Origin of the sequence: Clostridium cuniculi (assembly GCF_004353185.1) — a bacterium.
Classification (GTDB): domain Bacteria; phylum Bacillota; class Clostridia; order Clostridiales; family Clostridiaceae; genus Clostridium; species Clostridium cuniculi.
This window is the reverse complement of sequence record NZ_SMUS01000035.1, coordinates 1-45148: the sequence shown is the minus strand read 5'-3', so window position 1 is coordinate 45148 and position 45148 is coordinate 1. Positions and strand designations below refer to the sequence as shown.

Genomic DNA, 45148 nt, shown 5'->3' with positions numbered 1-45148 from the left:
ACGCCTTAGAAGGGCGTTGCTCTATCCAGCTGAGCTAAACACGCTTATGGAGCGGGTAGTGGGAATCGAACCCACCTTTCCAGCTTGGAAGGCTGGAGTATTACCGATATACGATACCCGCATATTTCTTATTTAGTTAACCACATTTACTTTTTTAAGCAAATTGGTCGGGGTGACAGGGATCGAACCTGCGACCTCATGGTCCCAAACCACGCGCGCTCCCATCTGCGCCACACCCCGGTATAAAAGTGGTGCGTGTTAAGAGATTCGAACTCCTGGCCCACGCCTTAGAAGGGCGTTGCTCTATCCAGCTGAGCTAAACACGCTTATACCAAAGAACGTTTATTATTTTAAAACATTTCTTTATTTATGTCAAGTCTTTTTTTAAAACTTGATTGGAGCGGGTAGTGGGAATCGAACCCACCTTTCCAGCTTGGAAGGCTGGAGTATTACCGATATACGATACCCGCACATTTCTTATTCAGTTAATCAGATTTACTTAAAAAAGTCAAGTCTAATTTAACTAAACTGGTCGGGGTGACAGGGATCGAACCTGCGACCTCATGGTCCCAAACCACGCGCGCTCCCATCTGCGCCACACCCCGGTAATCACATTGCTACATCTCGCAGCGACAATGATTATTCTACATTATGATTTTTAATTCGTCAATACCTTTTTTAATTTTTTTTATAATTTTATTTTATACCTCTTTTATATATATTATTGGTTCCTTATCATCAACTAAATCAATATATCCTAAAGTCTTATTAATTCTACCCATTCCATGTGAAATACTTCCTGGGTTCATTAATGTTACTCCATCATACTCCTCAATAATAGGTAAATGAGAATGTCCAAATAAAACTATATCTGCTCCAACCTCTTTTCCTCTATAATAAATAGAGTTATATCCATATTTAACACCGTACTTATGTCCATGACACATAAATATTTTCTTGCCTTGAATTTCTATTATCATTTCTTCTGGATATTTGCCATTAAAGTCGCAATTTCCTCTAACAGCGTATACTTCTCCATTGAATTCTTCTGTAATCTCATTTAGGTCATTTTCTCCATCACCTAAAAATATAAGCACTTGTGCATTACTTATCTTCTTCTTTATCTTACTTATACTATTTCTATTACCATGAGAATCACTTATTACTGCAATAAGCACTATAATCATCCCTTCACTATAAATTAAATAAATTGCTAAGCACTTTAGTTAGTTAAGAGGTAAGAGTGAAGAGTGAAAAGTTAAGGTTGAAACTGCTATAGCAGTTTCTTAAAATATATATTTTTTAAACTCCCTAAGGAGTTTTTTCCTTCACTATTCACTCTTCACTATTCTCTCTTAACTAAAAATATTGCTACGCAATATTTTTAAATTGTGCTCTATTATTAAATTAATATCTCTTTAAGTTTTTTAAGAGCATTTCCTCTATGAGATATCGCATTCTTTTCTTCTGGTGTTGCTTCTCCAAATGTTTTATTGAATCCTTTATAGAAGAATAATGGATCATATCCAAATCCACCTTCTGTTTTTAGCTCCTCTATAATAGTACCTTCAACTTCTCCTCTTACAATCTTAACACTACCATCTTCAAATACTACTGCTATTTCACAAACGAATCTAGCACTTCTCTCATCACCCTTAAATGCTTTCATTTCTTCTAATAGTTTAAGATTATTTTTATAATCATTACCATGTTCACCAGCATACCTAGCAGAATAAACTCCAGGTTCCCCATTTAAACAATCTACTTCTAACCCAGAATCATCTGATAAAACTATAAAGTTACTTTCACCTTTATTTAATAAATATTGATGTATTTCCATTGCCTTCTTTTTAGCATTATCTTCGAAAGTTAATCCATCTTCTTCAACATCTATATCAATAGACATATCCTTTAATGAATAAATTTCATATGGATATCCTTTAAGTATTTCTTTTATTTCCTTTATTTTCTTTAGATTATTACTAGCTAAAATTATTTTTTTCATACTATTCTCCTGTTCCAATCCATAAAGAATCCATTTTTAAAGATTCCTTTTGTAATTGTATCATTTGTTTTATACCCTTTTCAGCCAAATCCAATAACTCATTTAATTCTTTTCTATTAAATGGTGCTTCTTCTCCTGTACCTTGAATTTCTACAAATTCACCTTCATCTGTTCCAATAACATTCATATCAACTCTTGCAGTTGAATCTTCTTCGTAACATAAATCAAGTAATTTTTCATCTCCAACAATACCTACACTTGTTGCACATAAAAATTTCCTAATAGGATATACTTTAAATGGCTTTTGCTTATGAAGCTTATTCATTGCATCAACTAAAGCAACGAAGGCACCACAAATAGAAGTAGTTCTTGTTCCCCCATCAGCTTGAATTACATCACAATCTATCCAAATAGTCTTTTCTCCTAATGCTTTTAAATCCACAACAGATCTTAATGCTCTACCTATCAATCTTTGTATCTCCATAGTTCTACCATCAACTTTTAATCTTGCTATATCTCTAGGCTTTCTTGTTGCAGTAGAACGCGGAAGCATATTATATTCTGCTGTTATCCATCCCTCTCCTGTACCTTTTAAAAAGGGAGGAACTTTCTCTTCTATTGATGCAGTACAAATTACCTTAGTATCCCCAACTTCAATTAAAACTGATCCCTCTGCATGTTTTATATAATTTCTAGTTATTTTTGCATGTCTAACTTGATCATTCTTTCTTCCGTCACTTCTCATTTATAATTCCTCCATTTTAATAATTGCTTATATATATAAATTTCTCCTTTTTTTAAAAATAATGCAACAAATTCTCACTCTACTCATAATATTAATATAAGGATTAATTAAGAGGTGAAAAATTTGAGATATATTGGGCCATTTTTTAGAATGAATAGCCTTTCTGAAAAGGAAATTAACGGACAACTTTTTTATTTATCTAAAGAAGCAGTAAAAACTATTGTACTAAACTCAAGATGCGGTTTAGTCTCTCAAATAAAAAAGTATAATAAATTGTCTTCCTCAATTGATATTACCACAAATAGTAATTTTTCTCCACTATTATGTGTGTATAGAAAGGCTTCTCCAACATTTATTCATAGTAAAAATTCAAACGGATTTGATGAAGAAACTTTTAAAAAAGAAATTAACCCAAGTACTAATGCATTAATGTCATTGTGCTTATTAGAATTATTGGATTACTATAGAAGTTTTGAAAATATAGACAAAAATATTTATTCAATCAATGAAATATATAAAAATCTAGCAAAAGATCAGCTTGATTTTTACTCAACACATTTAAGAAACAGAGAAGGTGTGTTTGTAGATAAGAAGAACATATTAGAAAATAACGCTAAAAATTTTAATCTAGTTGACAAAGATAAGAAATTTAAATTCTCTGATCAGGCATTTATGATGATTGCATATTACTTATATTCTATAAAAAATCCTAATGATGAATCTTCTGATTTATATAAGGAATTTTCAGAACAAATTTTAAGGATGTTCTGTGATTTTAAAGATCAAATTTATGATTGTTCATTAGATGAAATTTGTAAGGTTTTATTATCACTAAATATTCTGTATAGCTACAATGATAATAATGCTGAATTGAAAGATTTAATTATAGATCTTGCTGATTATGCTATGTGTAAATTTGATGAGAAAGATTATTATATTAATTCATTAGATACAGCTTCTTTATGTTCCATAGTTTTAACTTTATCTTATAAACATACAAAGATACTAACATTTTCAGAAAAGATAACAGAAATTATAAATAGACTATATACTTTATATGATGAAGATAAGGGTGCTTTTTATAAGCTTTCTTCAAAGAAAGAAATTAAATATTCATGCTTTGATATTACATTCTATATTCTTGCTTTTATTATTTACCAAAATATAATTAGCAGTTCTAATGAATATCGAATGATGATATCTACTATATATAAGAAATTTATTATTAACTCCGGCCTAATAACAAGTTGGCCAGAAGCTCCAACTTTAGATGATTATGAAAGATATCGTGGTTTTAGTTTAAATTCTAAAGATATGGTTGATGAAAGTTATTTTAGAATGCCTAATATCCCAACCCCTGATAGTACTGGAGTTGCTCCAATATTCAATAAATATATAACTTACAATAAGCGTAAAGATTCATTTTCTATTAGTAAAAATACATTCGATAGCTATAGAAACTTCTTAAACTTCTTTTTGCTTATTCATCTTTTCAAAGATGAATATATGGATGAATTAGGACTGCTAGAAGATAGTATGCTTTCAACATCTGAAGTAAGATCATCACAAGAAGAGTCCATTAATACTGTTACAGAATCTTCTGATTCAATTACTACAACTGAAAAAATTATAGAAACTCAAGATAATACTTCAACAGAAGTAGTTGATATTGTTCCGGAGGATATAATAGTTAATGAAAATTCTGTGGAAATACAATCAACACCATTAAGTAAACCTGATGAAAATAATCCAGAAACAAATAAAAATTAATTATTATTATTTAGTTAAAGGAAAAGAATGATTAAGAAATAAAAATAGTATTCCTTAATCATTCTTTTTATTTTTTTATACTTTTAAAATCTATATTTCCATTTCCATCTAATATACTACTATCAACATTACCATCAACAGCTATTGTATTATTATAAAATAATAACGGTAATATTCTATAATTATTAAACAAATCTTCTTCTATTTGCGCAAATAACTCTTCTTTCTCAGCTTTTGAGCTTGAATTGTTTATCATTTCTCTTTGTTCTTTTGGAACGAAGCTAGAAATAGTATTTAAAAGTTGTTCATCGTCATCTAATTTTGCATAAACATTAACTAATGCAATATCATAATAATTTTTCTCACTAATTAGATTCATATCTTCCTCTGATAATAAATTAACTACAATTGCAATATCAGTATTATTTTTAAACCAATTAGTTATATAACTAGTTATATCCTTATTTTCAAGACTTTCTTGAGCTACTAACACAATCTTAGATGGCATGGTTATTTCTTTTTCAGTATTAACCATAACATTTCTACTTTGAAGTTTAGTTAAATCCTCTTTATCCTCCCTAAAATAACTACATTCCGCCAATTCAACTAATATATTGTTTTGATTTTGATATTCTTCTATAGCTTCATTTACTAACCTATAAATTTCATTTTTTACTTCATTAGAAAAATTAGAATTATTTGCATTAAAGGCTAAATATAATGCTTCATTTGATGGAGATTCTATTAGCTTTCCTTCTGTTTTCAATCTTTCTAACTGACTTTTAGGTGGATTAATTACAATATCTCTATTTCCTATTTCAAAAGCTGCTAATGCTAAATCTTCACTCTCATCCTTAACTAAATGTATTGTTTGCGCTAACTCTACACTAGCCTTACTACTTCTTTTAAGTACAACCTCTGTCTCACTTATACTATCGATATAATAATCTCCAGAATATGGGATGTTTTTATAATTCAAAGCTATATCCTCCCAAAATAAAACATCCTTTCTTAATCTATACTGGGGCTTTGTTAATTCTTCTATAAATCCATCATCTTTTGAATTTAATCTTATTTTTATACTGTCTTCATCAGAAGTAATTGCAACAGTTTCAGCAAAAGTTTTATCACTTTCTAAATAATCTTTTACTCCAAAAACATTTAATAATGCTGATATTTCATTATCCTCTGTAATTACTTCTCTAAAAAATGAAACTATGTCTTCTGGTGTTATTTTATCACCATTGCTCCAATATGCATCATTCCTTATTTTAAAAACATATTCTAATCCATCATCATTTATTTCATAACTTTCTGCTAATGCAGGTTGTATATTTCCATCTGAATCACTCTCTACTAATCCTTTGCTAGTAGCACAAACTATATCTTGTTGTCTTTTATCTAAATCACCTATAGATTTTAAATTTGTTGGTATACTACTTATTGAATAAACAATATCAGCTGTATTATTAGAAACTTGCTGTGGTGTTCTATCTATAAAGCTTAATAAAATAATTATAGTTACAATTGAAATAGAAATAGTTAATATTATTTTTTTCAAATTTATTTCCCCTTTCTGCATACTTTTTTATAATTATAGACATAATTATTAAGAATTAATCTTTTAAAGTATAAGTTAATATTTTTTATAGCATTATTTCCAATTTATGATATAATCATTTTATAAACTTATGGAGGTACTAAGATATGACAACTGCACTGCAAGTAGTTCAAATAATTTTCCAATCAGTAGCTATTATTTTTATGATTTGCTTTATGTTTATTGGAATATGGTCTTTCATAGCTTTTCTTAAAGTGGCTAAGAACCAACGAATTCAAACTTATTTACTTGAAAAAATAAATAAAAGTATTTCATCACTTGAAAAAGCAACAACTCGTGATGAAACTTCTTTAGATACAGATTTTTTAATGGAAAATTTAACACCTAATGATGATAATAATATTATAAAGTTTGATGATAATATAAATTAAAAAAGCAGTTACAAATAATAAGTATTTGTAACTGCTTTTTAATTTATATCTTAGAATAATAAGTATTATTCTAAGATATTAATCTATTAAACCATATTTTCAAATTCCTCTTCTGATAACACAGTAACTCCTAAATCTTGAGCTTTTGTTAATTTAGAACCCGCTTCTTCCCCAGCTATAACGTAATCTGTTTTCTTACTTACACTTCCTGAAACCTTTGCACCTAAAGATTCCAATTTAGCTTTTATCTCACCTCTAGAGTAATTTTGTAAAGTTCCTGTAACAACTACAGTTTTACCATTAAACGAACTTTCTAATATAACCTTCTCTTCAAATGAAGGGTTTACTCCAAGCTTTAATAACTCATCTATAGTAGCTAATACTTTTTCCTCTTGGAAGAACTCTAAAACACATTTAGCTACTATATCACCAACATCTTGAACAGATACTAGTTCATCAAATGTAGCACTCTTTAATCCTTCTATTGATTTAAATTTATTAACTAAATCCTTAGCAGTTTTAACACCAACATTAGGAATACCTAATGCATATATAAATCTGTATAATTCAGGTGTTTTACTTCTTTCTACTGCATCTAATAGATTTTGAGCCTTCTTTGGTCCAAATTTATCTAAAGTTAATAATTTTTCATAATCTAACTTATATAAATCTGCAATTGATCTTATATCAAGCTTTTCAAATAACTGTTCTGCAGTTTTTTCTGAGAATCCTTCAATATTCATAGCATCTCTACAAGCAAAATGAACTATACTTTTTACCATTTGAGGTTTGCATGATAATGTATTTTCACAGAAATAATGAGCTCCATCTAAAACTAAATGACTTCCGCAAGCTGGACAAGTTTCTGGAACTTTAATTTCAGTAGCATTTTCTAAACTTGATTCAACAACTCCCATAATTTCTGGAATAACATCATTAGATCTTCTAATAAATACATCTGCACCTATCATTACACCTTTTCTTTTAATATCATCCATATTATTAAGAGTTGCTCTCTTAACTGTAACTCCAGCAAGTTCAACAGGCTCAAGGATTGCTGTAGGACCAACTCTACCACTTCTACCAACATTCCATTCAACATCTAAAAGTTTAGTTGTAGCCTCTTGAGCTTCAAACTTAAATGCAATTGCCCATTTAGGGAACTTAACTGTATACCCTAAAAGTTCTCTAGTTCTTATATCATCTATGGCAATAACAACTCCATCGATGTCATAATTTAAATCGAATCTCATATCTTTGATTTCAGTTATATATTTTTCTACATCTTCTAAAGTAGTTGCATACCTTATATAATCATCCATTGGAAGACCTTTTTCTTTTATGAAGTTAAGCATTTCTTCATAAGTTTTAAAGTTTTGTCCTTCTTTATATCCTACATCATAGAAAAATGCAGAAAGTCCTCTTCTAGCTGTTTCTTTAACATTTAGGTTTCTTAAAGCCCCAGCAGCACCATTTCTTAAGTTTTTAAGTGGTGTTTCTGATGTAGCATTATATTTATCAAAGGCTTCGACAGTCATTATTGCCTCACCATGAACTTCAAATAAATCACCACTTGAAGTCTTTAAAGGAATTTCCTTTATTGTCTTAACTTGAGCTGTCACTTCTTCTCCAGTTTCACCATTTCCTCTTGTTGCAGCAGTTTGAAGAATTCCATTTTCATCATATGTTAAATTAATAGTTAATCCATCAAACTTTTTTGTTATAACATATCTAAGATTAGGTAAATTTTCACCTCTAGAATTCATCTCATTTACAAACTTAACATTTCTATTATGCCAATCTTTTATTTCATCAAAACTTTGAGCCTTGTCTAAACTCCAAAGTCTTGCTTTATGAGTATATTTATTAAATCCTTGAAGAACTACATCCCCAACTCTTTGCGTTGGTGAATAAGGCAATACATATCCTGTCTCTTCTTCTAAAGCTCTTAATTCATCATACTTGATATCATACTCTTTATCAGATACCGATGGATTATCTAAAGAATAGTATTCATAGGCATATTTATTTAAAAGTTCAACTAATTCCTCTACACGAATCTTCTTATCCATTCAAATCTCCCTTTCTTAATCGACAAATTAAAAGTGATAAGCTAAGAGTTTAATCTTAAGCCTACCACTTATCACTTATAACTTATAACTCTTATAAAAGCTCTAGTTTTGCCATTGATAACATTAGCATTTTTACTCCTTGTTGATTAAATGCTATTGTTAATTTTTTATCTCCATTTACATCTGATACTGCAACTATTGTTCCCTCACCAAATTTATCATGTTTAACTTTTCTTCCAATAGTAGCTTCTGCAGCAGTCATTGTAGATGTTGCTGCTAATTCATTTGATACTGAACTTGCTCTATTTCCTCCACCGAAATTCCTATTCTCAAAGGTTCCATAATTGCTTCTTAAACTATGCGGGTTACTATATGATGGTTTAAATCTACCATTTACTGTTCCAGCACCTGAAGCTGACGTTACATCTTTACTATCACCAGTCATTGTAACGTATTCTCTAAGTTCCGGTTTAATTTCAGAAATAAAGTCTGATTGAGGGTACGCAACTGTTCTACCAAATACTCTTCTAACTTCAGCAGAAGTCATAAATAATGTTTCCTTTGCTCTAGTTATACCAACATAACAAAGCCTTCTAGACTCCTCCATCTCAGCATCACTATTAAAGGATGCTTGGCCTGGGAATATTCCATTTTCCATACCAACCATAAATACTACTGGGAACTCTAACCCCTTAGCACTATGAATAGTCATTAGAACAACAGTCCCATTTTCATCCTCTTCATCTTCAAGCTTATCTGTATCTTGAACAAGAGAAACTTTTTCTAAGTAAGCTTCTAATTGTGTTTTATTTATATCAAATTCACTTGATCCTGCTGCCTTTTCTTTTTCATAATTTTTCTCAAAATCAACGGCGTCAGATACAAGTTCCTTTAAGTTTTCTATTCTACTCTTATCTTCAATTTGCTTTGAAGCTTCAAGTTCTTTAATATATCCAGTATCCTCTAAAATTGTCTCAATTAAATGTGATACTGGTACAGTTTCAGAAATCACCATTAGATTTTCCATAAGTTCCATAAACTTTTCAATTCCAGCACAATTTCTAGCTGTTAATGTTGGAATAGTTCTAACTTCTGATAATGCATCCCACAAAGGTAACTCATAACTTTCAGCAAAATCTAAAACCTTTTGTATAGTTGCATCTCCAATTCCTCTCTTAGGAACATTTATTATTCTTCTTAAAGCTATACTATCAGAAGGATTAACTAGAACTTTTAAATAACTTAACATATCTTTAATTTCTTTTCTGTCATAGAACTTAGTTCCACCAACAATTTTATAAGCTATTGCTGCTCTTCTTAAACTTTCTTCAAATATACGTGACTGAGCATTAGTTCTGTAAAGTATAGCAAAATCTTTATATTGCTTATTTTGCTCTTTCTTTATTTTTTCTATTTGATTAGCTACAAATGTACCTTCATCACCATCTGAATATGCTCTATATACTTTAATTTTACTTCCAGACTCTTGCTCTGTTCTAAGAACTTTACTTTTTCTATTTGCATTATTTACTATAACAACATTAGCTGCATTTAATATATTAGCTTTTGAACGGTAATTTTGCTCAAGCTTTATTACCTTTGCATCTGGATAATCTTTCTCAAAACCAAGGATGTTCTTAATATCAGCTCCACGCCATTGGTATATACATTGATCATCATCCCCTACTACGCAAATATTTCTATGTTTTGCTGCAAGTAATGTTACAAGTTCATATTGAGCCCCATTTGTATCTTGATACTCATCTACCATAATATATTGGAATTTTCTTTGATAAAACTCTAATGTTTCTGGATTTTTCTTAAATAATTCTACCGTCTTACAAATTAAATCATCAAAGTCTAAAGCATTATTTTCCTTTAACCTTTTTTGATACATTCTGTAAACTTCAGCAATCTTCTTTTCTCTGAAATTAGATTCATGTTCTCTATAGTAAGAATCTGCACTTTGCATATTATCTTTTGCTTTGCTTATCTTACCCATTATTTCTTGTTCAGTTATTTCCTTGTCATTTATATTAAGAATTTTTATACACTCTTTTATAAGAGTCTTTTGATCAGTTCCATCATATATAGTAAAGTTCTTCTTATATCCAAGCTTTTCAATTTCTCTTCTTAGTATTCTTACACAAGTTGAGTGAAATGTAGATATCCACATATCATTAGCCTTATCCCCTATAAGTGCCTGCACTCTTTCTTGCATTTCTTTAGCTGCTTTATTAGTAAATGTTATTGCTAATATTTTATAAGGAAAAATATTTAAATCTTCTATCATATGAGCCATTCTATGTGTTAAAACTCTAGTTTTACCTGACCCTGCTCCTGCTAAAATAAGTACAGGTCCCTCTACAGTTACCGCGCCTTCATATTGTTCTTTATTAAGTAAAGATTTTAAATCCAAAAGAACATCCTCCCTTCATTTTTCCGACTAAACTATCTGCTTTAATCGAACATACAATCTATATAAAAATTATTATAACATAGTTAGTATATATTATTGCCATAATTAATTAAATTTAAAAAATCTATTATTATAAAGAATAGTATAATAAACTTTATCTAATTAATACTTTGGGATAAGATAAATAAAATCTTATTGTGAAATCATTTACTTTTTTTATTTTTAAACGCAAAAAAACGCAACCCTTGGGGCCAGGTTGCGCTTCAGCAATAAGCAATAAATAAAAAGGGGGCTATTTAATTCCTTTTATTTATCCTTGCATTAATATTATAGTAAAGAAAATTTTATATTGCAAGGGATTTTTGAAAAATATCTTGCTAAATTTTATACATATGAATGTTTTACTATCATTTTTTTGTTTTCTTTCGTTAAAAGCTCTTTAATATAGCTAATTCTTCATTTGTAAGTTCTCTATATTCGCCTTCTTCTAAATCTTCATCTAAAGGCAATGTACCAAATTCAGTTCTCTTTAAATATGTAACCTTTTTACCTACTGCCTCAAACATCCTCTTAACTTGATGGAATTTACCTTCTTGAATTGTAACCATAACTTCTGATCCATCATCAGTAGCACTTAATATTTCTAATTTTGCTTCTTTACAAAGATATCCATCATCTAATGTTATTCCAGTTTTAAATTTACTTATATCTTCATCAGTAACTTTTTTATCTATCTTAGCATAATAAACTTTATCAACTTTCCATTTTGGAGATATTAATCTATGATTTAACTCTCCATCATTTGTTAATAATAACAATCCAACTGTATCCTTATCTAATCTTCCTACTGGAAATGGTTCAAATACTTGATGTTCAACCTCTAATAAATCAATTACTGTTTCATCTCTATTATCATAAGTAGCAGATACTACTCCATCAGGTTTATTCATCATTAAATAAATAAACTTTCTATAGAAAATTTCTTCTCCATTAATCACAATTTTATCATTCTCAGGATCTACTTGCATTCCACTATCCTTAGCTATTTCCCCATTAACCTCAACTAATCCACTTCTGCAAATTTTCTTAAGTTCCTTTCTTGTACCATAACCTAAATTAGATAGTACCTTATCTAGTCTTTCCATAAAACACCTCGTAAAACTTTTATATAGCTTATTCTATTATTAATATCTCCCAATTGCAAGAATTTAAAAATACAACCTCCGTAGAATCCATATATTGGGTCTTCCCCGGAGGTCGATACATTTTATGGAAATTATTTAACTTCAAACTCAATGGTATCATAATCTTCATATGGAACATCTTTGTGAAAACTTTTATCTAGAACTAATACTCTATAATTTCCCTTCTTAAATGGTACAAATGTATAATAATTTTTCCTACTATATCCTTGTGCTAAAACCCATTCACCATTTATCATAATATAAAATTCGTAACATACTTCTTTTCCACCTTCTGATATTGCTTCAAAAGTCACTTCTTTTCCTACTTCTAAATCATTGGATGAAAGCTGTAATTTTGTTGAATTTACAGGAATAACTTCATGAACATAAATAGAAACCTCTCTTTTACTATCATATTCTTCAGTAGATTTCACATTCTTTGCGTATATTACAAAAGTATATTTTCCAGGACATTTCGGCTTAATTTTTATTGATTTTTCATCTATAAATTCAGTATTTTCTACTTCGTATCCGTTTATTTTCGTTACAAATTTAGTTAAAATATCTTTTGTATTTTTAACAATTGCCTCAATATTAATTATGTCTCCTACTAAATATGTTTCTTTGCTATTCAATAAGATATAATCAATATCTGCTGCTATATAATCTTTTGCTTCAATAAATAAAGATGTTGATGCATCATAATCTTTTGAAGAAAATTCATCTTTTAACTTGATATCAACTTCATACTCTCCAGGTTCTTCTGGTATAAAGTTAATCCAATTATTTATTCCATAGTCTATGCTCTCTTTTTCAACGCCATTTTTATATATGGTAAACTTATATATAGGCTTAATTCCACCATCAGTTTTAACTTTAATATTTACAGCTTCACCTATTATACATCTTTTTCCTTTATCACATTTAACATCTACTATTCTAACTGGCTTTTCTCCTTTGTTATAAACCTCGTATTGAATAGATGTTATATCTTCATGATCTCCTTCAAATGAAATATCTTTAACTTTAAGAGTTATTTTATATTTCCCATCATCTCTAGGCTCCCATATAAACTCATTTCCTCTTATATAGCCACTATCTTCTGAAATAGGGCCTTCTATAATATATCTATATAATAATTCTTTTCCTCCATCTACTAAAGCTAATAAGTTTATTTCAGTTCCAACTGCTTGTGGTGACTTAATATCACTTTTAAATGTTCTAATTTTAACCTCATTATATGGATTTACGTTATAAACAATAACAGCTCTATCATCAAAAGAATTTGTTGAGAACATATCTCTTACATAACACAATAACTTATATTCACCTGGTAATTTTTCTTTAAAAGTAACCATGCTTTTAGAAGAAAAATCTTGAATACAAGTAACTCGTCCTTCTTTATTTATTTTTAAAAATTTATATAATAAAGGTCTATTTTTTTCATAATTAGCTTCAACCTTAAAAATCAATTCTTCATTAACCAACATATTTTGAGTCAAACATAAAAAGTTTGTTATTTCGATTTTTTCTAAATCTTTAACTTCAAACTTTACAGTTGTAAAATCATCAACATTTCTTTCAGATTGTACATTTTTACATTCTATTAATACTTCCATCTTACCTGGCTTTGTAGCTGTAAAAATAAATTCATTTTCTGTAGTATAATCCCTTAAAATTTCCCAATCTTTTTTTCCCTTTATCCAAAATCTATATAATACTAATTCTTCATTAGTACTAACATTAATGTGTAACTTTTCTCCTACATTTATTTTATTTTTATCTATTTCAACTTTATTAATTAATTTTGAATTTTCTACTATCTCATATTCTGATCTACCAAGATAGTCATATGCATTTTTACAATTAGTTGATTTTCCTTGAACCATTATCATATATTTTCCTGGTTTAGTAGGCTTCCACGTACAAATATTGCTTTTTGAAAAGTCTTGTATAGGCTTCCATATACCCTCAATCCCCTCCATAAACTTATATTCAACATCATCATTTTCAGTTAAAAATGCTGCAATATTTATATTTTTATTTAAGTCAGCAGGGCTTTTATTGTCAAAATCAATTAAAACCTCTTTCATCTCTCTCCACCTCACCATTTCACATATACTTTAACCACCATAGTTTGCATAATTTTCTATTTCAATTATACTATTTCCTCTTTGAAATAAAAGCTGAAATTTGTCTAATATATATAAAAAAAAAGAACAAACTATAGATATATTTCTACAGCTTATTCTATATTTTTATCTTTTATTAAATATAACAAATTATTTTGTAATCTATTATCATCTTCTATAGTTCTTTTTTTAGCATTTGGAGTTTTTCCTCCACCTCGTCTTATCTTTTGAGATAAATGTCTTTGCTCTAACATAGCTCCAATATTTTCATTTGTGTAAATATATCCCTTAGGACTAATTACATTAGCCTTCTTACCTAAACAAATAGCAGCAACACCATAATCTTGTGAAATTATAATATCCCCATTACTACATTCATTTACTACCTTCATATCAACACTTTGAAATCCAGTATCAACAACTCTAACTTCTCCATAATTTACTGTTATGTAATGATTAATATCACAATAAATTATAACTTCTAGCTCATACTTTTTTGCTATATTTGTAATAATGGAGATACCTGGGCAGGCATCTCCATCAACTATAATCTTCATATTATAAAATAATTATTTTAATCTAGATTCTAATTCAGCTTTTAACTCTTCATAACCTGGCTTACCAAGTAAAGCAAACATATTTTTCTTGTATGCTTCAACTCCTGGTTGGTCAAATGGATTTACTCCTAATAAGTATCCACTTATTCCACAAGCTTTTTCGAAGAAATAAACTAATTGTCCAAAGTAGTATGGGCTTAATTCTGGAATATTTAATACCATATTTGGTACTCCACCATCATTATGAGCTAATAAAGTTCCTTGGAACGCTTTCTTATTAACGAAATCAACAGTTTTTCCTGCTAAGAAGTTTAATCCATCTGCATCATTTTCAGAAGCTTCTATAACTATTTCTTTAGTAGCTTTTTCTACATTAAGAACTGTTTCAAACATTATTCTATTACCATCTTGAATGAATTGTCCCATAGAATGTAAGTCAGTTGAGAAATCAACTGCTGCTGGGAATATACCCTTTTGATCCTTACCTTCTGATTCTCCATATAATTGTTTCCACCATTCATTGAAATAGTGTAATGATGGTTCATAGTTAACTAATACTTCTACTGCTTTACCTTTGTTATATAAAGCATTTCTCATAGCAGCATATTGATAACAAGCATTTTCCTTTAATGAAGGATTAGAGTAAATTTCTCTTGCATCAGCAGCTCCTTGCATCATTTCTTCAATATTTATTCCAGCTGCTGCGATTGGTAATAAACCAACTGCAGTTAAAACAGAAAATCTTCCACCAACATTATCTGGAACAACAAAAGTTTCATAACCCATTTGATCTGCTAAACCTTTTAATGCTCCTCTTTCTTTATCAGTAGTAGCAAATATTCTTTCTTTTGCTCCTTCAACCCCATATTTCTTTTCCATGAAGTCTTTGAATAATCTAAATGCTATGGCAGGTTCAGTTGTAGTACCTGATTTAGATATAACATTAACAGATACATCTAATCCTTCTATAGCTTCAAATAACTCTGATATATATGTTGAACTTATATTGTTTCCAACAAAGAATATCTTTGGAGTCTTTCTCTTGTTATTTGGTAATACATTATAGAAATTGTTTGTTAACATTTCTATAGCAGCTCTTGCTCCAAGGTATGAACCACCTATTCCTATAACAACTAAAACATCTGAATTTGATTGAATTTTTTTAGCTGCAGCTTGTATTCTTGCAAATTCTTCTTTGTCATAATTAACTGGTAGATCAACCCATCCTAAAAAGTCATTACCAGCTCCTGTACCTTCATGAATTGTATCATGAGCCCACTTAACCATACCTTCCATCTTATCTAATTCACATAAAGATGCATATGGTTGAACTTTTGATAAATCTAAACTTAAACCATTTTTCATTTTCATACCTCCAAATAATGTGGGATTTTTAACAATATTTATTATATCATAATTTTTCTTATACTAACAATTTTAACAATAATTAAATGACTTATTTTTCCCTATTATACTCTAATTATTTAATCATTTTCAATAATAATATAATAATTTGTAAATACCATGTTCCTTTTTGTAATTTTATATAACAATTTTGATATAAAATAATTTACATAAGTATTTTTTATACTTTACACTTTTATTATGTTCATTTATTTTTATAATTTATTCCGTCATAGACTTAATTACTTGTTGAATTTTTTCTTGATTTAAATCTTTAGCTTTTCCTATATCCCCATCAAGTTTATCCCATACATAATTATGAACTTAAACTCCATTTGAAAAATCTAATTCTAACCATTTCTTTAATTCATCTGAAAGATAGTCATCTCTACCGTTTAGTTCGTTAACCATTTGAGTGACAGCTTCTCTAGTAATCTCATTTTGACCCCATATTTGCCCATCATCTGCTATTATTATAGTATTAGCCATGTAATGAACAATCTGATAACATTGATTTAAATCCATAGTTGCTACTGTAGTAATTTCATTTTCTACAACTTCATTTTTCTTTTCTGCATTTTTGCCTTCATTAATTTCACTTACTTTATTAAATGCAAAGTTAACAATTTCATAACCATTGCTCCATAATACTAATATTGTTGAAAGTGATATTATTAGTACTAAAAGAATTACAATTATTTTTTTTCCATTAGATGATTTTTCTTCGAAATCCTCTTCAAAATCATCATTTTCATTCTCTTCTCCTACCTTTTGTTCTTCATCATTTATCATTTCTTTAATTTTTTTATTCATAAAATCTTCTACATTTGTTTCTTTATTACCTTTTGGTTCCATATTATTATCTTCTTCATTGATTTCTTGTTTATCACGTCTAATAGTTTCATCTAGTCTTTCTTTAACACTTTTCCCCATAAATGTACCCCTCCTAATTTACACTTAGTTATATAATGATTATACCATATTATTACATTTATAGTTATAAAAAACATATTTTTAGTCTTTTTTCACTTTATCACTATTTTTTTAATTCATTAATTTTATTTTTTACTTCATTTATATATTCCTCAAAAACTAATCCTCTATTCATTATCTCTTTAGCTACTTCTTCATTTCCAATATATCTAAAATGCCAAGGTTCATAATTATATCCTGTAATGTCCTCTTTACCTTTTAAATATCTTAATATGAATCCATACTTATAACAATTCTCAGTAAGCCATCTAAATGCATCTGTATCTTCAAAACCTTCATCTAAAGTTTGATACTCATCACATAAAATATCTATAGCTAGTCCACTTTGATGTTCTGAAGCACCTGGCTCTGCAGTATAAGCACGGGTTTTTTCTTCTCCGTTTTTCTCCATTCTAGTTTCATATAATCCCTTTTGAACGCTATAACTTCTATACCCCGATACCCCAATCAAAGAAATACCCTCTTCCGCTGCTGCATCAAACATTTTTTTTGCTGCATCTGCTGTAGCATTTTCTAAATTATTATCCTGAGAATAATCTAAAAATTTTGCTTCAGATTTTTTCAAATTACTTGGTACATAACTTTCATCTAGTTTATTATCCTTGTTAATTAAAACAAAGTATTGATTATTTAATATACCTTCTAAATATTCCAACTCCTTATAATCACTTTCTATATCTTCATATTCCAAACTTTCTTTATCTGACCTTGCCAATAGTACTTCATTACTATTGTTTATACTCTCATTAGTATTATCTTTCTCTATATTACTTCTTCCATTATTAGCTAAATATCCTACTCCAACTACAATTCCTACTATCACTAATGAAATTTTCAATTTTTTAAAAATATTATTCATAATATTCTCCTTAACAAACTTCATAACTATATACAATATCTTTACATATATAATTCTTTCTAATAACATTCAACTTTTATTATAATATCTTCATGAATTTTTCCAATTAAATAATAAATCTTCTATTTTCTTCATTAATCATTCTCTATACAAACATAATAACATCTTTATAGTTACATAACAAAAAAAAATTGCTACAAACATGTAAAAGTACATATTTGTAGCAATTTAATTTTTTATTCGAATTCAATAGTTGCTGGTGGTTTTCCTGTACAATCGTACATTACTCTATTAACCCCGTTAACTTCATTAACTATTCTTGTTGTTACTTTTCCAAGAACTTCCCATGGAAGGTCAGCTGATTCTGCTGTCATAAAGTCGCTTGTAGTTACTGCTCTTAAAGCAATTGCATAATCATAAGTTCTTTCATCACCCATAACTCCAACTGATCTCATATTAGTTAAAGCTGCAAAATATTGTCCTATAGTTTTATCTAATCCAGCATTAGCAATTTCTTCTCTGTAAATTGCATCAGCGTCTTGAACTATTCTTACCTTTTCAGCAGTTACTTCACCAATTATTCTTATACCAAGTCCTGGCCCTGGGAATGGTTGTCTGTATACTAACTTTTCAGGAATTCCAAGTTCTAAACCTGCTTTTCTAACTTCATCTTTAAATAATAATCTTAATGGTTCTATTATTTCTTTAAAATCAACGTAGTCAGGAAGCCCTCCAACATTATGGTGAGATTTAATAACTGCAGATTCACCTAATCCACTTTCAATTATATCTGGATAAATTGTACCTTGAACTAAGAAGTCCACAGCTCCAATTTTTTTAGCTTCTTCTTCAAATACTCTTATAAATTCTTCACCTATGATTTTTCTCTTAGTTTCTGGATCTTCTACTCCAGCTAACTTTTCATAGAATCTTTCTTGAGCATTTACTCTTATGAAGTTTAAGTCATATTGTCCTTCTGGCCCAAATATAGCTTCTACTTCATCACCTTCATTCTTTCTAAGTAGACCATGGTCAACAAATACACAAGTTAATTGCTTACCAATTGCTTTTGATAAAAGTACTGCAGCAACAGATGAGTCTACTCCACCTGATAATGCGCATAACGCTCTACCATTTCCTACTTTTTCTCTTATTTCTTCAATTGTCTTTTCAACAAATGAATCCATCTTCCAGTCTCCTGAACATTTACAAATGTTATAAACAAAGTTTGATAACATCTTAGTTCCTTCTACAGTATGCATAACTTCTGGATGGAATTGAACTGCATAAAGATTCTTTTCTTCACATTCCATAGCTGCTACTGGACAAACTGGAGTATTACCTATTATTTTAAATCCTTCTGGAGATTTTTCTATATAATCTGTATGACTCATCCAACAAATTGTTGTTTCATGTACACCATCAAATAATTTTGATTCATTATCAACTTTTACTACAGTCTTACCATATTCACTTACTGGAGCAGTTGCAACACTTCCTCCAAGAACATGTGCCATAAGTTGTGAACCATAACAAATACCAAGTACAGGTATCCCTAATTCAAATACTGCTTTATCACATAAAGGAGAATTTTCACCATATACACTGTTTGGTCCTCCAGTGAAGATTATTCCCTTTGGATTCATTTCTTTTATCTTTTCAACACTTAAATTATAAGGATGAACTTCACAATATACATTACATTCTCTAACTCTTCTTGCAATTAACTGGTTATATTGACCACCAAAGTCAAGTACTAATACTAATTCTCTACTCATTAGAATCCTCCTAATGTTTTTTCTTTAATTATCTCGTAAAATTATACATTTTTCAACAAAAATAGAATTATATTTCCTAATTTATAAATAATAGATAACAGTTAAGGATTAAAATTCCTTAAGAATTCCCTCAACTATCATCTATTTACTATTAATCTCTAAATAAATAATTACTCTCTAACGCTATAGTTTGGAGCTTCCTTAGTTATGTTTATATCATGTGGATGACTTTCTCTTATTCCTGATGCTGTTTGAACAACAAATCCTGCGTTTTCATATAAATCTTCTAAAGTTGGAGCTCCAAGATATCCCATACCAGATCTAATTCCACCAATTAATTGATATAAAGTATCTGCTACTACACCTTTATAAGCAACTCTTCCTTCAACACCTTCTGGAACAAACTTTTTAGTTCCATTTTGGAAGTATCTATCAGATGAACCTTTTTCCATAGCTCCTAAAGAACCCATTCCTCTGTAAACTTTATAGCTTCTTCCTTGATATATTTCCATTTCTCCTGGTGCTTCTTCACAACCTGCAAGCATTGATCCCATCATACAAGCACAAGCTCCACCAGCTAAAGCCTTAACTATATCTCCTGAATACTTAAGTCCTCCATCAGCAATTACTGGAACTCCATGTTTTCTTCCTTCTTCAGCACAATCCATAACTGCAGTTAATTGAGGAACCCCTACCCCTGCAACTATTCTTGTTGTACAAATAGATCCTGGTCCGATACCAACTTTAATACAGTCAGCTCCAGCTTCTGCTAAATCTCTTGTAGCTTCAGCAGTTGCAACATTACCAGCAATTATTTGAAGTTCAGGATATTTAGCTTTTATCTTCTTAACTCCTTCAATAACTCCTTTTGAATGTCCATGAGCTGTATCTAATGTAATAACATCAACTTGAGCTCTAACTAAAGCATCAACTCTATCCATCATATCATTAGTTATACCAACAGATGCTCCACAAAGAAGTCTTCCTTTTGAATCCTTTGCTGCATTTGGATACGCTCTAACTTTTTCTATATCTTTTATTGTTATAAGTCCTTTTAAGTTATTATCTTTATCAACTAAAGGTAATTTTTCTATTTTATGAGTCTTTAATATTTCTAAAGCTTCATCTAAAGTAGTTCCTTCTGGAGCTGTTACTAATGGGCTCTTAGTCATAACATCTGAAACTATCTTATCGTAATTTGTTTCAAATACTATATCTCTGTTAGTTATAATTCCAACTAATTTAGTTCCTCTTGTTACTGGAACCCCTGAGATTCTATATTGAGCCATTAAATCTAATGCTTCTCTTACAGTATGGTTTTCATTTAAGAATATTGGATCTGTAATTACTCCATTTTCTTGTCTTTTAACTCTATCAACTTCTCTTGCTTGGTCCTCTATTGGCATATTTTTGTGAATAATTCCGATTCCACCTTCTCTAGCCATAGCTATAGCCATTTTTGATTCAGTAACTGTATCCATACTTGCACTCATTAGTGGTATGTTTAATGTTATTGTTTTTGTTAATTGAGTTTTTAAACTAACTTGATGTGGTAAAACTTCTGATTTATTTGGTACTAATAATACATCATCAAATGTGTAAGCTGTTTTTAATATTCTTGCCATACTTCATCTCTCCTATCATTATTATTTATCTTTATATATATGTGATAAATGCCATTCCTATTTGGTTATTTTGGGAGCCCACCAAATAAAAATAAGCATATTAAGTCCGCTATCTATAAGTGAACATTAATATGCTTTTACTCTATACATTATTCGTATTTAGGTAAATATATTAAATTCACTCATAGATGAAAATTTAAGGTTTTCAGTAGAAACACCCTGCCATATTCAGGGTTTATATGAGTCTTTTTATTATTCGTGTTTTTTTGCTTTTTACCATTATAGTTTAAGAAAGATGGCTTGTCAATACTTGTTTGATTGTAATTATATTTTTATCTACTTAATAAGTTTTCTGCTCTACTTATAACTTCATCTGTAGCTTTTATATTATCTTTATTACCTGTTACATTTATTGTGTGTGCTTTTAAATTACCTAATATATAAATAGAACCTCTATTTACATTATTAACAGTTAATAAATTTTCTAAATACATTCCATTTATATCACTATTAATTGCAGATAATATAAATACCATACTATTATCTAGGTTAATAGTAACAGTATGCCCATCATAAGTGCCACCAAATATTACAATACCATTTACATTATAATTATTAAAACTTTTTATATTACTATCACCTAAGAATATTACATCACTATTATCATTAAACAATTCAGAACTGTTAGCATTTATACCATCATTAAATAAAAATTGGCTATTATATAACTTTAAATTAACATAATTACTTTCTGATACAAGTCTTCCCGCAACTAACTTACTGCCTTTATCCATTGTTATATTTATTCCATTGCCTATTAAATCACCATTAACTAAAATTTTATTGTTACTTCCATATAAATTTAAAGGGTTTGTAGGTGATGATATTCCATCATTTCTTATAATTAATTTACTATTATTAATATTTATATCTACACCCTGACTTTGAGCCTCAATATTACTATATATATCTAAATTACTATTATTCATCTCAATTTTTATAGGTGTTCCTTTTATACCACCACTTCTAGTTATCAATTTACTGTTATTAATTTTAATATTTAATCCATTTGATTCTATATCAGAATTAACATCTAGCTTTGAATCTTCTAACACTAAATTTATTCCATTGGATTTACTCTTTATTGATTCCCCTATATTTAATACACTATCCTCTTTCACTTCACTATATAAAGAGCCATTGTTAACTATTAAATTCTTCTTAATATCAATAAAACTTGAATTATTAATTCTTATATCTCCATTTTGGGAAATTTTTAAATCGCCATATATCACCAAGTTACTACTATTGATTAAATTAACATTTAAACTACCACTTGCAACAAAATCTCCTTCTACTACAAGAGTTCCTCCATTTAAATTCAAATTATATTGTTGTATATAATTCTGACTTAAATCTAAATCTCCCCTCAAAATTATATCTTCATTTATACTCTTCCCATTATTATCAATTAAATATTGTAATGTTATTTCTTTTAATCCACTAAAACTTTTAGTGGTTTTTTGTATATTTTCAAAACTACCTATCTCTATTTTATTATCAATATCATTGACTATACTAAAATCAACATTTCCTGCTTGCTCACTCCTATTTATATTATTATTCATTAGATAATCACCTAATTGACCCTTGAATGAATTTGTTAATTTTCCACCATAGGAAGTATACTTAAGAAATTCATAGGTATTATTTTGCCATTCAATATTTCCCTTTATATTTAATACTCCTTCAGGACTTATTTCAACATCTTCTATTACTCCACTATCAGAATTTATATTTACTGAAATAACTTGCTTTTGTTCCTTCTTTGCTCCACTCTCTTCATCTATTGCTGTACTAATAATAGTATAATCATATCTTACTAATTTATTGTTTTCTTCTATTTCATCTCTTGTTATTTCCTTATAAATAGATATTCCTTCAAAATCATCTATATCACTTTTCATCTTAGAAAAAGATAATGGAAGGTTGCTTACTCCATTAGAATCATTTATTAAACTTAATAATTCCTCTCTAAATATATTAAGTCCTGATTTAGCTGCTAACTCTAAATCAATATACTCACTATGCTTTTTATTATATTTTAAAGTGTTTATTACAGCTGATGAAACTGCTAATCCAATAATTATTAATGATAATAATAAAACCATTGTTATCATTAAAGATGAACCTTTCTTTTTCATTTTATCTACACCTCTTACCATGTTCTAATACTTAAATTTTTAATTCTATCTATATATCCCTTACACTGACCTTTGATTTGTACACTTTTATTAATTTCAATTACTCCAGAATTTTGATTACTTTTAATTTTAAATCTACCATCATCAGTTTTCTCAAGTACTGCATCATAACAAGAAGTGAATTCTACATCTGATTCAAATATTAATTCCCACGCTATTATTTCATTGGATGTATTATTAGTAAGAGTTATTATATAATCAGCACCACCATCCCAACTATTAGAAATTTTTAAATCAACATTTACTTCACCCGAATTAGGAGTATTTTCATCTGGTTCCTCCGGAATCACAGGATCAATTGGATCAATTGTACTGTCTGAACTATCTGAACCATTTTCCTGAAAATTTACTATAATATCTTTATTGTTCTCTTTTGATAATGTGAGAATATAATCTTGTCCACTTAGTTGATTTCCAACTAAAACCCCTTCAAAATTTATATTAATTAATTTATCTACTTCAGTAACTTTTAAAGAAAATTTACTTGAATTATTAACCTTAATACTATTTAATAATACTTTTTCACTCTTAATTGAATTATCTATTCCATACTTTACTTCTATTAAACTATTATATTCATCACTATTAACTATTTCAAAATATAATATATATTCGTTATCTTTTTTTACATATAAAATCTCTTTAGCTTCTTTTCCATCATAATTTGTGATAGCATCAGCAGTCCTAATTTTTATTTCTTTTGCATTTGTAGTTTCAGCTTCAATATTAATTATTGCATTTCTAACTTCATCTTGTATTGCTGCCTTGTTATCTGTTCTATTGATTATTTTATACCCTTGAACAAAAATAGAACCTACCATAGTAATTAATAAAAGTAAAATAGATAATGTTGCCATTAACTCTATAAGAGTAAATCCACTTTTTCTGTTCATAAATCTCTCCTTATCATTTATTCACAATTATTATCTTAGTATCTTCAACACTTTTATTTTTCATATATGCCGTTACTTTATACAAACCATTATCTTGTAACTCAGCTATGATATCTATAGAAAATTTCCCCTCATTATCAATTAAAGAATTTATATTTTTTATCTTATATTGCATATCATCTAAGTCATTAAAATTAATAGTTTTTTTAACTATATAATTTTCAACATTTGCACTTTTAACATCAAATAATGTTAATGCAGATTTTATATAATTGTTAATTTCAAGCTTCTCATCAGCTCTAGCTTCAGTTTTAACTATACTTAGCATTAACCCACTTATTCCAACAAATAAAATAGAAAGGATGGCCATAGCAGCCATTATTTCTACTAAAGTCATCCCTTTTTTTCTATTAGTATTTTTAATTGAAGGAGTTTTCTTTTCCATAAGTTCCATCATTGAAATCATAATTTTCCCTCTCATTATAATTTAAGTTATAAAAATTAGCTGTTAAGTTAGCATTTAATAAACTTCCTTCTCCAGTACTTAAAGATATATCAGAAACATCTGAAATTCTTGAATAGTTTTCAATAGACTTAATAAATTTAATTATATTTTCATACTCACCACTTAAACTTATATTAACTATTTGCTTTTCAACAGCTTGTTCGCTCTCTGTTTGAGAACTTTCCTCTTGAGAACTTCCAATATCAAGTCCTCTATCAATTTCAGTTACAACACCATTTTCATCAGTAATAACACCATCACTAGATGCTATATCTTCTTCAGATACATCAGAACTAGAAAAACTTAAAGATTTCATTTCAACTCCACTTGTGATCATTAATGCTTTTAAATCGTATATTATTTGAGCTACAGCTGGAGTCTTTGAAATTTCTTCTAGAGCTAAATCATACTGTTCTTTAAGCTCTTCTTGTTTCTCCTCTAGTATTTTATTCTGAGCTGGTATCATAGATATTCTAGCTTGCTCTTCTCTTTTCATATCTAACGTAAGCAAATTATTTGTATATTGTTCTAGTTGAGGTAATATTAAAAACTTTAATCCAAAGACCAAAGATACAACAATAATTGTAGATGATAATATTACTTTATCTTTTTTAGAAAGATTTTTTAAATAAATCATAATACTACTCTGTTTCTTTTGCTTCGCTTCCATCTTTACTTACCCCTTCTATTAAAATTGAAAAACTATATTTAGTTATAGTATTGCTACTTGTATTATAATCATTACTCTCTTCATCACTTGTACTATTTGAATCATTATATGTACTAGAACCTTGTTTATTTGAATCATTACTTTCTTGTGAATTATTTAAATTACTTGAATCATTTATATTATTAGAATTATTGTTAGTACTTGAATCATTATTAGTAATATTATTTTCTTTTGAATCATCAGAGGCTAAAATTAAATTTTCCCATATATTAAAATTGCCTGCCATTGCAATTGGTAATAAAGAATTTCCCTCTAATATATTAGTCCCTTCTTTAGCCGCTTCAGATATTTCTATAGTTTTTTCAATTGGATTTATATAACTAATAGTTACATTATAAAACTCTTCACTCATTTCAAGGTTAGCTAAAAACTCAGGTATTGCACTGTATGTATCAGATTCACCAGTAATATTTATTGAACCAGTATCTGAAAATGATAAGCTCATAAATGTTATTTCTTTAGGTACATATGAGTTTATTTTAGCTAAAATTGTTGATGTTTTAGTTGTACTATTTTCTATATTCTTAACTCTCTCTATAAAATATTCCATTTTACTATTTTCAGCTTTTAATGCTGAATTTTTTTCAACTATCGCATTATATTTACTTATTTCTTCTTCAACCGTTATTATATTTTTCATAATACTTCTATTCATTATTGTAAATACAAATCCTATTGATATAACTCCAATCAAAGTTATTATAGGTAATCTAAATAACATTCCATCTATATTGGTTTTTTTCTTCTCTTTACTTATTACCTTTGGATTTAGATTAAGTAATTTATTTCTACTATCTCTAAATAATAACCCATAACAAGCTATATATCTTGGAAAGTTATTTTCAAACTTCAATTTTATTCCTAAGTCAAAAGGTTCCTTTACTAAAATACATGGCAATTCAAAATACTTTTCTAAATATTTTTCCATGTTAGCCATAACAATATCTGAACATATTATTATAAAGTTTGTAACAGGTTTATTATTTTTTTCAGAGTTATAATATCTAATTGTATTATTAACGCTGGATAGTAAATTTTCAAAACTCATTATTACACTTGAATTATTTTCGAATATATTTGCTACTTCTCTAGAATCTAATAATGTAGCAGTAATCTGATCATAAACTTCATTAAATATATTTTTAACTCCAAACGGAAGATTTCTTTCAAATTTTAAAACATTATTTTCCATTATACTAAGTGTTGAACTATCTGACCCAAAATAAAATACACCAGTGGATTCTTCACTAGTAATATGATCACTATTTTTTAATACCCTTGCTAATGTATTTGATAATATATCAATAACTTCTAACTCTTTTCCTATGGCCTCTGCTATTTCAACAATTGGATCTATTTTTTCTCTAGGTGCTGCAACTAATAGTATTTTGTAAGCTTTCTTATCTTGTGTATTTATTTTTTCTACTATTTCAAAGTTTGTGTAATAGTCATCTATATCAGGTATAAATTGTTTAAATTCAAAGCTTACAGCTTCTCTTAATGCATCATCCTTAAGTATTGGTACTTCTGTATATCTTGTAATTATATCTGAACCTCTTAAAACAAAGGATACATTTTTAACATCTCTAGCATTAACATCTAAATAATCATTTAAAAGTTTTATTATGCTTTCTTTATCTCTAACGTTACCATCTCTACAATCACCATTTTCTAATTTAATAGTGTGTGTTTCATATATCTTATTTTTATTTGCAATAAGAATATTTATAGATGTATCTGTTATTTGGATAGATAGTTTTTTATTATTTACTAATGCCATAAATCTACCTCCAAGTTTTATTATCCTATTACTTATTTAACTTTTTAAAATTTCCTATTATATCTATTTCTATATTTTTAATTACTTCTTCAAGACTCTCAGTTGAAATATACTGTAATTAACCTTCAAGCTTTACCTCTAGTATCTTATTTACGTCTTTTTCTGTTATTAAATCATAGTTATAAAATGAAGCATTTTCTTTGAATTTAAATTTAAATTGTTCTTCTACTTTTCTTAATTGAATAATTCTATGTATATTTTTGCATTGATTTATAATACTTTTTTGCTTCTATATTATATAACCTGCTATTGTAGGAATTAATATCGTTGCTAGTATAGCTATAATTGCTATTACAGCTATTAACTCAATTAATGTAAATCCTCTTTTTTATTGATTTTCATAATCCCCTCTTAAAAAATCAGGACCTTATATGGTCCTGAAGTTATATGATTACTATAATTAAATATTTTATTAGTTACTTAGTTACTGGACTTCCTGGATTATTAAATCCATCATATGACTTATATGTTCCATTTGAATTTACTTCTATTTTAGTTACCGCATCTTGATCTTTATTAATTTCTATAGCTGTTCCTATTTGCATATTTTCTAATTTATTTATATTTTCTTTAGTTAATAAATCTGAACCAAGTGTAGATAATAAGCTTGATACTGATAAAGTTGTATCGGCTGTTATTTTACCATCACTAATAGTTACTCCATCTGTAGCTATTGATGTTGCTGCTGTTGCATTATATGTTTCTACTGCATTTACAACAGTTCTCACTTGAGTAATAATTGCTGTTTTCTTAGCTCTGTTTATATACCCACTAACAGTTGGTACTAATACCGCTGCTAATATAGCTATAATAGCTATAACAGCCATAAGCTCGATTAATGTAAATCCTTTTTTCTTTCTTTTTTTTGTTAAGTTCATATTTTTTACCTCCATTATATGTAATATTATTTTATATTTATATAAAGGGGTGCCCCCATTTATAACATTATTATTTATATGTAAAACCTTAAACTGCTCCCATAACCTGGAACATAGGCATTGCTATTGATATTACTACAAATCCAACTATGAAAGCTAGAAAGACTATCATAATTGGCTCTATTAAAGAAGTTAATTTCTGAATGGCAAACTCAGCTTCAATCTCATAATACTCAGCAGTCTTATTTAAAATATTATCAAGACTTCCCGTATCTTCCCCTACTTTAATCATTTGAGTTAACATAAGCGGGAATATCTTTTTAGACTCTAAAGTATCACCTATTCTAGCCCCTGTACTAATTAATGTTACACATTCATCAATTGATTTTTTTATAAATTTATTATCTACTGCATTTGCAGCTATGCTTAGAGATTCTATAATACTCATTCCACCCTTAACAAGCATCCCAAAGGTTCTTGCAAATCTTGCAGTAAATATTTGTTGAGTAATCTTTCCTAGATGCTTGTCCTTAACAAGAAATTTATCTATTTGATATTGTATAGCATAATTAGTATCAATAAATACTTTTTTTACTATGAACAATGCAATAACTATAAGAACTAATAATAAAAAGTTTTGAGTAATAAATGCACTAATATTAATAATTATTTGTGTTGGTATTGGTAGCTCTTGACCTGCTGATAAAATACTTTCAACAAAAGTAGGAACAACAAAGCTTACTAACCCTAATACTATACAAATTGCAAAAACTAATAAAAACTTAGGATAAGTCAATGCTGCATCTATCTTTTTCTTTTGTCTATGTTGTTTATCATAATAATCAGCCATTTCTCCCATTATTTGATCTAGGCTACCAGTAGCCTCCCCAACTTCAACCATTGCAGTAAGCATAAAAGGAATATCCTTATGCCTACGAAAAACTTCAGATAATTCACTTCCTTTTTGAACTTCCTCATAAACATCTTCTAGTATCTTCTTTAACTTTTTATTTTCAATCTGATCTTTAATCATAACTATAGATCTCATCATTGGTACACCTGCTGCCAAAGCAAAGTAAAATTGTCTACAAAATATAGCCAAATGTTCAAAGGGAATACCTTTTTTTATACTAAACTCTAAAGTAGCACCTTTATTGTTCTCTCTTATAGATGTTGGAAATATCCCCTTGTTTCTAAGAGCTTCTTTTACCCCTTCTTTATCTTCAGCATCCATTATACCTTTTGCTACAGATCCATCTAATGATTTACCTTCATAAATAAAAACAGGCATAAATTATTTCTCCTTTAATCACCTAATAAGGTTACTCTTAATAATTCTTCTATTGTAGAATTACCTTTTAAAATAACATTTATTGCTGATTTACTTAATGTTTTCATTCCATTTTTTAATGCTGCATTAGTAATTTCCTCTACTGATGCATCTCTATTTATTAACTCTCTTATTTCTTTATTAACTTGCATTATTTCATATATACCAACTCTACCTTTATATCCAGTGTTGTTACATTTATTGCAACCAACTTTTCTATATAAAGTTAAGCTCTTATCTTTTTCTACACCTAAAATTTCTTTTTCATAGTCACTTGCTTCATACTCTTCCTTACACTCTACACAAAGTTTTCTTATAAGTCTTTGTGCTATAATCCCAACTAAAGCTGACGATACTAAATAAGGTGCAAGTCCCATATCTTTTAATCTAACTATAGAAGATGGTGCATCATTTGTATGTATTGTACTTAAAACTAAGTGTCCTGTTATAGCAGCTCTTACTGCTATTTCTGCTGTTTCAGAATCTCTAATTTCCCCAAGCATTACTATATCAGGGTCTTGTCTTAATATAGATCTTAAACCTGAAGCAAAAGTTAATCCTGCCTTAGTATTAACATTAACTTGGTTTATACCATCCATTGAAAATTCAACTGGATCCTCTATTGTAATTATGTTTTTATCTTCTCTGTTTAAATCCTTTAATAAAGAGTAAAGAGTTGTTGACTTACCACTTCCTGTTGGACCAGTAACTAATACTATTCCATGTGGTTTAGATATTATATTGTTAATTTTTTCTAAATCATCTTCTACAATACCTAATGTTGATTTATCAACATTAAAAGCACTTTTATCAAGAATTCTTATAACTACTTTTTCCCCATTTACAGTTGGAAGTATAGATACTCTTAAATCAATATTTTCATTATCAATTTTCATAAATATTCTTCCATCTTGCGGTATTCTTCTTTCTGCAATATCCATATTCCCCATAATCTTTATTCTAGTTATTAGTCCAGCTAAAGGTTCTTTGGGAGAGTCAAATTGCTTTTGAAGCTCACCATCTATTCTATATCTTACTGCAACTCTATGTTCAAATGGTTCTATATGAATATCACTTGCTTTACTTCTTACTGCACTTTGTATAATTGAATCTACTAATTTTACAGCCGGAGCATTTTTAACCTCTTCGCTCATCTGATCTTCAATTATAATTTGATCCTTTTCTTGATTTCTAAGCTCTTCAGCTGCTTTTTTCATATAATCTTCTGAATAATATTTAGATATAGCTCTTATGATTTCATTTTTACTACATAAAGCAATCTCTAATTCATATCCTGATGCAATCTTAACATCTTCTTCAGCCAGTATATTAAGTGGATCATTCATTAGCACTAATAACTTATCATCTACAAATTTTACAGGTAATACATTATATTTTCTTGATAATGATTCTGAAATTGTCTTTACTGCACTTTTATCTATTATAATTGAATCTATATATACTCTTGGAATACCCAGTTGTATTTCTAATGCTTGTAACAAGTCATCTTCAGAAATAAATCCCTTTTCAACTAGTATTTCACCAACTTTACCACCTGTATCCTTTTGAATCTTTAATGCCTCTTGTAAATCATTATCTGTAATATAGTTAAGTTCAATTAACATATCACCTAATCTTTTTCTTCGATTCATCTTTCCTCCAAAATAATACTATTGTATAACATTTTTTAATCGTAAATAATAGTTTAGCATTACTTCTTAGTACTACTAAACTATTATAATTTCTATATTTTACTTTTTCAACCATAATTTGTTTTATTATTTAATTAAATTTTTAGAAAAAAAGTTTAACATATGTTTCTAATAATAAATTTCCATAAAGACATGCAATTACTCCACCAATTGCTAAGTAAGGTCCGAATGCAATTTCTGATTTTTTATCCTTAAGTTTTAAAATTAAAATTACAGCTGATACAACTCCACCTAAAATTATAGCTATAAATAAGGTTATTATAATTCCCTTAATACCTAAAAACAACCCACAAATTAAGGCAATATCAATATCCCCTTCTCCCATTCCATGGGTTAAAATTACTATAAGATAAATAACTCCAAAGCCTATAAATGCACCAACTATATAATCCCATGGTATTGCTTTAGTTTCTATCCATATTAACATATCAAATACTATACCTGAAACTACTCCAAATATAACTGTTGAGTTATAAACATATTTAGTTTTAAAATCAATAAAACCTATTACTATTAATAGTGATGCAAATAAACAAAATTTAAAAAAATCTAGGGTAAATCCAAATTTTAAATAAATCATTATATATAAGCATGCATTTAAAACTTCAACTAATGGATATTGTATAGATATTTTTTCTTTACAATTTCTACATCTTCCTCTTAAAAAAATATAACTAAAAACCGGTATTAAATCTTTTGGTTTCAAATTATATCCACAACTTGTACAATGTGATGGTGGAAATGATATTGATTCTTCTCTAGCAATTCTATATATACAAACATTTAGAAAGCTTCCTATTATTAATCCTAATAATATTATTAAAATTATATTCATTATTTCTCCTTCAAATAATAAAGTATCATCTTAAAATAGTGATTATTAATTAATAAACATTAAATGTTAATTCCTATAATTATTGTATCATTTTTAATAATTTTTTTCTATATTCATTTATATATCTATTATAAATTTTAATATTTTTCCCAAATTACTCTTTTGTTTTCATATTATTTGTCGTTATTTGAAATTTTATAGTAATTCATTCTTTACCATTTATTTACGACAAAAAAATATAACATAATAGAGAAAACTATTATGTTATATTTTTTACTTATTTTAGTACATTCCGTCCATTCCACCCATTCCTGGTGCACCTGGCATTGGAGCTTCTTTTTGTGGAATATCAACAACAGCTGCTTCTGTTGTTAAGAATGTTGATGCTACAGATGCAGCATTTTGAAGTGCACTTCTTGTAACCTTAGTTGGATCAACTATTCCAGCTTTAAGCATATTTACATATTCATCATGTAATGCATCATATCCCATTCCAGTTTCAGAGTTTTTAATTCTTTCTATAATTACAGAACCTTCAACTCCTGCATTAGTAGCTATTTGTCTCATTGGCTCTTCTAATGCTCTAACTATAATATTTATACCAACTTGTGTATCAGCAACATCTGATTTTAATTCTGCAACTTTGTTAATTACATTAACATAAGCAGTTCCACCACCTGGTACTATACCTTCTTCAACTGCAGCCTTAGTAGCAGCTAAAGCATCTTCAATTCTAAGCTTTCTTTCTTTAAGCTCTGTTTCTGTAGCTGCACCAACTTTAATTACTGCAACTCCACCTGAAAGTTTAGCTAATCTTTCTTGTAACTTTTCTTTATCAAATTCAGAAGTTGTTTCTTCTATTTGACTTTTTATTTGATTAATTCTTTCTTTGATAGCATTGCTATCTCCTCTACCATTTACAATAGTAGTGTTATCCTTAGTTATCTTAACACTTTCTGCTTGGCCTAGCATTTCTAAAGTAGTTTCTTTTAAATCTCTTCCTAACTCTTCAGAAATTACTTGACCACCTGTTAAGATAGCTATATCTTGAAGCATTTCTTTTCTTCTATCACCAAATCCAGGAGCCTTAACAGCAACACAATTAAATGTTCCTCTTAATTTATTAACTACTAATGTAGCCATTGCTTCTCCTTCAATATCTTCAGCAACTATTAATAACTTCTTACCTGTTTGAACAATTTGTTCTAATATAGGTAATATTTCTTGTATGTTTGTAATCTTCTTATCTGTTATTAATATAAGTGGGTTATCTAATAAAGCTTCCATTTTTTCTGTATCTGTTACCATGTAAGCTGAAACGTAACCTCTATCAAATTGCATACCTTCAACAACATCTAATTCAGTACCCATTGATTTAGATTCTTCAACAGTAATAACTCCTTCATTACCCACTTTTTCCATAGCGTCTGAAATAAGCTTACCTATTTCATCATCAGCTGCTGAAATAGCTGCAACTCTAGCTATATCTTCCTTACCACTAACAGGCTTAGATATTTCTAATATTTCTTTAACTGCTGTATCTACAGCTGTTCTTATACCATTTCTAAGTAACATCGGATTTGCACCAGCTGTTACATTCTTTAAACCTTCTCTTATAATAGCTTGAGCTAAAAGAGTAGCTGTAGTAGTACCATCCCCTGCAACATCATTAGTTTTTGTTGCAACTTCTTTTACTAATTGAGCTCCCATGTTTTCATATGGATCTTCTAGTTCTATTTCTCTTGCAATTGAAACACCATCATTAGTTATAAGTGGTGAACCAAATTTCTTATCTAAAACTACATTTCTACCTTTAGGCCCTAAAGTAACCTTAACTGTATCTGCTAATTTATCAACACCAACTTGCATTGCTCTTCTAGCTTCTTCACCAAATTGAATCATTTTTGCCATATTAATATACCTCCCAACTATTCTACTATTGCTAATATATCATCTTGTTTTAATATTATATATTCTTCACCATCAACTTTTACGTCAGTTCCTGCATATTTAGAATATAATACTTTATTTCCAACTTCTACATCCATAGGAACTCTCTTACCTTCTACCATTGCTCCTGGCCCTATTGCTACTACCTTAGCTTCTTGTGGCTGCTCCTTTGCTGTTCCTGTTAAAAGTATTCCACTCTTTGTAGTTGTTTCTGCTTCTAATTTTTGTATTACTACTCTATCACCTAATGGCTTTATATTCATAAATAAACCCTCCTATATTTTTCTTTATTAGCACTCACTTCATTAGAGTGCTAACACCTTTATATTTATAATATAATTTTAACTGTAATCTTTCAACAATTACTTTCTATATTATTACCTTACTAAGGTCAAATATTACTAATTATTCTAATTTATTTTTGATTTACTTTGATTTCCATTATTTTTCTAATATTTTTATTATACAGGTTAATATCATAATTAAATATTATAAAAGCTATGAATTTATTAAAAAAAATTATAAACTCATAGCTAATTATTTTCTGCAAATTTCTTCTAATGAAAATAGTAATTATTTATCTTTCTAAATTAACATCATCAAACTTATTAAGAGTTTCGTTTTTAAGAACCGCCTTAATAGTTGTTCCATTATTAATCTTAGTAAATGCTGCTTTTGCTCTAAGTGGTGGTACTATTGTTCCTGCACCATTAATACATCCACCTTCACACATCATACCTTCAATAAAGTTTCCTGGCAGTTTTCCCATCTTAGCAAGCATCATAGTCTTTTTACAATCAAGGCCTGAAACTTGAACTGGTTTAAACTCAACCTCTACCCCTGAATCTTGTACATAGTTCTTAATAGCAGCTGTTAAACCACCTGCTGCACCAAATCCTCTTCCAAATATAGATGCATCATTAACATTTTCTTCTTCACATTCAAATGGATTAACATCAAATGCTTCGAATAATGCAAGTAACTCTTCAAAAGTTAAAACATAATCAACAGCGTCAGCTATTCCTATTCTAACTGCTTCTCCTTTTTTAGCTGTACAAGGTCCTATAAATACAACCTCTGCTTCTGGATCATTTTTCTTGATATATCTAGCTGTCGCAACCATAGGAGAAACTGTTCCTGAAATTCTATCTTTTTCAGTAGGATTAGTCTTCTCAATAAAACTAAAGAATCCTGGACAGCAGGAATTTGTCATATATTTATCTCCTCTTTCCATTCTTTCTACAAATTCATTAGCTTCATGAACTGTAACTGCATCTGCCCCTAAAGCTACTTCTATCATATCTTCAAATCCAATAGCTTTAATTGCGTTTCTTACTTTTCCATAATTCATAGTTGGACCAAATTGACCTGTTATAGCCGGTGCAACTATTGCATACATTTTTCTACCTTTTCCTAATCCTTTTGCAACTGGAACTATTAAACTCTTATCAGAAATAGCTCCAAACGGACATGCTCTCATACATGATCCACAGTTAACACATATTTCTTCTTTAATCATAGCTCTTCTATCATCTTGATTTATATCTAAAGCTCCTGTTGGACATGCCCTCTTACAAGGCCTCATAACTTCTGATATGGCATCATAAGGACATGCTTTTTTGCATCCTCCACATTCCTTACATAGCTCTTGATTTATATATGCTCGTCCATTAACAATTGTTATTGCACCAAAATTACATGCTTCTTTACATCTATGTGCAATACAGTTTCTACATGAATCTGTTACATTAAATCTATTTATAGGGCATCTATCACAAGCTGCTTCTATAACATAAATAATTTGTTCATCTGGCTTAATATCTATTAGTGATTCTTCTGCATTATCACCATTTGCCAAATATCCAGCTGCAAGCTTAGCTCTTTCTAAAACTATAGCTCTTTCTTTATAGACACAACATCTATATTGTGCCACATCTCCTTTAATAACTTCATAAGGAACTTTTTCAATACTTTCTAAAGTTATATTATCATTTTTAGCAAGTCTTGCTACCTCTGTTAACACCTCATGCTTTAATTTTTTAAGCTGAGTTTCAAACTTAAACATATCACCACTCCCCTGTTTACTGTTTATTGTTTGCTGTATCCCAATTCTAATTATACAATATTTTCCCATTTCTTCCATACTTTTTGTAATATTCTGATAACTTTATTTATCTAATTTTTTTACGTTATAAGACATGATTTTTGTTTAAAATTATATAAGCTATAATGATTTATTCCCAAATAAAAAGTTTAAATAATCTCTTATTTATATATAAAAAGAGTCTTACAAAATAAATTTATAAGACTCTTTAATTATAAAATTTTAATAAATTTTATTATCACTCTTTATTATAAAATCAACTAAAGCATCCTTAATACTATCTATCAATTCAAAATCAACTATAGACATATTATCTGCCTCACTATGAACAATACCAACTATTCCATCTTGCCCAATGACTAAAGATGCATCATTGCCTCTTCTAAATGACATATGATCACTACTACCTACAATTCTTCCCTCTTCATTTCTAGCATATGGAACCATTTCATAATAAACTTTATCCTCATCTAGTACTTCTATAAAGTCATCATACAACTCTTGACATAATGGATTATTATTTTTAACTGCTAAACCTTCATTTCCCTTCATACCTATACAATCAATATTTATATTATACCAATCTTCATAATTATCTTTAAACTCTTCTACAAATTTTGAACTTCCTATTAATCCTAATTCTTCTGCATTAAACGCAGCAAAAATTATATCATGATCAGGTTTCTTGTTCTTATAATATTTAGTTAAATCCTTAGCTGATTCAAGTAATACTGATACTCCAGAAGCATTATCAATAGCTCCCTGAATTTTTGTCACCTTTACTCGAGAAGTTTCACTACTAGAAGTTTCTTCCACTCTTTCTCTTACAGTAACATGATCAAAATGAGCTGAAATTACAACTGCTTTAGAACTATCCTTGCCTTTTATTACTCCAATAATATTATTTACCTTATTACCATTTTCTTCATTAGGATTAAATATAGATCTCATTTCTTTATTTAAATATACTTCATGATAAAAACTTTCATTATTAAATGGTTCTAAACCTACAGCCTCAAAGTAATTTTTTATAAATTCTGCTGCTCTAGTATTTTCATCTGTTCCAACAACTCTAGATAAATATTCATCAGATGTAAGCTCCTTCATTATTCCTTCTACATCTAATTTTTCAGGATTTTTACCAGGTTCAGTAGTTAAAGTTTCTTCATAAGTAACTATACCCTTGCTAGATACATCTTTATATAATGAACTGCTACATCCAGTGAAAAGTAAATTTAAAACTAATACACTAGATACAATAGATATTAATTTATTTTTTATATTCATAATAATCTCCCTTAATATATTAAATTCTACTCATTTCCCTTATATTCCCCATTTTGTATTAAATATATTCTTATTTTTTAGCTATTAAATTATATAAAAAAATAATACCAAATAATAAATTAAACATAATTTATATTCGGTATTATTTTTCCTAAACTAAAGTTAATTTTCTAATATTTTTTCTAAATCTAATTACTCAACTTTTATATTATTTTCCCTTGCAAATATATCATTAGAATAATTTTAGGTAATAAATCTCTATAAATCATACTTTTTAATGATTTATCATTTTATTAAAAGTATAATTTTCTATAAAAAACTATTGTTTTTTTGACGTTTTTTTGACGTTTTAAAATTTATATTGCTATAAAAGATTTAACTTTTTAAATTTGGATATTACTTAAGATGAGGTGATATTTTTATGAATCCTATTAATATTGATATTAATATAGATATTAATGATGATTTAATCAAAAAATTTATACTTGATATATATCAAGGAATCTATAATAAAAATAATGAATCTGTAAAACATAGTACATCTTATATTAAAGCTCCTAATATTGAATTATTAACTATAAAAGAAGTATCCAAAACTCTAAAAACTGATGAACCTACCATCCGAAGATTAATAGATAAAGGTTATTTAAAAGCCTTAAAATTAGGCAGATTAAAAGTTCGCAGTACAGAATTAGAGAGGTTTCTTGATTGGGCAGAAGGTAAAGATCTTAGCGACTTAAATAACATAAAGAATATTAATAATCACTAATTATTATATGTAATATAGATTTATAATACTATGACATTATTTTTATAGTAATGTAGGCAAAATGTAAGCAATTTTATATTTGCCTACATTTATTTTATCTGAATTTTTATTAGCAAATATCCTATAATGCATATCCAACAATTACATTTGAAAATAACATTTATATTTATTTATAATAATATTGCTTAATTTATTATTAGGGGGATTTTAAATATGGCTACAAATAAAATTAACGAAAATGAATTAATATTAAAAGTAGATTTTTCTTCTTTAGAAACTGTAGATAAGTTTATTGATTTCTTAAAAGATAATAATATAAATATTAAAGGAATTGGAAGAGATGAATATCTAATTAAAGTCCAATAAATAAAAAAGGTTAGATACTTTTATTTTATATCTAACCTATACTAAAAACATATTATTTTTTTATCTTTTATTTTTATAAAAAGTTGTATAATATTGAATAAAATATTAATAATTGTATATAATAAATATTATAAAATATCCATATTTTTAAAATACTATTTAAAATTTTTACATTTACCAATAAATTTAACTTTACAAATAAATAAATTTATATTATTATTTATTAAAGTAAGTAACTAAATTCGTATAATTGAATAAGTTAAAATATGTGGGTTGTAAATACCCGTTTTTGGGAGTGATTCCCGTTTCTATAAAAAGACTAGTTTTACTAGTCTTTTTTACTTTGTATTTAATATATTTCTTAATCCATAATGAACTGTTAATTTTAACTCTAAGTTTACATTAGGATTTCCATCCTTCCTATATCCCCACGAATATATAATTTCATCATTACTATTTTTCCTCATATTCCCCACAACGCCTAACTGGTATAATTTAGTCAAACACTCATTAACATCAATAGATTTATTATAATTTTTTCTTCTAGATTTATAATACGTTCTTAGATTAGATGCATAAAATGAATTTTTTCCATAATCTCTTATTAATTTTAAATACTCTTCAAATGTTTCTAAGTCTATATGTATTTTTGCTTCATTATATAATTCTTTTTGAAATGCATCGGAATAACTTTGTTTACATTCTCTAAACATCTTAGCTCTAAAACAAGTTTCATTTGGATATCTTTTCTTTATTATTTGAAGATAAGTAATAATATCCCTTGGTCTACCATAACTATTATTTATTAAGTATGTGACAACATTTTGTTTATTTATTGGTTCTGGAAAAAGTATCTTATATAACTCCTTATTACTATAATTATAATACTCCTTGCTACTTTTCTTAACCTTATTTAATATCATTTCCATAATCATATGTCTTTCTGGTGTGCTATTTTCTTTCTCTATCCAATAAAGTTCAACTGAATTGTCTTGTATTACTTTGTTTAAATTAGTAGATCTTTTATTAAGTTCTTCAATAATATCACTTCTAATTAGTAATATGCATTTACTAGATAATAACTCATTTTTTGCAAATAATAAATTTACATTTTTCATAGCTTCTATTAATTTATTTAATGCCTTAGCTGAATACTTATCTTCTCCTAAGTCTATATCTAACTCATCTAAATCATCTAATATTATTACAACACTTTGCACTTTTAAACAAATAAATATACACTCTTCAAATTCATCTATAAGTTTATAAAATTCTTTTGTTGTATATATCCGACTAATTTCTTTGTTCTTTTCCCCTGTTACCTTTGACAATAATCTTTTACCTTTTCCTTGTATCTCAGCTGTTATTGTCTCTCCATCATTATCTGTGTATCCATCAAATTCATAGTTTCCATTCCCATACCTAATTAAGCACATTTCATTTAATCTTGCTAACGCTTTATTATATGCTTTTATATCTTTATTCCTTTGCCTTGTATCTTTTTTAAATCCAAATTTACCTTTTATTGTCTTATTCTTTATCACTTGATGAATTTTCCTATATAATATCCACTTAAATAATTGTATGGCTTCATCACCTGATAACTCCTCTTTATTTTTTTCTATCATTTTTAATAAAGCAATGTCATCTTTATTAAATATTCTACACTCTATTCCCTTTTGATTATATTTCTTTTCTATATATCTTCCTAGAACTGTTTTTCCAGTTCCTTTCTTTCCAAATACAATGTATTTCATAGGATCATTAGTTATTTCATCATATTTATTATTCCCCGTATAAAATAAATCTAAAAACTCCTTTTTATTTGATTCACTATCTCCATCTGCACAACCTAAATTTAGCTTTTTTAATTCTACCGACATAAATTTCCCCCCCATATAAATTTATTTTTATAGTATAACATACTTTTTCATAATTTGTCATAATATTAATATTCATATCCAAATTTAACCATTCAAAAGACTAGAGAACTTCATCTCTAGCCTTAACAATTATAAATTTAATAATTTCCTCCAAGTATTTTGTCCAACTACACCATCAACTGAAAGTCCTTTATCAGCTTGGAATGCTTTTACGGCATCTACAGTTTCATCGCCGAACCCTCCGTCTGCTCCCCACTTAGGTAATTTATATCCTAAACTTAATAATCTTTTTTGTATTAACTTAGTTATATTCCCTTTTGCACCTTTTCTAACAGTAGGACAACCAGCTAATGTTGCTGGACCACCAACACCATCAACATTTTGTTTGCTGAAACCTTGGTTATTACATTCTTGTTGTAATCTTCTTACCCAATCATCACCTTTAATTGTTGTCGTAGATTGAGTTTGAGATGTAGATGATGTATTTATATCATCTACTTGATCACTAATTATATGATTATCTAATGCATCTACTATAGCTTTTGCAATTGCTTTATATCCAACTTCAAGATACTTATTCGCATCTTCTGTGTCTACAAAACAAACTTCTATTAACATAGATTTAGCTTTTGTTCTTCTGATTACATAAAGTCCTGTACCAGCTTTAACCCCTCTATTATTAAATCCTAATGCTGATATATTTTTACATACATCTATTGCATCTTGATATTGTCTACCTTCATAAGTGTAGACCTCAACTCCTTGTCCCCCTCCAGCGTTGAAGTGTATAGAAATAAACCAATCTAAATCTTCTCTGTTAGCTTGTTGCACTACTAAAGATAAACTTTCATTTGTAGTTGCTGCATAATCAACAGTACAATTATAAACAGTATTACCTCTTTCCTTTAACAAGCTTCTTACTTCTTCTCCAACTAATCTAGTGTGTTCTCCTTCTTTTATAATTCCTACTGCTCCAGTTCCAGCACCTCTCAAAGTATGTCCATCATTTACTCCAATTTTCATTTTATATTCCTTCTTTCTTTTAAATATTTTTATAAAATTAAAAGACCATGATTACTCATGATCTTCTTTTACTTCTTTAATTGCTTGTCTTGTTGAACTTTGACCAAAATAAAATGCTATAACCATACTAAATATAGTTAAGAACTCTGTTGCTCCTATTTGACCTTTTAAAGCTAATACTGAAAATACTAGCGTTAAAATAGAAGCTATTAACTTCTTAATTTGTAATAATTTCTTTAATGTTTCCATCATATTATCCTACCTTCTCTAATTTTACTTTTATATCAGCAACATCTTTTTGAGTAGTTTTTACCACTTCAAGGTTTTCTGCTAAATCTGAAATTACTTCTTGGTTCTTATCAATTATTTCTTGCAACTTTTCTTCTCTAGCCTTACTTTCTTTTCTTGTATCAATTAGTAGCCATACAAAAAGTACTGCCCATACTCCGTTATTTACTATAGTTTTAATAAGTTCATTTTCCACTGTTGTTCTCCTTTTCTCCAATCGCTTGGAATTTTAGATATAATAAAAAAGCCTAGTTTCCTAAGCTCTTTCTATTTCTTTATTAAATTTATATTTGTTAGTACGTCTCTCTGCTTTGTTATTGGATTTATAATTGTTACTTTTACACTTCCACCAAAGCTTAATAACATTATTACTAATAAAATCCAACATATTCCCAACAACGATAAAATACAAAATATTACACTTAACACATTAACATTTCCTTTCTTTCATGATAACATATATTAGTTTAATTTATTTTTAATACAGCATATCCATAATCATTTTTAATATTGTAATTAACCCCTCTAACATCTACAGTATTATTGATAAGTTCAAAGCCTTCGTTTTGCTCTAATATATTTATTTTCTTATCTATATACTTTGAAGGAATTTCTAAATTATCACATACAACATTTTTATGAATATCTATAAATACATATAAGCTATCTCCAACCTCTATATAAGTCTTATTAGTTTCTCCATCTTCTAATATAGAAGTATCTATATATTTTCTATACATACTAAATGTTTTATATGCTCCAGCTTCTAAAGTTCCACCACTATATCCAACTGGATATGATTTTTTAGTGCTTCTAAAATCCCAAAGTATAGAATTGTTTACCCTTTCTTCATTAGATCCATTGCCTATGTCAGTTAAATACCCAGCAGTAAATCCTACTTTATTATTATCGGTATCATTTCTATGTTGTACATATCTATTTATTGGATAATTTTGATTAATACAATCACTTAGATAAAACTTTAGGTTATCTTTATACGAATTTATATTAGTTAATCGAGAAAAATTCCAGTTGCCTTTTTGCTTAGCGTTAGGCATATAGTGTTGTGTATTAGGTTGCAATCTTACACTTTGTAAAAATCCACAATTACCTAAAGTAACTTTCTTTAATACTTTAAGTGAATGGTTAATTAATACAAATGCATTATTTTTGAATTTATAGTTAATGCAAAGCTCTACAACGCCCTCTACAGCGTTTAAATTGTCTTCTGATAGTTCTATCCCTACATTAGCTTTTAAATGCTCCTGTAGTGCTTTATAGCATAATATATTATATTTTTCAGTAATATTAAGTTCTTCTCCAACATTAGTACCATCTATAAGCTCTTTTCCATCTAATTTAACATTATAAGTATGTTTATTTGTAGATGGATAGAATTGTTCTACAGTTAGATTTGTTATATCTAATGCATTTATATTAGTTGCATTTAACTTAGCTTCTAAATTATTAACTGGTGCTATATTACTATAACCTACTATTCCTTGTTCATCTTCTGTATATGGATATAAGAATATACATTTATCATTTTCTACTTTTGCTAATACATAATCTGTTATTCCATCTGTCCATACACTACCAATATCAGCAGTTGTTTGCCCGTTTTTAGGTATAGAAAAACAAGGATATCCATGATTAGCTCCAACAGTATAGAATGTTCTAATTGGGGTTATATCATCACCTTGATTATGTATTAATGTTTCTTTATTGTCTTTTATTAAATACGTATTAACAAAGTTAAAACATTTATTTCTTACATCTTCTATTTCAGTTTCATATTTTATAGTTTCTTTATCATTTAATTGACTATATACAGTAAACTTATTATTCTCTTTTATTATCTTTAAGCTAGAATTATCATCAGAAATTGCTACTTCATCTTTTATTGATTCCATTTGCTCTTTTGTAAACCTAAGTTTATCCATACAATAACCATAACTTTCATAAGGTGTTAACTCTGAATTTGCTTCAAGTTGCATATTTGTTGCATCTGCAAAGAAATTTATTCCTATCCATGACTTTTCATCTATTGTGAAAGTTATAGGATTATTCGCAGTAACATTAGAAATTGTATTTATTAATCCTGTTCCAGTAAGATTAGAGTCAAATTGAAATACATTTCTAGTTCTACTTGAAACAGTATATGTGCCAGCTTCAAGCTCTATCATATATCCGTTATATCCTTGATTATCAACTACAGTATTATTTTTTGATATTAATTTCCCATTTAAGAATTTAGCAGGATTAAGTAAGTTTTTACCTACTTCAAAGAAATTACAATCATCACTTTCAACACTAAAATCTGTTACTTGTTTCTTTTTTATATTGATATTTTCTTGGACATCATAAGCTAAATATTGTTTATAATCTTCGTATCTTGTAGGAGCGTCACCTTCTTCTAATTGCCATGTATCTATATGTGTCTTATATAGACTGGCTCTTATATATCCAGTTTGAGAAGCTGTAAATGTAAACTTTGCTGTACTTGTATTTAAGCTTGTAGTTATAACTTCTATACACTCTCCAGCCGTATTAAAAAGATATATATTTCTAGCTCCAACATTACAAGAATATGTTTCACCCATAATCACAAAGATATAGTCTGTTATATCATAATTTTCACTTTCAATGTGATTATATGTGCTTGGTGTACTTCCTTGCATTACTCTATTTAATGTTCTTCGTGTTTTATCATATAAATTCTTTCCACAAACTAAAAAACTAGCTTCTGGAACTCCGACGGAATTCCTAGCTAGTATTCTATTAGTTATGCTTTTTTCTTTTAGAATTGGACTTATTGGAGCATTACCTATAATTATTGCTTTTAAACTATCTGTTATTTGATTCTCATTAATCTGACCTATTAATTGTCCAACAGATATTTCATCTCCTTTATTTATCTTCTTTAAAAGTTCTTCTAATATTTTATCTATAATAT

At 28.2% G+C, this 45148-nt stretch carries 36 protein-coding genes, 5 tRNA genes, 1 pseudogene and 1 riboswitch; of the genes and pseudogenes, 4 read left to right on the top strand and 38 right to left on the bottom strand.

Features of this window, described 5'->3' with window-relative positions; all coding sequences use genetic code 11:
- Positions 1–47: 47 nt before the first annotated feature.
- The 8 genes from EJJ37_RS15540 to rph all read right to left on the bottom strand — a co-directional run bounded on the left by EJJ37_RS15540 (position 48) and on the right by rph (position 2750).
- A tRNA-Gly gene (locus EJJ37_RS15540) sits at positions 48–121 on the bottom strand.
- 43 nt (positions 122–164) lie between these two features.
- Positions 165–240 (bottom strand) — tRNA-Pro (locus tag EJJ37_RS15535).
- A 9-nt stretch (positions 241–249) separates the two neighbouring features.
- Positions 250–326 (bottom strand) — tRNA-Arg (locus tag EJJ37_RS15530).
- Between the two features lie 70 nt (positions 327–396).
- A tRNA-Gly gene (locus tag EJJ37_RS15525) sits at positions 397–470 on the bottom strand.
- A gap of 59 nt (positions 471–529) precedes the next feature.
- Positions 530–605, bottom strand: a tRNA-Pro gene (locus EJJ37_RS15520).
- A gap of 96 nt (positions 606–701) precedes the next feature.
- Complete coding sequence (locus tag EJJ37_RS15515) at positions 702–1187, bottom strand: YfcE family phosphodiesterase (RefSeq protein WP_207739645.1); 486 nt, start codon at positions 1185–1187, stop codon at positions 702–704.
- A gap of 215 nt (positions 1188–1402) precedes the next feature.
- Positions 1403–2005, bottom strand: coding sequence for an XTP/dITP diphosphatase (locus EJJ37_RS15510; RefSeq protein ID WP_133016435.1), 603 nt, complete (start codon positions 2003–2005; stop codon positions 1403–1405).
- A gap of 1 nt (position 2006) precedes the next feature.
- Positions 2007–2750, bottom strand: a complete 744-nt coding sequence (rph, locus tag EJJ37_RS15505) for a ribonuclease PH (protein ID WP_133016434.1) — start codon at positions 2748–2750, stop codon at positions 2007–2009.
- Positions 2751–2873: 123 nt separating this feature from the next.
- Between rph and EJJ37_RS15500 the strand changes: the two genes are divergently transcribed.
- Complete coding sequence (locus tag EJJ37_RS15500; protein ID WP_193553937.1) at positions 2874–4520, top strand: hypothetical protein; 1647 nt, start codon at positions 2874–2876, stop codon at positions 4518–4520.
- A 67-nt stretch (positions 4521–4587) separates the two neighbouring features.
- Here the strand turns inward: EJJ37_RS15500 and EJJ37_RS15495 are convergent, their stop codons facing one another.
- A complete protein-coding gene (locus EJJ37_RS15495) occupies positions 4588–6081 on the bottom strand; it encodes an ABC transporter substrate-binding protein (protein ID WP_166484795.1) in 1494 nt (497 codons plus the stop codon).
- Positions 6082–6227: 146 nt separating this feature from the next.
- Between EJJ37_RS15495 and EJJ37_RS15490 the strand changes: the two genes are divergently transcribed.
- Complete coding sequence (locus tag EJJ37_RS15490; RefSeq protein ID WP_133016432.1) at positions 6228–6512, top strand: hypothetical protein; 285 nt, start codon at positions 6228–6230, stop codon at positions 6510–6512.
- Positions 6513–6598: 86 nt separating this feature from the next.
- Here the strand turns inward: EJJ37_RS15490 and ligA are convergent, their stop codons facing one another.
- The 24 genes and pseudogenes from ligA to EJJ37_RS15370 all read right to left on the bottom strand — a co-directional run bounded on the left by ligA (position 6599) and on the right by EJJ37_RS15370 (position 37863).
- Positions 6599–8584, bottom strand: a complete 1986-nt coding sequence (gene ligA / locus EJJ37_RS15485; protein ID WP_133016431.1) for an NAD-dependent DNA ligase LigA — start codon at positions 8582–8584, stop codon at positions 6599–6601.
- Positions 8585–8675: 91 nt separating this feature from the next.
- Positions 8676–11003, bottom strand: coding sequence for a DNA helicase PcrA (pcrA, locus tag EJJ37_RS15480; protein WP_133016430.1), 2328 nt, complete (start codon positions 11001–11003; stop codon positions 8676–8678).
- A gap of 428 nt (positions 11004–11431) precedes the next feature.
- Positions 11432–12148, bottom strand: coding sequence for a pseudouridine synthase (locus tag EJJ37_RS15475; RefSeq protein WP_133016429.1), 717 nt, complete (start codon positions 12146–12148; stop codon positions 11432–11434).
- A gap of 131 nt (positions 12149–12279) precedes the next feature.
- Complete coding sequence (locus EJJ37_RS15470; RefSeq protein ID WP_133016428.1) at positions 12280–14280, bottom strand: triple tyrosine motif-containing protein; 2001 nt, start codon at positions 14278–14280, stop codon at positions 12280–12282.
- Between the two features lie 152 nt (positions 14281–14432).
- Positions 14433–14876, bottom strand: coding sequence for a YaiI/YqxD family protein (locus EJJ37_RS15465; protein WP_133016427.1), 444 nt, complete (start codon positions 14874–14876; stop codon positions 14433–14435).
- Between the two features lie 12 nt (positions 14877–14888).
- Positions 14889–16241, bottom strand: a complete 1353-nt coding sequence (locus EJJ37_RS15460; protein WP_133016426.1) for a glucose-6-phosphate isomerase — start codon at positions 16239–16241, stop codon at positions 14889–14891.
- A gap of 363 nt (positions 16242–16604) precedes the next feature.
- Complete coding sequence (locus tag EJJ37_RS15455; protein WP_133016425.1) at positions 16605–17213, bottom strand: DUF6241 domain-containing protein; 609 nt, start codon at positions 17211–17213, stop codon at positions 16605–16607.
- A 103-nt stretch (positions 17214–17316) separates the two neighbouring features.
- Positions 17317–18132 (bottom strand): M15 family metallopeptidase, encoded by an 816-nt coding sequence (locus EJJ37_RS15450; RefSeq protein WP_166484794.1) that lies wholly within the window; start codon positions 18130–18132, stop codon positions 17317–17319.
- Positions 18133–18368: 236 nt separating this feature from the next.
- A complete protein-coding gene (gene guaA, locus EJJ37_RS15445) occupies positions 18369–19910 on the bottom strand; it encodes a glutamine-hydrolyzing GMP synthase (RefSeq protein ID WP_133016423.1) in 1542 nt (513 codons plus the stop codon).
- A gap of 170 nt (positions 19911–20080) precedes the next feature.
- Positions 20081–21535 (bottom strand): IMP dehydrogenase, encoded by a 1455-nt coding sequence (guaB, locus tag EJJ37_RS15440; protein WP_133016422.1) that lies wholly within the window; start codon positions 21533–21535, stop codon positions 20081–20083.
- A gap of 165 nt (positions 21536–21700) precedes the next feature.
- Positions 21701–21798: riboswitch (purine riboswitch) on the bottom strand.
- A 69-nt stretch (positions 21799–21867) separates the two neighbouring features.
- Complete coding sequence (locus tag EJJ37_RS15435) at positions 21868–23739, bottom strand: autotransporter outer membrane beta-barrel domain-containing protein (protein ID WP_133016421.1); 1872 nt, start codon at positions 23737–23739, stop codon at positions 21868–21870.
- Between the two features lie 14 nt (positions 23740–23753).
- Complete coding sequence (locus EJJ37_RS15430) at positions 23754–24692, bottom strand: prepilin-type N-terminal cleavage/methylation domain-containing protein (protein WP_133016420.1); 939 nt, start codon at positions 24690–24692, stop codon at positions 23754–23756.
- Positions 24693–24705: 13 nt separating this feature from the next.
- On the bottom strand, positions 24706–25158 hold the full coding sequence (locus EJJ37_RS15425; protein WP_166484793.1) for a PulJ/GspJ family protein: 453 nt from the start codon (positions 25156–25158) through the stop codon (positions 24706–24708).
- Complete coding sequence (gene pilO / locus EJJ37_RS15420; protein ID WP_133016418.1) at positions 25112–25867, bottom strand: type 4a pilus biogenesis protein PilO; 756 nt, start codon at positions 25865–25867, stop codon at positions 25112–25114. Before pilO ends, EJJ37_RS15425 begins: the two co-directional genes overlap by 47 nt.
- Complete coding sequence (pilM, locus tag EJJ37_RS15415) at positions 25839–27707, bottom strand: pilus assembly protein PilM (RefSeq protein WP_133016417.1); 1869 nt, start codon at positions 27705–27707, stop codon at positions 25839–25841. Before pilM ends, pilO begins: the two co-directional genes overlap by 29 nt.
- 289 nt (positions 27708–27996) lie before the next feature.
- A pseudogene (locus tag EJJ37_RS15410) lies at positions 27997–28086 on the bottom strand (prepilin-type N-terminal cleavage/methylation domain-containing protein); the annotation flags it as partial.
- 97 nt (positions 28087–28183) lie between these two features.
- Positions 28184–28645: a type II secretion system protein gene (locus EJJ37_RS15405; protein ID WP_166484792.1), complete on the bottom strand. Its 462-nt coding sequence runs from the start codon at positions 28643–28645 to the stop codon at positions 28184–28186.
- An 88-nt stretch (positions 28646–28733) separates the two neighbouring features.
- The gene (locus tag EJJ37_RS15400; protein ID WP_133016415.1) at positions 28734–29936 is read right to left on the bottom strand and encodes a type II secretion system F family protein; all 1203 of its coding nucleotides are present in this window, start codon (positions 29934–29936) and stop codon (positions 28734–28736) included.
- 14 nt (positions 29937–29950) lie between these two features.
- A complete protein-coding gene (locus tag EJJ37_RS15395) occupies positions 29951–31627 on the bottom strand; it encodes a GspE/PulE family protein (protein WP_133016414.1) in 1677 nt (558 codons plus the stop codon).
- Between the two features lie 142 nt (positions 31628–31769).
- Positions 31770–32522: a prepilin peptidase gene (locus EJJ37_RS15390; RefSeq protein WP_133016413.1), complete on the bottom strand. Its 753-nt coding sequence runs from the start codon at positions 32520–32522 to the stop codon at positions 31770–31772.
- Positions 32523–32804: 282 nt separating this feature from the next.
- Positions 32805–34433, bottom strand: coding sequence for a chaperonin GroEL (gene groL / locus EJJ37_RS15385; protein ID WP_133016412.1), 1629 nt, complete (start codon positions 34431–34433; stop codon positions 32805–32807).
- 17 nt (positions 34434–34450) lie between these two features.
- Positions 34451–34735 carry a co-chaperone GroES gene (groES, locus tag EJJ37_RS15380; protein ID WP_133016411.1) on the bottom strand — a complete coding sequence of 95 codons (285 nt, stop codon included), beginning with the start codon at positions 34733–34735 and terminating at the stop codon, positions 34451–34453.
- Between the two features lie 314 nt (positions 34736–35049).
- On the bottom strand, positions 35050–36537 hold the full coding sequence (locus EJJ37_RS15375; RefSeq protein WP_133016410.1) for a 4Fe-4S dicluster domain-containing protein: 1488 nt from the start codon (positions 36535–36537) through the stop codon (positions 35050–35052).
- Between the two features lie 261 nt (positions 36538–36798).
- Positions 36799–37863, bottom strand: a complete 1065-nt coding sequence (locus tag EJJ37_RS15370; RefSeq protein ID WP_133016409.1) for a M28 family metallopeptidase — start codon at positions 37861–37863, stop codon at positions 36799–36801.
- Positions 37864–38284: 421 nt separating this feature from the next.
- On the opposite strand from EJJ37_RS15370, the gene EJJ37_RS21145 reads away from it, so the two are divergent.
- Both EJJ37_RS21145 and EJJ37_RS20360 read left to right on the top strand, forming a co-directional pair.
- On the top strand, positions 38285–38632 hold the full coding sequence (locus tag EJJ37_RS21145; RefSeq protein ID WP_133016408.1) for a helix-turn-helix domain-containing protein: 348 nt from the start codon (positions 38285–38287) through the stop codon (positions 38630–38632).
- Positions 38633–38845: 213 nt separating this feature from the next.
- A complete protein-coding gene (locus EJJ37_RS20360; protein WP_166484791.1) occupies positions 38846–38998 on the top strand; it encodes a hypothetical protein in 153 nt (50 codons plus the stop codon).
- 338 nt (positions 38999–39336) lie between these two features.
- On the opposite strand, the gene EJJ37_RS15360 is transcribed toward EJJ37_RS20360, so the two are convergent.
- From EJJ37_RS15360 to EJJ37_RS20350, 5 genes are all read right to left on the bottom strand, one after another.
- Complete coding sequence (locus EJJ37_RS15360; protein WP_133016407.1) at positions 39337–40881, bottom strand: P-loop ATPase, Sll1717 family; 1545 nt, start codon at positions 40879–40881, stop codon at positions 39337–39339.
- A 129-nt stretch (positions 40882–41010) separates the two neighbouring features.
- Entirely contained in the window at positions 41011–41904 is an 894-nt protein-coding gene (locus EJJ37_RS20355) for an N-acetylmuramoyl-L-alanine amidase (protein ID WP_166484790.1), read from the bottom strand.
- Between the two features lie 51 nt (positions 41905–41955).
- On the bottom strand, positions 41956–42153 hold the full coding sequence (locus tag EJJ37_RS15350; RefSeq protein ID WP_133016437.1) for a hypothetical protein: 198 nt from the start codon (positions 42151–42153) through the stop codon (positions 41956–41958).
- 4 nt (positions 42154–42157) lie between these two features.
- A complete protein-coding gene (locus EJJ37_RS15345; RefSeq protein WP_133016406.1) occupies positions 42158–42388 on the bottom strand; it encodes a BhlA/UviB family holin-like peptide in 231 nt (76 codons plus the stop codon).
- 271 nt (positions 42389–42659) lie between these two features.
- On the bottom strand, positions 42660–45148 hold a 2489-nt coding region (locus EJJ37_RS20350), incomplete at its 5' end, for a hypothetical protein (RefSeq protein WP_166484789.1).

Bases quoted from the DNA above. Each gene is read 5' to 3' on its own strand.
- pilO (WP_133016418.1), bottom strand. From the start codon at position 25,867: ATGGAAGCGAAGCAAAAGAAACAGAGTAGTATTATGATTTATTTAAAA.
- groL (WP_133016412.1), bottom strand. From the start codon at position 34,433: ATGGCAAAAATGATTCAATTTGGTGAAGAAGCTAGAAGAGCAATGCAA.
- EJJ37_RS15395 (WP_133016414.1), bottom strand. From the start codon at position 31,627: ATGAATCGAAGAAAAAGATTAGGTGATATGTTAATTGAACTTAACTAT.
- guaA (WP_133016423.1), bottom strand. From the start codon at position 19,910: ATGAGTAGAGAATTAGTATTAGTACTTGACTTTGGTGGTCAATATAAC.
- EJJ37_RS15370 (WP_133016409.1), bottom strand. From the start codon at position 37,863: ATGAATATAAAAAATAAATTAATATCTATTGTATCTAGTGTATTAGTT.
- EJJ37_RS21145 (WP_133016408.1), top strand. From the start codon at position 38,285: ATGAATCCTATTAATATTGATATTAATATAGATATTAATGATGATTTA.
- EJJ37_RS15490 (WP_133016432.1), top strand. From the start codon at position 6,228: ATGACAACTGCACTGCAAGTAGTTCAAATAATTTTCCAATCAGTAGCT.
- ligA (WP_133016431.1), bottom strand. From the start codon at position 8,584: ATGGATAAGAAGATTCGTGTAGAGGAATTAGTTGAACTTTTAAATAAA.
- rph (WP_133016434.1), bottom strand. From the start codon at position 2,750: ATGAGAAGTGACGGAAGAAAGAATGATCAAGTTAGACATGCAAAAATA.
- groES (WP_133016411.1), bottom strand. From the start codon at position 34,735: ATGAATATAAAGCCATTAGGTGATAGAGTAGTAATACAAAAATTAGAA.
- EJJ37_RS15360 (WP_133016407.1), bottom strand. From the start codon at position 40,881: ATGTCGGTAGAATTAAAAAAGCTAAATTTAGGTTGTGCAGATGGAGAT.
- EJJ37_RS15460 (WP_133016426.1), bottom strand. From the start codon at position 16,241: ATGAAAAATGGTTTAAGTTTAGATTTATCAAAAGTTCAACCATATGCA.
- EJJ37_RS15375 (WP_133016410.1), bottom strand. From the start codon at position 36,537: ATGTTTAAGTTTGAAACTCAGCTTAAAAAATTAAAGCATGAGGTGTTA.
- EJJ37_RS15510 (WP_133016435.1), bottom strand. From the start codon at position 2,005: ATGAAAAAAATAATTTTAGCTAGTAATAATCTAAAGAAAATAAAGGAA.
- EJJ37_RS15465 (WP_133016427.1), bottom strand. From the start codon at position 14,876: ATGAAGATTATAGTTGATGGAGATGCCTGCCCAGGTATCTCCATTATT.
- EJJ37_RS15450 (WP_166484794.1), bottom strand. From the start codon at position 18,132: ATGAATAATATTTTTAAAAAATTGAAAATTTCATTAGTGATAGTAGGA.
- EJJ37_RS15475 (WP_133016429.1), bottom strand. From the start codon at position 12,148: ATGGAAAGACTAGATAAGGTACTATCTAATTTAGGTTATGGTACAAGA.
- EJJ37_RS15470 (WP_133016428.1), bottom strand. From the start codon at position 14,280: ATGAAAGAGGTTTTAATTGATTTTGACAATAAAAGCCCTGCTGACTTA.
- EJJ37_RS15455 (WP_133016425.1), bottom strand. From the start codon at position 17,213: ATGGGGAAAAGTGTTAAAGAAAGACTAGATGAAACTATTAGACGTGAT.
- pilM (WP_133016417.1), bottom strand. From the start codon at position 27,707: ATGGCATTAGTAAATAATAAAAAACTATCTATCCAAATAACAGATACA.
- EJJ37_RS15430 (WP_133016420.1), bottom strand. From the start codon at position 24,692: ATGAACAGAAAAAGTGGATTTACTCTTATAGAGTTAATGGCAACATTA.
- guaB (WP_133016422.1), bottom strand. From the start codon at position 21,535: ATGGCAAGAATATTAAAAACAGCTTACACATTTGATGATGTATTATTA.
- EJJ37_RS15435 (WP_133016421.1), bottom strand. From the start codon at position 23,739: ATGAAAAAGAAAGGTTCATCTTTAATGATAACAATGGTTTTATTATTA.
- EJJ37_RS15390 (WP_133016413.1), bottom strand. From the start codon at position 32,522: ATGAATATAATTTTAATAATATTATTAGGATTAATAATAGGAAGCTTT.
- EJJ37_RS15515 (WP_207739645.1), bottom strand. From the start codon at position 1,187: ATGATTATAGTGCTTATTGCAGTAATAAGTGATTCTCATGGTAATAGA.
- EJJ37_RS20360 (WP_166484791.1), top strand. From the start codon at position 38,846: ATGGCTACAAATAAAATTAACGAAAATGAATTAATATTAAAAGTAGAT.
- EJJ37_RS15350 (WP_133016437.1), bottom strand. From the start codon at position 42,153: ATGGAAACATTAAAGAAATTATTACAAATTAAGAAGTTAATAGCTTCT.
- EJJ37_RS15400 (WP_133016415.1), bottom strand. From the start codon at position 29,936: ATGCCTGTTTTTATTTATGAAGGTAAATCATTAGATGGATCTGTAGCA.
- EJJ37_RS15425 (WP_166484793.1), bottom strand. From the start codon at position 25,158: ATGATTTCAATGATGGAACTTATGGAAAAGAAAACTCCTTCAATTAAA.
- EJJ37_RS15405 (WP_166484792.1), bottom strand. From the start codon at position 28,645: ATGAACTTAACAAAAAAAAGAAAGAAAAAAGGATTTACATTAATCGAG.
- EJJ37_RS20355 (WP_166484790.1), bottom strand. From the start codon at position 41,904: ATGAAAATTGGAGTAAATGATGGACATACTTTGAGAGGTGCTGGAACT.